55 protein-coding genes, 1 pseudogene and 1 riboswitch (1 of these 57 only partly in view) are annotated in these 57,540 nt (G+C 69.8%); of the genes and pseudogenes, 46 read left to right on the forward strand and 10 right to left on the reverse strand.

Annotation, left to right across the window (positions count from 1 at the left end; translation table 11 throughout):
* From dnaK to AABM41_06265, 3 genes are all read left to right on the forward strand, one after another.
* Positions 1-1,544, forward strand: a 1,544-nt coding sequence (dnaK, locus tag AABM41_06255; protein ID MEK6191911.1) for a molecular chaperone DnaK, incomplete at its 5' end; no start/stop codon positions are given.
* A 169-nt stretch (positions 1,545-1,713) separates the two neighbouring features.
* Positions 1,714-2,373 carry an HAD family hydrolase gene (locus AABM41_06260; protein MEK6191912.1) on the forward strand — a complete coding sequence of 220 codons (660 nt, stop codon included), beginning with the start codon at positions 1,714-1,716 and terminating at the stop codon, positions 2,371-2,373.
* Between the two features lie 233 nt (positions 2,374-2,606).
* On the forward strand, positions 2,607-3,086 hold the full coding sequence (locus AABM41_06265) for a hypothetical protein (GenBank protein ID MEK6191913.1): 480 nt from the start codon (positions 2,607-2,609) through the stop codon (positions 3,084-3,086).
* Here the strand turns inward: AABM41_06265 and AABM41_06270 are convergent.
* Positions 3,083-3,955, reverse strand: coding sequence for an arginine deiminase family protein (locus AABM41_06270; GenBank protein MEK6191914.1), 873 nt, complete (start codon positions 3,953-3,955; stop codon positions 3,083-3,085). The two genes, AABM41_06265 and AABM41_06270, sit on opposite strands and share 4 nt — an antisense overlap.
* On the reverse strand, positions 3,952-4,353 hold the full coding sequence (mscL, locus tag AABM41_06275) for a large conductance mechanosensitive channel protein MscL (protein ID MEK6191915.1): 402 nt from the start codon (positions 4,351-4,353) through the stop codon (positions 3,952-3,954). The genes AABM41_06270 and mscL overlap by 4 nt, the downstream gene beginning before the upstream one ends.
* A gap of 76 nt (positions 4,354-4,429) precedes the next feature.
* On the opposite strand from mscL, the gene AABM41_06280 reads away from it, so the two are divergent.
* Positions 4,430-5,215 (forward strand): exodeoxyribonuclease III, encoded by a 786-nt coding sequence (locus AABM41_06280; GenBank protein MEK6191916.1) that lies wholly within the window; start codon positions 4,430-4,432, stop codon positions 5,213-5,215.
* Here AABM41_06280 and AABM41_06285 read toward each other — a convergent pair.
* Positions 5,212-6,468, reverse strand: a complete 1,257-nt coding sequence (locus tag AABM41_06285) for a crosslink repair DNA glycosylase YcaQ family protein (GenBank protein ID MEK6191917.1) — start codon at positions 6,466-6,468, stop codon at positions 5,212-5,214. The genes AABM41_06280 and AABM41_06285 overlap by 4 nt on opposite strands.
* Positions 6,469-6,518: 50 nt before the next feature.
* Here AABM41_06285 and AABM41_06290 point away from each other — a divergent pair, with 50 nt between their 5' ends.
* Genes AABM41_06290 through AABM41_06305 form a run of 4 tightly spaced genes read left to right on the forward strand, consistent with a single transcriptional unit; the run spans position 6,519 to position 10,035 of the window.
* On the forward strand, positions 6,519-7,235 hold the full coding sequence (locus tag AABM41_06290) for a hypothetical protein (protein ID MEK6191918.1): 717 nt from the start codon (positions 6,519-6,521) through the stop codon (positions 7,233-7,235).
* A 58-nt stretch (positions 7,236-7,293) separates the two neighbouring features.
* The gene (gene dnaJ / locus AABM41_06295; GenBank protein ID MEK6191919.1) at positions 7,294-8,418 is read left to right on the forward strand and encodes a molecular chaperone DnaJ; all 1,125 of its coding nucleotides are present in this window, start codon (positions 7,294-7,296) and stop codon (positions 8,416-8,418) included.
* Positions 8,419-8,443: 25 nt separating this feature from the next.
* A complete protein-coding gene (gene prmA / locus AABM41_06300) occupies positions 8,444-9,349 on the forward strand; it encodes a 50S ribosomal protein L11 methyltransferase (protein MEK6191920.1) in 906 nt (301 codons plus the stop codon).
* A complete protein-coding gene (locus tag AABM41_06305; protein MEK6191921.1) occupies positions 9,346-10,035 on the forward strand; it encodes an RsmE family RNA methyltransferase in 690 nt (229 codons plus the stop codon). Before prmA ends, AABM41_06305 begins: the two co-directional genes overlap by 4 nt.
* Positions 10,036-10,053: 18 nt before the next feature.
* Here the strand turns inward: AABM41_06305 and AABM41_06310 are convergent, their stop codons facing one another.
* Positions 10,054-10,455 (reverse strand): non-heme iron oxygenase ferredoxin subunit, encoded by a 402-nt coding sequence (locus tag AABM41_06310; GenBank protein ID MEK6191922.1) that lies wholly within the window; start codon positions 10,453-10,455, stop codon positions 10,054-10,056.
* 63 nt (positions 10,456-10,518) lie between these two features.
* Here AABM41_06310 and AABM41_06315 point away from each other — a divergent pair, with 63 nt between their 5' ends.
* From AABM41_06315 to ybeY, 8 genes are all read left to right on the forward strand, one after another.
* On the forward strand, positions 10,519-10,881 hold the full coding sequence (locus tag AABM41_06315) for a histidine triad nucleotide-binding protein (protein ID MEK6191923.1): 363 nt from the start codon (positions 10,519-10,521) through the stop codon (positions 10,879-10,881).
* Positions 10,882-10,933: 52 nt separating this feature from the next.
* Positions 10,934-14,470, forward strand: coding sequence for an adenylate/guanylate cyclase domain-containing protein (locus tag AABM41_06320; protein ID MEK6191924.1), 3,537 nt, complete (start codon positions 10,934-10,936; stop codon positions 14,468-14,470).
* Positions 14,471-14,496: 26 nt separating this feature from the next.
* Positions 14,497-15,738 carry an MFS transporter gene (locus AABM41_06325; GenBank protein ID MEK6191925.1) on the forward strand — a complete coding sequence of 414 codons (1,242 nt, stop codon included), beginning with the start codon at positions 14,497-14,499 and terminating at the stop codon, positions 15,736-15,738.
* 6 nt (positions 15,739-15,744) lie between these two features.
* Positions 15,745-15,972, forward strand: a complete 228-nt coding sequence (locus AABM41_06330; GenBank protein ID MEK6191926.1) for a hypothetical protein — start codon at positions 15,745-15,747, stop codon at positions 15,970-15,972.
* An 83-nt stretch (positions 15,973-16,055) separates the two neighbouring features.
* On the forward strand, positions 16,056-16,232 hold the full coding sequence (gene rpsU / locus AABM41_06335; GenBank protein MEK6191927.1) for a 30S ribosomal protein S21: 177 nt from the start codon (positions 16,056-16,058) through the stop codon (positions 16,230-16,232).
* Positions 16,233-16,296: 64 nt separating this feature from the next.
* A complete protein-coding gene (locus tag AABM41_06340; GenBank protein MEK6191928.1) occupies positions 16,297-16,755 on the forward strand; it encodes a GatB/YqeY domain-containing protein in 459 nt (152 codons plus the stop codon).
* A gap of 13 nt (positions 16,756-16,768) precedes the next feature.
* Positions 16,769-18,871, forward strand: a complete 2,103-nt coding sequence (locus AABM41_06345; protein ID MEK6191929.1) for an HDIG domain-containing metalloprotein — start codon at positions 16,769-16,771, stop codon at positions 18,869-18,871.
* Positions 18,872-18,944: 73 nt separating this feature from the next.
* A complete protein-coding gene (gene ybeY, locus AABM41_06350) occupies positions 18,945-19,547 on the forward strand; it encodes an rRNA maturation RNase YbeY (protein MEK6191930.1) in 603 nt (200 codons plus the stop codon).
* Here the strand turns inward: ybeY and AABM41_06355 are convergent.
* On the reverse strand, positions 19,544-20,650 hold the full coding sequence (locus AABM41_06355; protein ID MEK6191931.1) for an FAD-binding oxidoreductase: 1,107 nt from the start codon (positions 20,648-20,650) through the stop codon (positions 19,544-19,546). The two genes, ybeY and AABM41_06355, sit on opposite strands and share 4 nt — an antisense overlap.
* 53 nt (positions 20,651-20,703) lie before the next feature.
* Here AABM41_06355 and pth point away from each other — a divergent pair, with 53 nt between their 5' ends.
* The 5 genes from pth (at position 20,704) to acnA (ending at position 30,490) form a co-directional block, all read left to right on the forward strand.
* A complete protein-coding gene (gene pth, locus AABM41_06360; GenBank protein ID MEK6191932.1) occupies positions 20,704-21,291 on the forward strand; it encodes an aminoacyl-tRNA hydrolase in 588 nt (195 codons plus the stop codon).
* Positions 21,288-24,680: a transcription-repair coupling factor gene (mfd, locus tag AABM41_06365; GenBank protein MEK6191933.1), complete on the forward strand. Its 3,393-nt coding sequence runs from the start codon at positions 21,288-21,290 to the stop codon at positions 24,678-24,680. Before pth ends, mfd begins: the two co-directional genes overlap by 4 nt.
* A gap of 15 nt (positions 24,681-24,695) precedes the next feature.
* Positions 24,696-27,170 carry an adenylate/guanylate cyclase domain-containing protein gene (locus tag AABM41_06370; protein ID MEK6191934.1) on the forward strand — a complete coding sequence of 825 codons (2,475 nt, stop codon included), beginning with the start codon at positions 24,696-24,698 and terminating at the stop codon, positions 27,168-27,170.
* A complete protein-coding gene (locus AABM41_06375; protein MEK6191935.1) occupies positions 27,167-27,697 on the forward strand; it encodes a GNAT family protein in 531 nt (176 codons plus the stop codon). The genes AABM41_06370 and AABM41_06375 overlap by 4 nt, the downstream gene beginning before the upstream one ends.
* A 105-nt stretch (positions 27,698-27,802) precedes the next feature.
* Complete coding sequence (acnA, locus tag AABM41_06380) at positions 27,803-30,490, forward strand: aconitate hydratase AcnA (protein MEK6191936.1); 2,688 nt, start codon at positions 27,803-27,805, stop codon at positions 30,488-30,490.
* Between the two features lie 103 nt (positions 30,491-30,593).
* Here acnA and AABM41_06385 read toward each other — a convergent pair whose 3' ends face one another.
* Positions 30,594-30,806: a hypothetical protein gene (locus AABM41_06385; protein MEK6191937.1), complete on the reverse strand. Its 213-nt coding sequence runs from the start codon at positions 30,804-30,806 to the stop codon at positions 30,594-30,596.
* 340 nt (positions 30,807-31,146) lie between these two features.
* Positions 31,147-33,489 carry an EAL domain-containing protein gene (locus tag AABM41_06390; GenBank protein MEK6191938.1) on the reverse strand — a complete coding sequence of 781 codons (2,343 nt, stop codon included), beginning with the start codon at positions 33,487-33,489 and terminating at the stop codon, positions 31,147-31,149.
* Between the two features lie 99 nt (positions 33,490-33,588).
* Here AABM41_06390 and AABM41_06395 point away from each other — a divergent pair, with 99 nt between their 5' ends.
* From AABM41_06395 to AABM41_06405, 3 genes are read left to right on the forward strand one after another with little or no spacing between them, the layout of a single operon-like run.
* Positions 33,589-34,113 (forward strand): adenine phosphoribosyltransferase, encoded by a 525-nt coding sequence (locus tag AABM41_06395; GenBank protein MEK6191939.1) that lies wholly within the window; start codon positions 33,589-33,591, stop codon positions 34,111-34,113.
* Positions 34,114-34,135: 22 nt separating this feature from the next.
* Complete coding sequence (locus AABM41_06400) at positions 34,136-34,999, forward strand: GNAT family N-acetyltransferase (protein MEK6191940.1); 864 nt, start codon at positions 34,136-34,138, stop codon at positions 34,997-34,999.
* A 9-nt stretch (positions 35,000-35,008) separates the two neighbouring features.
* On the forward strand, positions 35,009-36,262 hold the full coding sequence (locus tag AABM41_06405) for an adenosylhomocysteinase (GenBank protein ID MEK6191941.1): 1,254 nt from the start codon (positions 35,009-35,011) through the stop codon (positions 36,260-36,262).
* An 8-nt stretch (positions 36,263-36,270) separates the two neighbouring features.
* On the opposite strand, the gene AABM41_06410 is transcribed toward AABM41_06405, so the two are convergent.
* A complete protein-coding gene (locus AABM41_06410) occupies positions 36,271-36,822 on the reverse strand; it encodes a hypothetical protein (protein ID MEK6191942.1) in 552 nt (183 codons plus the stop codon).
* Between the two features lie 103 nt (positions 36,823-36,925).
* Here AABM41_06410 and metK point away from each other — a divergent pair, with 103 nt between their 5' ends.
* From metK to AABM41_06465, 11 genes are all read left to right on the forward strand, one after another.
* Positions 36,926-38,134: a methionine adenosyltransferase gene (metK, locus tag AABM41_06415; GenBank protein ID MEK6191943.1), complete on the forward strand. Its 1,209-nt coding sequence runs from the start codon at positions 36,926-36,928 to the stop codon at positions 38,132-38,134.
* Positions 38,131-38,763 carry a hypothetical protein gene (locus AABM41_06420; protein ID MEK6191944.1) on the forward strand — a complete coding sequence of 211 codons (633 nt, stop codon included), beginning with the start codon at positions 38,131-38,133 and terminating at the stop codon, positions 38,761-38,763. The genes metK and AABM41_06420 overlap by 4 nt, the downstream gene beginning before the upstream one ends.
* The gene (proC, locus tag AABM41_06425) at positions 38,760-39,647 is read left to right on the forward strand and encodes a pyrroline-5-carboxylate reductase (GenBank protein MEK6191945.1); all 888 of its coding nucleotides are present in this window, start codon (positions 38,760-38,762) and stop codon (positions 39,645-39,647) included. The genes AABM41_06420 and proC overlap by 4 nt, the downstream gene beginning before the upstream one ends.
* A gap of 13 nt (positions 39,648-39,660) precedes the next feature.
* Positions 39,661-40,725, forward strand: coding sequence for a sugar phosphate nucleotidyltransferase (locus tag AABM41_06430; GenBank protein MEK6191946.1), 1,065 nt, complete (start codon positions 39,661-39,663; stop codon positions 40,723-40,725).
* Positions 40,694-41,350: a hypothetical protein gene (locus AABM41_06435; GenBank protein MEK6191947.1), complete on the forward strand. Its 657-nt coding sequence runs from the start codon at positions 40,694-40,696 to the stop codon at positions 41,348-41,350. Before AABM41_06430 ends, AABM41_06435 begins: the two co-directional genes overlap by 32 nt.
* Positions 41,351-41,358: 8 nt before the next feature.
* A complete protein-coding gene (locus AABM41_06440) occupies positions 41,359-42,816 on the forward strand; it encodes a phosphoglucomutase/phosphomannomutase family protein (GenBank protein MEK6191948.1) in 1,458 nt (485 codons plus the stop codon).
* Entirely contained in the window at positions 42,813-43,985 is a 1,173-nt protein-coding gene (locus tag AABM41_06445) for a bifunctional phosphoglucose/phosphomannose isomerase (GenBank protein ID MEK6191949.1), read from the forward strand. The genes AABM41_06440 and AABM41_06445 overlap by 4 nt, the downstream gene beginning before the upstream one ends.
* A 59-nt stretch (positions 43,986-44,044) precedes the next feature.
* On the forward strand, positions 44,045-44,314 hold the full coding sequence (locus AABM41_06450) for a hypothetical protein (protein ID MEK6191950.1): 270 nt from the start codon (positions 44,045-44,047) through the stop codon (positions 44,312-44,314).
* Positions 44,315-44,327: 13 nt separating this feature from the next.
* A riboswitch (cobalamin riboswitch) is annotated at positions 44,328-44,472 on the forward strand.
* 27 nt (positions 44,473-44,499) lie between these two features.
* Positions 44,500-45,450, forward strand: coding sequence for an ABC transporter substrate-binding protein (locus tag AABM41_06455; protein MEK6191951.1), 951 nt, complete (start codon positions 44,500-44,502; stop codon positions 45,448-45,450).
* Positions 45,451-45,458: 8 nt separating this feature from the next.
* Positions 45,459-46,550: an iron chelate uptake ABC transporter family permease subunit gene (locus AABM41_06460; GenBank protein MEK6191952.1), complete on the forward strand. Its 1,092-nt coding sequence runs from the start codon at positions 45,459-45,461 to the stop codon at positions 46,548-46,550.
* Entirely contained in the window at positions 46,547-47,362 is an 816-nt protein-coding gene (locus AABM41_06465; GenBank protein MEK6191953.1) for an ABC transporter ATP-binding protein, read from the forward strand. Before AABM41_06460 ends, AABM41_06465 begins: the two co-directional genes overlap by 4 nt.
* Here the strand turns inward: AABM41_06465 and AABM41_06470 are convergent.
* Both AABM41_06470 and trpS read right to left on the reverse strand, forming a co-directional pair.
* Complete coding sequence (locus AABM41_06470) at positions 47,359-48,507, reverse strand: AI-2E family transporter (protein MEK6191954.1); 1,149 nt, start codon at positions 48,505-48,507, stop codon at positions 47,359-47,361. The two genes, AABM41_06465 and AABM41_06470, sit on opposite strands and share 4 nt — an antisense overlap.
* Entirely contained in the window at positions 48,504-49,520 is a 1,017-nt protein-coding gene (trpS, locus tag AABM41_06475) for a tryptophan--tRNA ligase (GenBank protein ID MEK6191955.1), read from the reverse strand. Before trpS ends, AABM41_06470 begins: the two co-directional genes overlap by 4 nt.
* Before the next feature lie 52 nt (positions 49,521-49,572).
* On the opposite strand from trpS, the gene AABM41_06480 reads away from it, so the two are divergent.
* The 11 genes and pseudogenes from AABM41_06480 to AABM41_06530 all read left to right on the forward strand — a co-directional run.
* A complete protein-coding gene (locus AABM41_06480) occupies positions 49,573-50,403 on the forward strand; it encodes a biotin--[acetyl-CoA-carboxylase] ligase (protein MEK6191956.1) in 831 nt (276 codons plus the stop codon).
* Positions 50,403-51,008 carry an RNA polymerase sigma factor gene (locus tag AABM41_06485; protein ID MEK6191957.1) on the forward strand — a complete coding sequence of 202 codons (606 nt, stop codon included), beginning with the start codon at positions 50,403-50,405 and terminating at the stop codon, positions 51,006-51,008. The genes AABM41_06480 and AABM41_06485 overlap by 1 nt, the downstream gene beginning before the upstream one ends.
* Before the next feature lie 32 nt (positions 51,009-51,040).
* Entirely contained in the window at positions 51,041-51,373 is a 333-nt protein-coding gene (locus AABM41_06490) for a hypothetical protein (protein MEK6191958.1), read from the forward strand.
* The gene (gene accD / locus AABM41_06495) at positions 51,370-52,326 is read left to right on the forward strand and encodes an acetyl-CoA carboxylase, carboxyltransferase subunit beta (GenBank protein ID MEK6191959.1); all 957 of its coding nucleotides are present in this window, start codon (positions 51,370-51,372) and stop codon (positions 52,324-52,326) included. Before AABM41_06490 ends, accD begins: the two co-directional genes overlap by 4 nt.
* 56 nt (positions 52,327-52,382) lie before the next feature.
* Positions 52,383-53,156, forward strand: a pseudogene (locus AABM41_06500) (acetyl-CoA carboxylase carboxyltransferase subunit alpha).
* Positions 53,157-53,293: 137 nt separating this feature from the next.
* Positions 53,294-53,758: a biotin/lipoyl-containing protein gene (locus tag AABM41_06505; GenBank protein MEK6191960.1), complete on the forward strand. Its 465-nt coding sequence runs from the start codon at positions 53,294-53,296 to the stop codon at positions 53,756-53,758.
* The gene (locus AABM41_06510) at positions 53,758-55,122 is read left to right on the forward strand and encodes an acetyl-CoA carboxylase biotin carboxylase subunit (GenBank protein ID MEK6191961.1); all 1,365 of its coding nucleotides are present in this window, start codon (positions 53,758-53,760) and stop codon (positions 55,120-55,122) included. Before AABM41_06505 ends, AABM41_06510 begins: the two co-directional genes overlap by 1 nt.
* Before the next feature lie 80 nt (positions 55,123-55,202).
* The gene (gene fabZ, locus AABM41_06515) at positions 55,203-55,643 is read left to right on the forward strand and encodes a 3-hydroxyacyl-ACP dehydratase FabZ (protein ID MEK6191962.1); all 441 of its coding nucleotides are present in this window, start codon (positions 55,203-55,205) and stop codon (positions 55,641-55,643) included.
* Entirely contained in the window at positions 55,636-56,931 is a 1,296-nt protein-coding gene (fabF, locus tag AABM41_06520) for a beta-ketoacyl-ACP synthase II (GenBank protein MEK6191963.1), read from the forward strand. Before fabZ ends, fabF begins: the two co-directional genes overlap by 8 nt.
* Positions 56,932-56,934: 3 nt before the next feature.
* Positions 56,935-57,360: a biotin/lipoyl-containing protein gene (locus AABM41_06525; GenBank protein MEK6191964.1), complete on the forward strand. Its 426-nt coding sequence runs from the start codon at positions 56,935-56,937 to the stop codon at positions 57,358-57,360.
* Positions 57,357-57,540, forward strand: partial view of a beta-ketoacyl-ACP synthase III gene (locus AABM41_06530; protein ID MEK6191965.1) — the start only. Its footprint extends 893 nt past the window's final position; 184 of the gene's 1,077 nt are visible here — the first part of the coding sequence; its start codon is at positions 57,357-57,359; its stop codon lies off the right edge, out of view. Before AABM41_06525 ends, AABM41_06530 begins: the two co-directional genes overlap by 4 nt.

Raw genomic sequence — 57,540 nt, forward strand, 5'->3', positions numbered from 1 at the left:
ATGCCGAGGCCTACCTGGGCGAGAAGGTGACCGAGGCGGTCATCACCGTGCCGGCGTACTTCGATGACACCCAGCGTCAGGCGACCAAGGACGCGGGTCGGATCGCGGGCCTGGACGTCAAGCGCATCGTCAACGAGCCCACCGCCTCGGCCCTGGCGTACGGCCTGGACAAGGACAAGGAGGAGAAGATCGCCGTCTACGACCTGGGCGGCGGGACGTTCGACATCTCCATCCTCGAGCTGTCCGAGGGCGTGTTCGAGGTCCGCAGCACGAACGGCGACACCCGCCTGGGTGGCGACGACTTTGACCAGCGGGTCATCGAGTGGCTGTCCGCCGAATTCAAGAAGGACCAGGGGATTGACCTGTCGAAGGACCGGATCGCCCTGCAGCGCCTCAAGGAAGCGGCCGAGAAGGCCAAGATCGAGCTGTCCACTACGACCTCGACCGAGGTCAACCTGCCCTTCATCAGCGCCGATGCCTCGGGCCCCAAGCACCTGGTCATGACCCTGACTCGAGCCAAGCTGGAGGACCTGGTGGCGGACCTGGTGGCCCGCGCCGAAGGCCCGGTGCGCCAGGCCCTGACCGATGCCGGGATCAAGCCTTCGGAGATCGACGAGGTCATCCTGGTCGGCGGCCAGACCCGCATGCCGGCCGTGGTCGAGGCGGTCAAGAAGATGTTCGCCGGCCGCGAGCCGCACAAGGGCGTCAACCCCGATGAGGTGGTCGCGGTGGGCGCAGCCATCCAGGCCGGTGTCCTGGGCGGCGAGGTCAAGGATGTCCTCCTGCTGGATGTCACCCCGCTGTCGCTGGGGATCGAGACCCTGGGCGGCGTGGCGACCAAGATGATCAACCGCAACACGACCATCCCCACGTCACATACCCAGATCTTCTCGACAGCATCGGACAACCAGCCCAGCGTCGACATCGTGGTCCTGCAGGGGGAGCGGGAGATGGCCGCCGACAACAAGAAGCTGGCCACCTTCCGGCTGGACGGCATTCCGCCGGCCCCACGCGGGGTGCCGCAGATCGAGGTCACCTTCGACATCGACGCCAACGGCATCCTCAACGTGACGGCCAAGGACAAGGCCACCAACAAGGAGCAGAAGGTCGCCATTACGGCTTCTTCGATGCTCGCCAAGGAGGACGTGGACCAGATGGTCCGCGATGCGGCCGAGCATGCGGAGGAGGACCGCCAGCGACGGCACGAGGCGGAGTCGCGCAATGAGGCCGATGCGCTGACCTACCAGGCCGAGCGGCTGGTCAAGGACATGGGCGACAAGCTCAAGGACGAGGACAAGACCGAGATCGAATCCCGGGTTGTTGCCGTCCGCGAGGCCCTGGCCGGGACGGACGCTGGCGTCATCGACTCGACTAAGCAGCAGCTCACCGAGGTGCTGCAGCGGGTCGGCGCCCAGGCCTACGCCGAGGCGCCCGCCTCAGAGGGCCCGACGGATGGGACCGGCGCCAATGGGGCCGCGGCCGAGGGCGAGGACGAAGGCGAGGGTGAGGGGGAGACGATCGAGGGCGAGTACAAGGAGGTCTGACGCTCCTTCTCGCGCGACCCGGGATAGGGCCGGGCGCCCGCCCCCTCGCCGGCTAACGCAACGGCCTCGGGGACGGACGCCCGGCCCTTTCGCACCTCGGGAAGCAGCACGAGATCTCCGTCCCGAGTGGACAGCGACCGAATCCGGCTCGTCGCGCATACTCCGCGCCGTGCGACCTGCCTTTCTGTTCGATGTCGACAACACGTTGCTCGACAACGACCGGGTGAAGGCGGAGCTCGCTGCAGGGATCGAGGCCGCCGTCGGGCAGGTCACGGGCGCCAGGTTCTGGGAGATCTACGAGGAAGTCAGGCGCATGCGGGATTACGTGGACTATCCGCACACCCTTCAGCGGTTTCGGGAGGTATTTCCCAACGAGCCTGGCTTCCCGGCGGTCGCTGACCTGGTGCTGTCGTATCCGTACCAAGCGGTCCTCTACCCCGACGCGCTGGAGGCGATCGCGCGGGTCCAATCGATAGGCCCCGCCGCGATCGTGACGGACGGTGATCCGGTCTATCAGCCCGCCAAGATCGCGCGTGCCGGGTTGGCGGATGCGGTTGAGCGGAGGGTCTTCCTGTTCACCCACAAAGAGGCGCACCTGGCCGAGGTCCAACAGTCTGTCCCGGCCGATCGGTACGTGATCTTCGACGACAAGCTGAGCGTGCTGGCAGGGGTCGAGCGCATGGACGACCGAGTCTTCACCGTGCATGTGCGCCAAGGCCACTACGGCCATGCGGCTGCCACCGACAACGGCCCGGCGCCGGATCGGTCCATGGACCGGATCGGCGACCTCCTCGACCTGGACCTGGAGTCCTTTCTGGCGGACCCCTGAATAGACCCGGTTCCCGCCGGGGGAGGCCTCTGACGCGGGCGGTTCGATCGTCTCTGCTAGTCTCGGACTAGAGGCTCCTGAGAGGTACACGAGTGGGACACGCATCTTCCAGATCGCAAGCAACGGCGCTCATCACCGGCTCCTTGCTGCTGATGTTGCTCGCTGCGTGCGCGCCAAGCGCCTCGTCGCCCCCATCTTCGACACCGCTTGGGGAGGCTTCGTCTGGGGCGTCCGTGACGCCCAGCACGGCGCCTACTGAGACCGGCGCGGTTGTCTGCGATGCGCCGGAGGGATCGGTCAACGATGTCGCGACCGAGCCGGACTGGCGGGAATTCGCCGAATACCGCGATTGGACGACTGCCGACAGGTGCCTCCTGCGAATTGACGTCCTGGGCGACCGGCCCGGGCCCGAGCATTGCGGTTTTGAGGCGGCCCGCGTGATCATCACCGGGATCCCGGTTGGCGCCCGTTACACCGATGCCAGCGATGACGCCGAGTACATTCGCGACCCTGACAACGTCTTTGGGGATCCGGACACCGCGGCAGCGTTCGATCCAGACGCTGAGTTGCCTGCGGGTGCCGAGGACACCGGCTTCCGACAGGACGGTACCGAGCTGTGGGTCGATCCCGCCGACGAATCGGCGATCTATCTCGTGACCGGGACGTCCATCGAGAGCTGGCCCCTCGATCCCGAACCGGCGGGCTGCACCTAGTCCCGGCGGAGCAGGGGGAGCGACATACAGGTAGGGCCGCCGGAGCCGTTGAGGCCGATCTCCGTCGCGGGGTAGGTGTGGACCTCGCAGCCGGCTGATTCGAGGAGGCCGCGGGTCTGCGGGTTGCCTTCGGCCATGACCAGGACGCCGGGCCGGACGGACAGGACGTTGCAGCCGAGGGTCTCGTATTCGTCGTCGGGCACGGCGATGGTTGCGATCGCCAGTTCGGCGAGCAGGTCCCACAGGCCAGCGGGGAGCAGCGGGGGATAGACCACGGCCATCTCATCGGTCACCGGGGAGATGACCGAAAGGAGGTGGACCAACTCTTCAGGGCCCCTCCAATACGGCAGGTCGAAGATGCGGACATCGCCGCCGATGAGGTCGGCGAGCTGGCGAGCTCCGGCGTCGTTGGTGCGGAACGAGCGGCCGATGCAGAACAGATCGGGCCGCAACCACAGGGTGTCGCCGCCCTCGACCGTGCCGGGCGGTTCGATACGGCCGCGGACGGGGATCCCGCGGGACAGAGTCCAGGCCTCGACCAGAGCCGGCTCGCCGGCGCGGTTGAGCTTGCCCGGCCGGAGCGCGATGGAACCGGCATCGGTCACCAGAAGTGGGTCGAAGGTGTAGACCAGGTCGGGGTCATCGGTCTCGGCGTCGAGGTGGTGTACCCGGACGCCCAACCGGGTGAGCAGGTCGACGTACGCGTCGTGTTCGCGCTGGGCGATGAGCTGGTCGACCGGGTGGCGGAAGCCGTGGGCCGGGTTGTCGAACGCGGCGCCGAACGCAGGGTCCGGCCTGTGGACGAGCGCCTCGCGGAGCGGCGCGGTCATGGATCGGGCGCCCCAGGCCGGGGCGCCCGCATCGGTCATTTGGTCTCCGTCAGATCGCTGGTGCAGTTGGGGCAGCGCGTGGCGGTGTCGGAAATATCGGTCACGCAATAGGGACAGGGCTTGGTGGTTTCCACGGTGGCCGGCTTCAGCCGAGAGATCATGTGGTTCATCGGCTTCACGACGAAGTAGAACAGCGCCGCCGCCACCAGGGCGAAGCTGATCAACGCGTTCAAGAAGAGGCCATAGTTGACGGTCGCTGAACCCGCGCTGAAGGTCAGTTCGGCGAGGTTCGGCACGCCCACCAGGCCAAGCAACGGGGTGAGGATATTGGTCACGAAGGAGGTGACCAGGGCGCCAAAGGCCGCGCCGATGACGATGCCGACGGCCAGGTCGACGACGCTGCCGCGCAGGATGAAGTCGCGGAATTCCTTGATCATGTTGCCCTCCTCCGGTGTGTCGGCGTGCGCGTTGGTGACTGGGGCGAGTCTAGAGTTCCAGGGGTAGGCTTGGGCCATGCGACTGGCGACCTGGAACGTGAACTCGCTGAAGGCCCGTCTCGAGCGGGTGCTGGCCTGGACCGAGCGTCATCAGCCCGACGTGCTGTGCATGCAGGAGACGAAGCTGACCGACGACGCGGTCCCGCTGATCGACTTCGCGGCGCTGGGGTATGAGGTGGCGCACCACGGTCGCGGGACGTGGAATGGGGTGGCGATTGCGTCGAAGGTCGGGCTCGAGGTAGTCCAGGCCGGGCTGCCGGAGATGGATGGCTGGACCGATGAGGGCGGCCGATTTCTGGCTGCGTCCTGTGCGGGCGTGCGCGTGGCGAGCGTCTACGTCCCGAATGGTCGGGTGGTGGGATCCGAGTTCTACGACGCGAAGCTGGCATGGCTGGACGCGCTGTACGTGTGGCTTCGCGCTTCCAACGAGCCAGCAGGGCAATTGGCGCTATGCGGCGACTTCAATGTCGCCCCCACCGACGCCGACGTGTGGGATCCATCGGCCGTGCATGGTGCCACTCATGTGTCGGAGCCGGAGCGCGACCGTGTGGCGCGGCTGATGCGCTGGGGGCTGGTGGATGTAGTCCGCGGCTTCCACCCCGAGCCGGGGTTCTTCACGTGGTGGGACTACCGGGCGGGGAACTTCCACAAGAACTTCGGGATGCGCATCGACCATGTGTTCGTGACCGAGACTCTGGCCGCTCGGGCCGTGGCCGCGGAACGGGACCGCGACGCGCGCAAGCCGAGCACCTACCCGGGGATTCCCTCAGACCATGCCCCGCTGGTGGTGGACTTCGACTAGAGGTGGCGCAGGGCGCCAGCCAGGTCACGGCCTGGGCGGGTGCGGGGCCAGGTGACCGCGTTGGCGCCCACGAACGAGGTGTAGGCGCGGAGCGCCCGGGACAGGGCCGGGATGAACCGGGGCTCTTCCATCGGCTTGAAGCCGTCCTCGAACCAGATGCCGTTGATGCGCAGGGTGTTGGTCGCACGCTCGTATTTGGGCTCGATGCGGCCCACCAGGCGGTCGCCGAACAGGATGGGCAGCACGTAATAGCCCCACCGTCGCTTGGAGCCCTGGATGTAAACCTCCCAGATGTATTCGAAGCCGAACACCCCCTTCACCAGGCGCCGATCCCACATCAGCGGGTCGAGGGGCGCCACGAAGGTGAGCGCGGGTCGAGTCCGCGCGTTGGGCGTGGCGGTCGCCTCGAGGAAGGCCCACTCGTCGGCCAGGACGTGACGCATCTCGCGGAGGCCTTCGACCCGCACTGGGATCAGGCTGCCATCCTCCACGAGCTTGGCGGTCACTTCGGCCCGGTCAGCCGCGTAGCCCGTGCCCATCACGAGCTCACTCGAACCTCCCACGGCCATCAGGCCCACGCCGCGGTGGCGCGAGAGCAGCCGGTGTCGAAGTTGCTCCGCCTCGGGCGCATGGGTCTTGAGCAGTGCGGCGGGCACCACGCGCTCGATCAGGTCGTAGTAGCGCCGGCTGCGGTCCCGGCGGCCGATGCCCAGCTCGCCGGTGACGAACAGGGCCTCCATCACCGCGCGCGCCGCGGTGGTGGACGTCGATTCGTCGTTGTCCCACCACCACTGGACGCGATGATCCACGTCTCGGAAGGCGGCGGTGGAGACCGGGCCTGTGTCACGGATGTGGTCCCGGATCCGGTTCGCCAGCTCGCCGTGCTGCTCCAGGAACTCGCGGTACCTGTTCGCGCCTCGGCTCCACGCCAGGCGGTAGTACGGCAACTCTTCGATGGGCAGGATGTTCAGGCTCTTGTTGTACAGCTCGATTAGCCGTCGCTTACCGCGCGGCGCATAGAGCCAGGCATCGGTCCATTCCCGGCGGAAGTTCTTGATCCGCGCGTGCAGCATCAGGTCGTTGCTGCGGGCCCCGGGCACCTCGAGCGGATCGAATTGGACGCTTCCCAGGCGCTCCACAACGCGAAGGACCGATTCCGGCTTCGCCGGTAAGGATCGTGGCGGGTCGAGCAGCTGGCGCCGGACGAGAAAGCGCCGGGCATGGTCAGCCGCGATATGACGGATTTCGGACATGGGCAGACCGATGCTAGACGAACCCGCTTGGCCAGTCGCACACTGCGCCAATGACCACCGAGCACCTGCCTCCCGGACAGCCAGGCCCTGGAACGGCCGATGCCTTAGACCTCGACGCCGCACGTCGAGCCTTACGCGTCCAGCTCCTGACCACCGAGCATTGGAGTCTTCTCGCGACCCGTTCCCTGTCGTGGAATGAGTCCTTCGCGCGGGCCGGCATGTTCCTCACGCTGTTGACCGGCACCGTCGTCGCGCTGGCGCTGGTCGCGCAGGCCACGGCCTTCGGGCAGGCCTTCGCGATCTTCGCGCTGCTCCTGCTGCCGGTCGTGCTGTTCGTGGGATGCGCGACATTCGTCCGCCTCGGTGAGATCAACGACGAAGACGTCGTCTGGGTACAGGGCATGAACCGACTGCGGCGGGCGTATCTGGAGCTCGATCCAGGTATCGAGCCGTACCTCATCACCGGGTGGACCGAAGACGTGGCCGGCGTCCTTCGGACGTATGGGACGTCGATCGGCGAACCGAGCCTCCGCGAGAACTCCATGCACGCGCTCGTGACGACGCCGGCCATGATCGCGTTCGTGAACTGCGTGGTGGCGGCGGTCCTCGTCGGCCTGGTGCTCGCTCAATTGGGGGCCGGGATGGAGTTTTCGGCGATCGGAGCGGCGGTCGGCTTCGTCGCGGGCCTCGCTCTCTTTGCTCTCTACAGCGCACGCAAGGCGAAGGGGTTCTGGCTGACCGGAGCAAGCCAGGGGGACGGCGACTGACCTCGCCGGGGTCTGGCACTCAGGGTTCGAGAGTGCCAATCGGTATAATCCGCCGGCAATGGCCGTCAAGCGCGACTACTACGACATCCTGGGCGTCGAGCGCGACGCGTCCGAGGGGGACATCAAGCGCGCCTTTCGCCGCGCCGCGCAGAAGCAGCACCCCGACGTGGATGCCAGCTCCGGCTCTGAGGAGCGGTTCAAGGAGCTGAACGAGGCGTATCGGGTCCTGTCGGATCGGCAGCGACGCGCGGCGTACGACATGTTCGGCCACGCCGGCGTGGATGGGTCGAGCGCCACCGGGGAGCCGTTCGGCGGCGGGTTCGGGCCCTTCGGCGACATCTTCGACGCGTTCTTCGGCGGCGCGCCGGCTGGGACGCGAAGGCGCCAGCGGGTGGTAGCCGGTTCCGACCTGCGCTACGACCTGACCATCACGCTGGCCGAAGCGCTGACCGGGATCAGCCGCGAAATTCGCTTCCCAACCCTGGTGCGGTGCCCGACCTGTGACGGCAGCGGCGCCGAGCCGGGAAGTGAGCCGGAGCGCTGTCCGGACTGCAACGGCACCGGGGAGCGGCGCCGGGTCAGCCAGACGATCCTGGGCCAGATGGTGAACATCACCGCTTGCCCGCGTTGCGGTGGCGAAGGTCGCGTCGTCTCCACTCCGTGCCACACGTGCAAGGGCGACGGCCGTCTGCGCGAGGAACGGCGGCTCCAGGTCAGCATCCCGCCGGGGATTGAAAGCGGACAACGGATCGCGATCGAGAGTCAGGGTGAGGCCGGTCCGCGGGGAGGCCCTGCCGGCGACCTGTACGTGATGGTCACCGTCCGCGAGGACCCGGACCTGGTCCGGCGAGGGACCGAGCTGTACACCGAGGTGGCCGTCACCTTCACCCAGGCCGCGCTGGGGGCCAAGTTGCCGGTCCGCACGGTGGAGGGCAGCGAGGAGGTCGAGATCCCGGCCGGGATCCAGAGCGGGGAAGAGATCAGGCTTCGCGGCCGCGGCCTGCCACGCCTGCGCGGGGCGGGGCGCGGCGATCTCCACGTCATCGCCACTGTCGTCGTGCCGGCCAAGCTGACCAAGCGCGAGCGCGAGCTGCTCAAGCAGCTGGGCGATGTCAGCGGCCCGGCCGTCCTGCCCAAGAGCGGTCCCTCGTTGGGCGATCGGTTGCGCGATCTCTTCGGCTAGCCGCCTGACCGACCGATCGAGACTGATGCGCTGGCTGGCCCTTAGCGTGGAGGCCGACGTCGAGGCCGTGGAGGCCGTCAGCGAGATCTTCGGCCGTCTCGGCCAGGGAAGCGCGGTGGAGCCCCTTGAGCTTGTGGCCCAGGGCGCCGATGAGCAGGCATTGCGCCCCGACCCGGCGGCCGGGTACCGGGTGACGGTCTGGATCCCCGACGATGGGGAGGCCCCGGACGCGATCGACCGCACCCGGAAGGCCCTCTGGCACCTGCGCGCCTTCGACCTGAGGCCGATGAGCCAGCTATCGGTCACGACGACCGACGACGCCGCCTGGGCGACCGCGTGGCGCGACGGCTATGAGCCGATTCGGAGCGGCCGGCTGACCATCGTCCCGTCGTGGCTGGAACCCCCGAAGGGCTCCGACCTCGTCATTCGGTTGGATCCGGGGATGGCCTTCGGGACCGGGTTGCACCCGACGACTAGGGCGTGCCTCGAGCTTCTCCAGACCGTTGAGCCGATGCCGACGGCGGTGCTCGACGTGGGGACCGGGTCGGGCATCCTGGCCCTGGCCGCCCTCCGGCTGGGCGCCTCGCGGGCCGTCGGATACGACACCGATGAGCTCGCGGTCGAGGCGAGCACAGCGAATGCCCGGGCGAACGGTGTGAGCGACCGGTTCGCGGCCCACCACGGAACACTGCCCGAGCTGGCGGCCGAGTTGTTCGCCCTGGTGGTCGCCAACCTCGTCGCTGTGGTGCTCGTCGAGCTCGCCCCTCGGCTCGCAGCCCACACCGCGCCGGGTGGGACGCTGATCGCGTCAGGGATCATCGAGAGCCGTTCTGATGAGGTGGAGGCCGCGCTCACGGCCGCCGGGTACGCGGTCGTGGACTGGATCACGGAAGGGGATTGGGTGACCGTCCGCCTCGTGCGGACGCCATGACCACGCATCGGTTCTTTGTTGAGCACGCGACAGCCGCCGGTGAGCGTCTCGCGGTTCCGGATGCCATCGCGCACCAGGTCACGCACGTGCTCCGCCTGCGGGATGGCGACGAGATCGTGCTCCTCGAGGGAGACGGGCTGGAGGTCCGCTGCCGCCTGGCCGGCGCCTGGCTGGACGTCGTGTCGCGTGCCCCGGCCCTCGGGGAGCCGCGCCATCGGCTGATTGTGGCGCAGGCACTGCTCAAGGGGGATCATCTGGAGCCCGTGGTCCGCCACGGAACCGAGGTGGGTATCTCCCGGTTCGAGCTGTTCGTGTCGGGCCGGTGCGTCGTCCGCGAAATCTCGGGCGCGCGCCTGACGCGCCTGCGCGCGATGGCCCGCGAAGCGGCCGAGCAATCCGAGCGTGGCATCGTCCCCGAGGTCGTGGCCCCGGTGGCGCTGGCCGCCGTCATCGGTCCCGGATCCGTCCTGTTGTTCGAACGCACGGATGGTCTGCGCCTGTCGGAGGTGCCGGCTCCCGAGCGCCTGATCATCGGTCCCGAAGGGGGATTCACCTCGGACGAGGTGGCCGCCGCGGAAGGGGCGGGAGCGACGGTCGCCGGACTGGGGCCACGCATCCTGCGCAGCGAATCGGTGGCCGTGGCAGCGGCCGCCGTGGTCTTGTCGCGGACGGGGGACTTCGCCTAGGCTCCGCCCTCCGCTCCGTCAGCTCGCCGAGGGGACGTCGACCACCAGGTCATCGCCTTGCACCCTCACCGTGTAAACCTGGACGGGCCGCTTGGCTGGCCCACGCTGGACCTCCCCCGTCGAGACGTCGAAGCGGCTGCCATGGCAGATGCAGGTGAGAATGGGGCCGTCGAGCTCGCCTTCGGAGAGCGAGCAACGAAAGTGCGTGCAGATGTCGCTAACCGCGTAGTAGCGGCCGTCGATGTTCGCGACTGCGATCTCGTGACCGGCTGCCTCGAACTTGGCCAACCCCCGCAGCGGGACGGTGCCGACCTTCCCGACGGTCACGGGCGTGACAAGAGCGCCAGGCTGGGCTCGCTCCGGGGACGAGCGTCGGAGGATGGCTTGGGCGAGGTTCCTAATCCGGCGCAACTGGCTCATGGAAGGAGCCTAGCACTCGCGGTGGTCTTGTCGCGGATGGGCGACTTCGCCTAGGCTCGCCTCGTGCCCGACCGCGACCCCACCTACGACGCCGAGTGCCTGTTCTGCCGGATCGCGGCCGGAGAGATCCCGTCTGACCGGGTCCACGAGGACGACCAGGTGGTCGTGTTTCGCGACATCAACCCGGTTGCACCCACCCACCTGCTGGCCATCTCGCGCCGTCATATCCCATCCGCCGACGACCTGACCGATGCGGATGGCGAGCTGCTGGCCGCCTTGTACAGCGCGCTGCGAAGGGTCGCGGCCGACGCCAGGCTGCGGGGGTATCGGGTCGTCACCAACGTCGGGCCCGAGTCTGGCCAGAGCGTCTTCCATCTCCACTTCCACCTGTTGGGTGGACGTCCGATGTCTTGGCCACCCGGTTGACAACCAATCGGTCGGCTAGTCTGTGGCGCCCACCACTCGCTCGGAGCTTCGCGTGAGCTTGATCTGCTCCAACTGCCAGACCGAGAACCCGGCCGGCGGCAAGTTCTGCACGGAGTGCGCGACGCCGCTGGCCAGCCCATGCCCGAGCTGTGGCACCGCGAACCTATCCAACGCGAAGTTCTGCAGCGAATGCGCCACGCCACTGGCGGCCGGGGCGGGCGCGACGCCGGCCCGCAGCGCGTCACCCGCAACATCCGCGGCACCGTCGCCTGTGGCGGAGCGGCGCGTCGTCTCAATCCTGTTCGCTGACCTGGTGGGATTCACGCCGTTTGCCGAGGAGCGGGACTCTGAGGAGGTCCGTGAGTCCCTGACCAAGTACTTCGATGTGGCCCGGCAAGTCATCGAGCGGTATGGCGGGACGATCGAGAAGTTCATCGGGGATGCGGTGATGGCGGTATGGGGCGTGCCGGTCGCGCATGAGGATGATGCTGAGCGCGCGGTCCGGTCCGCGCTGGACCTCGTCCAGGCGGTGAAAGCCCTCGGCCCAGGGATCGAGGCCCGCGCCGGGGTCTTGACTGGCGAGGTGGCGGTCACGCTGGGTGCCACCGACCAGGGAATGGTGGCCGGGGACCTGGTCAACACCGCCTCGCGACTGCAGGGGGCGGCCCCGCCGGGGACTGTCCTGGTCGGGGAGGCGACCCAGCGTTCGGCCTCAGCGGGGATCGTGTTCGAACCGGCGGGCGAGCAGATGCTGAAGGGCAAGACGGCCCCGGTGGCCGCATGGCACGCCGTCCGGGTAGCGGGCGGGATCCGCGGTCGGTGGCGGACCGAGGGGCCCGAGGCCCCGTTCGTGGGTCGCACCGAGGAGCTGGCCCTGCTCAAGGATCTCTATCACGCCACGGCACGGGAGAACCACGCGCGGCTGGTGTCGGTGATCGGGCCGGCGGGTATCGGGAAGAGCCGGTTGGGCCGCGAGCTGCTAAACCATATCGACGCCGAGGCGGAGGATTTCTGGCTCCATCACGGTCGGAGCCCCGCCTACGGGGAAGGGCTCACGTTCTGGGCCCTCGGCGAGATGATCCGCCAGCGGGCTGGCCTGGCCGAGACCGATGACGAGCCGACCACACGCTCCCGCGTCCGCGCAATGCTCGACGAGCACGTACCGGACGAGGCAGATCGGCGCTGGATCGAGCCGCCCATCCTCTCCCTGCTGGGCCTCGAGGGCGGCGCGACAGATACCGAACAGCTCTTCGGTGCATGGCGGACGTTCTTCGAGCGGCTGGCCGCCGCGAGCCCGGTGGTACTCGTCTTCGAGGACCTCCACTGGGCCGACAGCGGGATGCTCGACTTCATCGACAACCTTCTTGAATGGAGTCGCTCGCAGCCGATCTTCATCCTGACCCTGGCGCGACCGGAGTTGCTCGAGAGGCGCCCAACGTGGGGAGCCGGCAAACGCCAATTCACATCGGTCTATCTCGAGCCGCTGCCTGAACCGGCCATTCGGGAACTTCTGGCCGGGTTGGTCCCCGGGTTGCCCGAAACCGCCGCCCGGGCCATCGCCGCCCGGGCGGACGGCATCCCGCTGTATGCCGTGGAAACCGTCCGCATGCTGGTGGCCGACGGGCGCCTGGTGGAAGACGGTGGCGTCTACCAACCGAGCGGCGATCTGACGGAGCTCGCGGTCCCCGAGACGCTGACGGCACTGATCGCCTCGCGCCTGGACGCCCTCGACCCAGAAGCCCGTGCCCTGGCCCAGGACGCGTCGGTGCTCGGCCAGCGGTTCACGGTCGCGGGCCTGGCCGCGGTCAGCGGCCTGGAGACGGCGGCCTTCGAGCCTCGCTTGGAGACCCTGGTCCGCCGCGAGCTCCTGTCCCGGGAAACGGACCCGCGTTCGCCGGAGCGGAACCAGTACGGCTTCGTCCAGTCGCTCATCCGCGAGGTCGCCTACAACACCCTGGCCCGACGCGATCGGAAATCCCGCCACCTGGCGGCCGCCCGGTTCTTCGAGAGCCTGGAGACCGATGAGTTGGCCGGCGCCCTGGCCGGCCAATACGTGTCCGCCCACGCCAACGCCGACGGGCCGGATGAGACTACCGCCCTGGCGGCCCAGGCCAGGGTTGCCCTGCGCGCAGCGGCCGAGCGGGCCTCTGGGCTCGGGGCACCCGACCAGGCATTTGGCTTTCTGAGCCAGGCGCTGGCGATGGCCATCGACCCGGTCGATGAGGCAGAGCTCGCCCTCCGGGCGGGCCAGGCCGCGACGGCCGGCGGCCGCTACCACGACGGCGAACCGGTGCTCCGCCGCGCGAAAGAGCTCTTCACGGCGGCCGGGGATCAGGACGGTACTGATCGAGCCGTCACCGCGCTGGCCACCAACCTGATCGAAGCCGCACGGTTCACCGATGCCATCGAACTCCTCGAGCCGGTCATGGCGGAGACCGAGGACTTCGGTCAGCGTCCCTACCTGATCGCCGCTGGAGGTCAGCTGGCGCGCGCTCACATGCTCCAGATCGAGCCCGCTCGGGCGATCGCGGCCGCCGATCGGGTCCTGCCCGCGGCCGAACATGCCGACATGGGTTCCCTGGTCGCGGACCTGCTGGTCACCAAGGGGACCGCATTGAGCATGGCGCGCCGGGTGCGCGAGGGCCTGGCCCTGATCACCGCAGGCAAGGAGCTTGGCGAGTCCCTCGGGGCTCACAGCGTGACGCTCCGTGCACTCATGAACCAGGCGTTCAGCCTGGAGTGGGTCTCACCGCGGGAGGCGTACGCTGGCTCGCAGGCCGGGCTCGCTCTCTCCCGCCGCGTTGGACACCGCGGGTTCGTCCTGAACGCGTTGTTCAACGCGGTCGGCGGCGCCATTCACGTGGGCGAGTGGGACTGGGCCGCCACCGAGCTGATGAATCTCCTCGAAATGGAGCTGGACGGCTCGGACAGGCTGCTGGCCGCGACCGCCGCTGGTTCCTTCCGGGCGGTGCGCGGTGAACCCCGTCAGGATCTCGTGGACGAGGCACGTCGCGCCGATACGAAGGAATTGGCGGTCCGTGTGGTGGTCGAGGCGGCGTTGGCCTATGACGCTCTGGCCGACGGACGACTCGACGAAGCCAGGTCTCGCTTCGAGGTCTCTCGGAAGACGAACTTTGGCTTCGACGACTTCATGTGGACGGCCAGGATCCCCACCTGGCAGCGTGATGAGCCTGCACTCGCGGCCGCGCTCGAGGCACTGCGGGAGGCCGGCCGCCACGGTGAGACAGCGGACGCCCTGCGCCTGACCATGAAGGCGGGCCTGGCGGCTCTTCGCGCGTCAACCGATGAGGCGCTCCAGTTCTATCGGCAGGCTCGCGATGGGTGGGACGACCTCGGCCTGCGATGGGACCTGGCATTGCTGGGAATTGACATGGCCGTGCTGCTGGACCACGGCCTGCCTGAAGTCGGAGCGGCGATCGCTCGAAGCCGCGCCATCCTCACCGAGCTCGGCGCGCGCCCGTTCCTCGAGCGCCTGGAAGCGGAAGTGGCGCGGAGCGGGACGGCGGCGACGCTTTCTGGCGAGGCCCAACCGATTCCCATGGCCGAGTCCGAGGTCACTGCCGGCTAGCTTCGCCGCGCCCCGATAATCGCCCGATGCTCCGGGTGCTCCGCCAGCGGAACTTCGCGCTCCTTTGGTTCGGTGGCCTCATCTCGATGGTCGGCGACTGGGTGCTGTTCGTGGGGCTCCCGTACGAGATCTATCGCCAGACAGGGTCGACCCTGGCCACCGGCGGCATGGTCCTCGCGCTCCTGATTCCGCGCATCGCGTTCGGATCGGTCGCGGGCGTGTATGTGGACCGATGGGACCGCCGCCGGCTGATGATCGCGGTCAACCTGCTCCTGGCCGCGTTCCTGATTCCTCTCCTCGCCGTCAATGCGCTGGGGCTGTGGGTCATCTATGTCGTCCTGATCGTCGAGAGCACGCTCGAGCAGCTGTTCACCCCGGCCGAGGTGGCGCTCCTCCCGAACCTTCTCGAGGGGGGTGACGAGCAGCTCATTCCTGCGAATGCCCTCAGCGGGGTCAATCGCCACCTGGCGCGGCTGATCGGACCGCTGATCGGCGGTGTGGTGGTGGCGGTCGGCGGACTCACCGCCATTGCGGTGGTGGACGCAGCATCGTTCCTGGTGGCGGCTGGCCTCATCGCGGCCATTCGATACGTCGCGCCACCCCGGCCGGCGCACCCGCCCATGGAGGAGGAGGTGGTCTCGGCCTGGCGCCGCCTCATCGGTGAGTGGCGCGAGGGGCTGCGGGTGGTGTGGCACCAACGGGTGCTGCGGGCGCTCCTCCTGTTCTTCGCGATCACGAGCGTTGGGGAGGGCCTGACCGCCACCTTGTTCGTTCCATGGGTCACCGATGCGTTGCATTCGGACAGCGCCGGGTACGGCGCGCTGTTGTCGACTCAGGCGATTGGCGGCCTGGCCGGGGCGCTGGTCATCGGCCGATTCGGGGCACGCGTCAACCCGCTGAGGCTCCTGATCGTGGGCGCCGTCACGTTCGGGGCGATTGACCTGGTCCTGTTTACCTACCCGATCGTCTTTCCGTTCCTCGCGCCCGCACTGGTCGGAATGGTCATCGTCGGGGTGCCAGGGGCCGCCATGGGCGCGGGGAGCACCACGCTCCAGCAGTCGCAGGCGGAGGACCGCCATCGGGGCCGCGTCATCGGTGCGATCGGGGCGCTGGCCGGGGTCGGCTCGCTGGTTGGAGCCATCCTGGCCGGCTTCCTCGGCGAGGTATTGCCGGTGATCTTGCTGCTGGTGGTCCAGGGCAGCGGGTACGTCATCGGCGGCGGGTTGGTGGCCGTGATGGTCAGATCCCGCTCCGCCGTCGCAAAATGACCTGGAATGACTGGGTCAGAGCCCGAGGGCAGAGTTGGGGTGGACGAGTGCCTCCGTTGCGGGGCAACCGTCCAGTCGCTGGGCGTCGAGGAGTTTCGCGTGGGCGGTGCGAGCGGCGGCTGGAAGCTGCTCTTCGGGGAGTGGGCGGAACTGGGCGAGGAGATGCTCAAACTCGAAGTCCGTGCGTGTCCACGCTGCGCACACGTCGAATTCCGGGTCCCGCCCCGCAGTTAGGCCCTCTGCTAGACTCCCCGGGCCTGAGCGCCGGACGGGCTAACCGTAGCGGCGCGAATCACGGCCGAGAGGAGGCGAGACGTTTGGCGGAAGTCCGCGTGGGCGAGAACGAGTCGTTCGAGAGCGCGCTGCGGCGATTCAACAAGAAGATCCAGCAGTCCGGCATCCTGGCCGAAGCACGCCGCCGCGAGCACTACGAGAAGCCCAGCGTGAAGCGCAAGCGCAAGGAATCCAAGAAGCGCAAGGGCCCGCGCCTTTAGCCAGACGGCTCCCGGGGTCGGTCCATCAAGACCGATCCCGATTGCATCTCCCGAGCATTCACCGATGAGCCTCCAGACCGACATCGAGTCCGCCATGCGCGCCGCCATGAAGGCGGGCGATGCGGTCCGCGTCTCGACCCTCCGGCTGGCCATGGCGGCCGCTCACAACCGCCAGATCGAGCTTGGGCACGAGCTGACCGATGCCGAAGTGATCGAGGTCCTCGACCGCCAGGTCAAGCAACGGCGCGAGAGCATCGAGCTGTACCGGCATGGCGGCCGCCCGGAGCTGGCCGATGCCGAGGAGGCGGAATTGGCGATCCTGCGCGAGTTCCTCCCCGAGCCCCTGACCGATGCCGAGCTCGAGCGCCTGGCCCGGGACGCCGTGGCCGCCACGCGTGCCAGCGGGCCGGGCGACATGGGCCGCGTGATGGGCGTCCTGGTGCCCCAGACCAAGGGTCGGGCCGATGGCAAGGCGGTCAGCGACCTGGTTCGCCGGCTGTTGTCGAAGGGGTCTGCGGAGTAGGATCCCGCTCCACATGTTCATCACCCGGACCCTGGCACCCCGGGACCGCACCGTGACCGGTGCCACCGTTGCGCGCCTGGTCGCCGTCATGGTGCTGGTGGGCGTGGCCCTGTTCGCGATCCTGGCGGTGGATCTGGTGCCCGACAGCGTCTCGCTGGAAGTGGGTGACGTTGCCACCGAGGACATCAGGGCGGCCCGCAGCGTGTCGTTCGTCTCCGCATCCGAGACAGAGGCGGCCCAGGCCGAGGCAGAGGCGGCGGTGGCGCCGGTTTACGTCGAAATCGGGCCGCAAGCCGATATCCGGTCTCGCCAGCTGACGAGCTACGACGCTGAGGTGGCCGCCATCCAGGCAGTCCTCGCCGAGCGCGACGCCGGCACGCTGTCTCCGGCGGACGTGCAGACTCGGCTCGAAGCCGCCGCCCCGTCCCTGCGCGCGTCCCAGGTGGCGCTCCTGGCGGGGCTGCCCACGCCGCGCTGGCAAGCGATCGCCGCCGAAGGGCGTCGGGTCCTTGACCAGGCGCAGGCCGGCGTGCTGCGGGAGGACGCCCTGGCCGAGGCCCGCCAAACCGCCCGGGAGGCGGTCAGCGTCGACCTGGCCCCCGACGAGCGGGAGCAGGCTGGCGACCTGGCCGCTGCCCACATCGCCGCCAACCTGGCCTACAGCCCCGAGGCGACATCCGCCGCCCGCCAGGCGGCCCGCGCCGACGTCGACCCGGTGCGGGTCACCGTCCAACGCAATGAGGCGGTGGTCCGGGCGGGCGACCCGATCAGCACCCTCGACTACGAGAAGCTCACCGAGCTGGGTCTCACCGAGCCAGCCGGCGACCTCCTGCCGCTCATCGGAAACGCACTCTTGGCCGCACTGCTGGCCGTCCTGCTGGTCGGCTTCGTGTGGCGCTTCCAGCCGGCCATTTGGCATCGGCGCCGGAGCCTGGTCCTGTTCCTGCTCATCCTATTCGCCAGTGCGGCTGTCCTGCGGTTGGCCGGTGATCGGTCTATTGCCGCGTACCTGGTGCCCACCTCGGCCGCGGTCATGCTGACAGGGCTTCTGCTGGGCGGGGCCGCGGGCGGAGCCATGGCCATGGGGCTCGCGGTGGTGGCCGGGCTCACCAACTCGGCCGACCTAGGCCCGGTGGTGTATGCCGCTGCGGGTGGGTTCGCGTCGCTGGTGATCATTCTCCAGGCCGAGCGCCTGAACGCGTTCGTCCGCGCCGGCGTCGTGCTGGCCCTGGTCAACGTCACCGTGGTCGTCGCGTTCAGCCTGCTCGAGGGGCTTGACGCGACCGGAATCGCACAGCTCGCTGCGGCGGGCATGGTCAACGCCGCCCTGTCGGTGGTGCTGGCGGTGGGTGGCTTCGCCGTCCTGGGGAATGTGTTCGGGATCCTGACCGTGTTCCAGATGTTGGAGCTGGCCAATCCCTCGAACCGGCTACTGCGCCGCGTGCTGCTCGAGACGCCAGGCACCTACCACCACTCGGTCATGGTCGGCAACCTGGCCGAGCGGGCGGCCGAAACCGTCGGCGCCGATCCACTCCTGGCCCGCGTGGCGGCGTACTACCACGACATCGGCAAGATGAAGAACCCGCTGGCGTTCATCGAGAACCAGGCTGGCGGCCCGAACATCCATGACGACCTGAACCCCGAGACGAGCGCCCGGATCATCGCCGCCCACGTGCGGGACGGGGTCGAGTTGGCCCAGGAGTATCGGCTCCCGCCTCAAATCGCGGACTTCATCCCGCAGCACCACGGGACGTCTGTAATGGGCTACTTCCATGGCAAGGCGCTCCAGGCGAGCGTGGAGGCCGACGCCGACCGCTACCGTTACCCCGGCCCTAAGCCGCAGAGTCGCGAGGCGGCCATCGTGATGCTGGCCGACGGGGTGGAGGCGTCCGTGCGGTCATTGCCCCAAAAGGACGACGCCGACATCCGCGAGATGGTCGACCGCATCGTCAACGGGCGCCTGGCCGACGGACAGCTCGACGACAGCAACCTCACCCTGCGCGACATCGAGCGCATTCGCGGGTCATTCGTCGAGCAGCTGCTGGGCATGTACCACCAGCGAATCAGCTATCCCGAGAACGTCCTCCCCATCGAGCGAGATTCCCGGAGCGCCTGACCTAAGCGCCTGACCTCAGCGCACTGAATTCAGCGTCTTGAGCCGGCCCGGGCCCTGGCCTAGGATGGTCAGGATGGAACCCGGGGTCACCCTCCACGACAAGGTTGGCCGCAGCCGGCTGGCCGAGGCCGTGGAGCCACTGGGGTTGGACACGGCGCTGGAAGTGGTGACGGCTGCCGCCGCCGAAACCATGCGCGCCGCGCTCAGCACGCGCCAGGCGGAGGTGGAGCTGACCCTGTGCGGCGACGCGGAGATGACCCGCCTGAACTTCGACCACATGGGCGAGCGCGGGCCAACCGACGTGTTGGCGTTCCCGCTCCACGAATGGACCGTCGAGAACGGCCGCTCCCACCTGGTGGATGACGACGGCCGGCCGAGCGCCCGGCCCGGCGCCCCGGGCCCCCTGATGCTGGGCGACGTCGTCATCGACCTCGACCAGGCAGTGCGCCAGGCGGCCGAAGGTGACTGGAGCGTGCCGGAGGAGGTGGCCCTGCTGGCCATCCACGGCACCCTGCACCTCATCGGTCACGACCATGACGATCCCGAGGGCGAGACGGCCATGCGCGAGCTCGAGCACCGCGTCCTGACCGTCCTGCACCGCCATTTCCGGGACGTGGCCTGGAAGCCCGGTTCGTTGTTCGACCGCGCCGGCCACGCCGTGGGGGCCGGCTACTAGACCGGGCGGTCGCTCCGCAGTTCCAGCGGCACGCGATCCGGGCGGCCGAGGATGAGGTCCACCACCAGGGCAGCGCTGCCCGGACCGGTGGAGATACCCCATGGGCCGTGGCCCGCGCAGACGAACAGTCCTTCCACGTTGGCCACGGGACCGATGAAGGGACGCCCGTCAATCGACTGGGGTCGGGCGCACATCCAGATGCGGATGACGGGTGCGTCGGCGAGGGCAGGCACGAACTCGCTGCCGTGCCGGACGAGCACCAGGGCAAGCGCTTCGGGATCCGGCTGATCGGCCAGGAAGGTCGATCCCACCGTGGCCACCCCTCCCACCGCGATCAGGCTGAACAAGCTGCCGGCCAGCCCGCTCGCCGTGTTGACCGTATGCACCACGCCTTCCTCCAGGACGTGGCGGGGTGGGTCGGCCAGATCCACCTGGACGGTGACTCCCCAGGTTCGGATGATGGGCGGCCACGGCGGCTCCGCGCCGAGGATCTCCGGCGTCCACGGGCCGCCAGCCAGCAGGACCTGGTCCGCGGACAGGTGCTCCCCGTCTTCCAGCGCCACGCCCCGGACCGTTCCATCCTCAATCCAGGGCTGCGCAGCGCGACCGATCCGCAGCGTCACCCCGGCCCGGACCGCTCGCGCCGCCAGCGCTCGAGTTGCCCCATCGGCCGTCGCTGGGTAGCCGGTCTCGAGCCGAACGGCAGCCCAGCCATCGGACAGTGCCGGCTCCGCTGCGGCGACGGCGTCGGCGTCCAGTGCCTCGGCTCGCAGCTCGGGGAAGGCGTCGTGCAGCTCCGCCGCCCGGGATCGGGCGGCGGATTGGTCATCGGTCAGGAGCAGGATACCCACCGGCTCGGAGGGGAATGCGAAATCCAGATCGGAGGCGGCCAGGTGCCGGTACGTGGCCAGGGACTCGATATGGAGCGGGAGCAGCACCGGGTCGAACGGATGCTGGATGGAACCCGAGTTTCGGCCCGAGGCCCCGGCGGCGATCGCGGTGGCCTCGATCAGGGTGACCGATCGCCCCGCCTCGGCCAGCAGGGCGGCTGCGGTGCAGCCCACGATCCCGCCACCGATGACTGCCACCCGCTCGCGCCCCACGCGCCGATGCTACCCGGGCGGGTCCGCCGCTGACGGCTACCATCCGTCGGGCCATGAAGGTCGTGTGCGGGCTAGGCAATCCCGGCGATCGGTACCGACTGACGCGGCACAACGTCGGGTACCGGGTGGTCGACCTGCTCGCCGATCGGTGGGAGGTGAGCAAGGGTCGTGCCCGCGACGGCGCGGCCACGATCGAGGTGGTGCGAGACGAACCGGTGGGCCGGGTGCTGCTGGTCAAGCCCCTGCGCTTCATGAACCAATCCGGCGCGCCGCTCCGCGCCGCGGTCCGCAACGTCAACGCCGATCCGGAGACCGACCTGCTGGTGGTGGCCGACGACGTCGACCTGCCGCTGGGGAAGGTACGGCTGAGGCGGGGCGGGTCCGCGGGTGGCCACAACGGTCTGCGAGACATCATCGAGGCGCTCGAGACCGATCAGTTCGCGCGGCTGCGGGTCGGGATCGGGCGGAACGGCGAGACGGTGGACCACGTCCTGTCCACCTTCAGCCGGGCCGAGGAGGAGCTGGCCGACGAGGCGATCGCCACCGCCGCCGACGCAGTGGAGCGTTGGCTGGCGGAGGGCACCGAGGCGGCGATGAACGCGTTCAACGGGCTCGACCTGGGGCCACCCGCCGACCCGTGACCCGCGGCCCGCGGCTGGGGCCGCTGCTCGAGCTGCTGGGGGTGCCGCCGCCCACACCGGGGAGCTTCCGCGTCCCGGCCGCCGCGCGCGCCGCCCACCTGGCGGCCCGCCGTCGGACACTGGCGCCCGCGTCCCCGCTGTTGGTGGTGGTCGAGACTGATGAGCAGGCCCATCGGCTGGCCGACGACCTGGGTGCGTGGCTGGACGAGGGCACGGTGGCGGTGCTGCCGGAGCGGGGCGCGCTGCCGCTGGAGCGGGCGCTCCCCGAGCGCGATGAGTCCGCGGGCCGTCTGGAGGTGCTGGCCCGGTTGGCGGAGCCAGAGCGGCACCTGGTCGTGGTAGCGCCACTGGCCGCGCTGTGGCAGCGGACGCTGTCCGTGGAGCAGCTCCTCGGCGCGCGGCGCCGTTTACGGGTCGGGGACAAGGTCCCGCAGCGCGCGCTGGTCAGCGGGCTGATGGCCGCCGGCTACGACCCCACGCCCGAGGTGACGGGGATCGGCGAGCTGGCGGTCCGTGGCGGCCTGATCGACCTGTGGCCACCGGGTGAGCCGGACCCCATCCGGATCGAGCAGTTCGGGGACGAGATCGACGCCATCCGCGTCTTCGAGCCCACCACCCAGGCCAGCCGGTCGCGCCGGAAGGAAATCCTGCTCCTCCCCGCCGGGGAATTCGCCATCCCGGACCCGGACGCCCTGGCAGCGGCGCTCGCCCGGCAGGTCGGTCATCCATCGGTCCTCAGCGACACGCTCCAGGCCGACCTGGCTCGCCTGGAGTCCGGAGACCTGGGCGAGGCGGCCGAAACCTGGATCACCCATCTGACCGCCGGCCCCACCGCCGACCACCTCCCGGCGGACGCCCACCTGGTGCTCACCGATGTCGATCAGCTCCGAGGCCACGTCACGGACGCCGACCAGTGGGCCGCCGGCCGTCGCGCCCAGCTGGTCGAGGGCGGCGAGCTGCCTCCGGACTGGCCGCTTCCGTATGAGGCGGTCGCCACATTGGACGCGTTGGCCGCCCGGGCACCGGAGCGGCTCGAGGAAGGGGGCGACGCCGCCGAGATCGGATTTGGCGCCGCGCCCGCACTTCCCGTGCGGGCCGAACGGATGGGGGAGTGGCTCCGCGAATTGGCCGCTGGCGGGAAACGCGTCGTGGTCGCCACCGACCAGGCCAGCCGCCTGGTGGAGCTGCTGGCCGATGCGCCCGGCCTCATCGGTCCCCTTGACTCCCTCGCGGAAATACCCGAACCGGGGTTTATCGCGGTCGTCCATGGCTCCACCGCCAACGGCGTGAGCCACGCCCCGTCGGACCTGCTCCTCCTCTCTGACCGGGAGCTGTTCGGGGCCACCCGCGTCCGGCGGCTGCTCCCGAGCAAGCGGGTCGTCACGCGAGACCTGATCGGGCGCCTGGAGCCCGGGGAGCTGGTGGTCCACGTCGACCACGGCATCGCCCGCTACGTGGGCATGACTCAGCGCGCGTATGGCGACGCGGTCCGCGAGTACCTCCAGCTCGACTTCGCCGGCGCTGACAAGATCTTCCTGCCCGCCGACCAGGTGGGCCGCATCACACGCTACTCGGGAGCGCCCGCCCCGGGCCTCAGCCGCCTGAGCGGGCGCGAGTGGGCCAACACCACCCGCCGCGTCCGCGCCGCGGTCATCGACCTGGCCGATGACCTGCTGGAGCTGTACGCCGCCCGCGAGCAGGCTGCTGGCTTCGCCTACCCATCGGACTCGACCTGGCAGCGGGAGCTGGAGGAATCCTTCCCGTACACCGAGACGCCCGACCAGGAGCGGACCATTCAGGAGGTGGCCGCCGACATGGCTCGCCGCCGGCCGATGGATCGGCTGGTGTGCGGGGACGTGGGGTACGGCAAGACCGAGGTTGCGCTGCGGGCCGCCTTCCGGGTCGTGGAAGCCGGCCGCCAGGCGGCCGTGCTGGTCCCCACCACCGTTCTGGCGCAGCAGCACCTGCTGACCTTCAGGCGCCGCCTCGACGCCTTCCCGCTCAAGGTGGAGGTGCTCAGCCGCTTCGTCAGCAAGGCCGACCAGGCAAGAATCGTGGCCGAGCTGGCGGCCGGCACGGTGGACGTCGTCATCGGCACCCATCGGCTGCTGAGCAGGGACATCAGCTTTGCCGATCTGGGGCTGCTGGTCGTCGATGAGGAGCAGCGGTTCGGGGTGGCCCAGAAGGAGAAGATCAAGCAGCTCCGCCGCGAGGTGGACGTGCTGACCCTGTCCGCCACGCCCATCCCGCGCACCCTGCACCTGTCGCTGGTCGGGATCCGCGATATGTCGGTCATCGAGACTGCCCCCGAGGCGCGGCTGCCAATCCTGACTCGCATCGCGGAGGACGACGACGGGCTCGTACGGGACGCCATCCTGCGCGAGATCGACCGGGGCGGGCAGGTGTTCTACGTCCACAACCGGGTCGAGACCATCGAAGCGGCCACGGCCCGGGTCCGTCGCCTCGTCCCGCGGGCCCGTGTGGCCATCGGTCATGGCCAGATGCCGGAGGGCATGCTGGAGCGGGTCATGCTCGACTTCGACGCGGGGCTATTCGACGTCCTGGTATGCACCACCATCATCGAGTCGGGGCTCGACATCCCGAACGCCAACACCATGCTGATCTCGCGGGCCGACACGTTCGGGCTGGCGCAGCTGTACCAGCTCCGGGGCCGGGTTGGGCGCTCCGACCGGCGGGCGTACGCGTACCTGCTGCATCGGCGGGGCAATCCGCTATCGCTGGTGGCGCGGCGCCGGCTGCACGCCATCTTCAGCGCCTCGGACCTGGGGGCCGGCTACCAGATCGCCCTGTCGGACCTCGAGATCCGCGGCGCGGGCAACATCCTGGGCCCCGAGCAGTCGGGGTACATGGCCGCGGTCGGCTTCGAGCTGTACACCCAGCTCCTGGCCGAGGCGGTGGATCTGCGCCGGGGGCGGATTCGGCCGCCGCAGCCGGCAGCGGTGCGCCTGGAGCTGCCGGGTTCGGCCTACCTGCCCGATGTCTACGTGGGCGCCGCGGGCGCCAAGCTCGAGGTCTATCGCCGGTTCGCCCAGGTCAAGACCGATGCCGATGCAGATGCGCTGCGGGCGCATCTGCTGGACCGATTCGGGCCGATTCCGCCGGAGGTGGAGGGTCTCTTCCGGGCGGTCGCGGTGCGCCTGGCCGCGGAGGCGGCCGAGGTTTCCGAGGTCCGCGTCGACGAGGGGCGGCTGACGTTGAAGTGGCGGCGTTACGATCGCGCCGTTGTGACCCACGCGTTGACCATCGCCGGATTCCGACCCGTGGCCGGCTCCAACCAGGTCCGCATCCCCCTCGTTCGCGGCCGCGACCCGATCGACACGGCCCTGCGCGCTCTGACCGCGGTGCGATCTGCTGGCAGGGCGGCTTGACGAACCATGACGCCCATGCGCCCTGAGCTCCCCACCGGCACGGTTACGTTCCTGTTCACCGACGTCGAAGGCTCGACGAAGCTCCTCCACGAGCTGGGCCCCGATGCCTATGCCGCGGCCCTGGCCGAGCATCGGCGCATCGTCCGCGCCGCGGTCGCCGCCCACGGCGGGGTGGAGGTCGACACCCAGGGCGATGCGTTCTTCGTCGCCTTCCAGACCGCCCCCGGCGGGCTGGCCGCGGCCGCCGCCGCCCGCGACGCGCTGGCCGGCGGACCGATCCGAGTCCGGATCGGGATCCATACCGGCACCCCGCACCTGACTGCGGAGGGCTACGTCGGGGCCGACGTCCACCGCGCGGCACGGATCGCCGCCGCCGGCCATGGCGGGCAGGTGCTCGTCTCGGCGGCCACGGTGGCTCTCCTCGGGACCGCGGGCCTGCGCGATCTCGGCGAGCATCGGCTCAAGGACTTCTCCGAGCCGGTGGCGATCCACCAGCTCGGGGACGGGCGCTTCCCGCCGTTGCGGACGATCTCGAACACGAACCTCCCCCGCCCCGCCAGCTCGTTCGTGGGCCGCGATACCGAGGTGGCGGAGGTCACCGACCTCCTCCAGAACGGTGCCCGGCTGCTGACCCTCACCGGGCCCGGCGGCTCGGGCAAGACGCGCCTTGCCATCGAGGCGGCGGCGACGCTGGTCCCAGAGTTCAAGGCCGGCGTGTTCTGGGTCGGCCTCGCGCCGCTGCGCGATCCGGCACTCGTGACCGAGACCATCGGCCAGACGCTGGGGGCCACGGATGGCCTGGCCGAGCACATCGGGGAGCGGGAGATGCTGCTGCTCATTGACAACCTCGAGCAGGTCGTGGCGGCCGCCCCCGAAGTGGCGTCGCTCGTCGAGACCTGCCCCAACTTGCGGCTGCTCGTCACCAGCCGCGAGCTCCTGCGGGTTCGGGGCGAGGTCGAGTACCCGGTCCTGCCGCTCGCCGACCCCGACGCGGTGGACCTGTTCTGCGCCCGGGCCCGGACCGAACCGGATGACACGATCCGCCAGCTGTGCCACGCCCTCGACAATTTGCCGCTCGCCCTGGAGCTGGCCGCCGCCCGGGCCAGCGCCCTCACGCCGGCCCAGATCCTCAAGCGGCTGTCCCATCGCCTTGACCTCCTCAAAGGCGGGAGGGATGCCGATCCCCGTCAGCAGACGCTGCGGGCAACGATTGAGTGGTCCTTTGAGCTGCTGAGCCCGGACGAGCAGCGCCTCTTCGCGCGGCTGGCTGTCTTCGCCGGCGGATGGACCCTCGACGCCGCCGAAGTCGTCGCGAAGGCCGATCTGGACACCCTCCAATCGCTCGTCAACAAGAGCCTCGTCCGCCACACCGACGAGCGGTTCTGGATGCTCGAGACCATCCGTGAGTACGCCGTCGAGCGGCTCGAGGAGTCCGGCGAGGCAGACGGGCTGCGGCGGCGCCACGCGGAGCTGTTCCTCGCCCTCGCCGAGGAAGCGGAGCCGCACGTGCGCGGGCAGAGCCCCGAGGAGTGGTTAGAACGACTGGAGCGCGAGCACGACAACCTGCGCGCCGCGCTTGACTGGCTCGAGGCGACGGCCAGCGGGGAGCTGGGGTTGCGGTTGGCCGGCGCCGTGGACGAATTCTGGTGTGCGAGAAACCATGTGCCGGAAGGCCGGCGTTCCCTCGAAAGCGCGTTGCGCCTTAACAAGCGTCCGACGCCGGCTCGAGCCAAGGCGCTCATCGGTGCGGCCCACCTGGCACGCGACAGCGGAGACCCTGCGGCCGGGAGGCTATGGGCAGAGGAGGGGCTGGCCCTCCACAGAAGGCTTGGCGACCCGTGGGGCACGGCCAACTCCCTGCTGTGGCTCGGCCTAGCGGTCGCCGACGAGGGCGACTTTCCGCGGGCTCAGCAGCTCTTCGGCGAGAGCGCGGACGCGTTTGGCGCGCTCGACGACGCGTACTACACCCTGTATGCCAACCGCATGCTGGCGTGGACCTACGACGCGTTGGGGGACCGACCGCGCGCCCGGGCGCTCCACGAGGAGAATCTTCGCCGCGCACGCGATCTGCACGCCCGGGATCTCGAAGCGTCGGTCCTCGGCGCCCTCGCGTCGTACGCCGAAGACGAAGGTCGCGTCCAGGACGCCGCCTTGCTGGCCGCGGAGAGCCTCCGCATCTTTCGTGATCTCGGCAATCAGGTCAGCGCCGTCGTGGAGCTCTGCCGCTGTGCTGCTGCCCTCTCCCTTGCAGGGGAATCCGGAATCGCCACTCAGCTGCTCGGCAGTTCGGCGGCCTTCCATGAGGAGGCTGGCACTCCGCTGCTACCGTATCTCGTTGCCGAGAACGAACGGACGCTGACGAGGATCCATTCCCAGCTCGACGAGGCTGACTTCGCCGAGGCTTGGGAGCGAGGCCGAAAGCTGACTGTCGAGGAGGCAACCAAGTTGGCCCTCGAGTCCCTGAGCGGGATCGCGGAGGTTTCCAGGTGACCGACCCGCGGATCCGGCTGCGGGACGCGACTCTGGCCGATGCCGACGTGCTCGACGCGTGGGCGCGCTCGCCCGAGGCCAAGGGCGAGTTCAACGACTTTGGCATGCCTACCGACGACGAATCGGTTCGTGAGGCGCTGGAGAAGGGTCCGCTGCGCAATGAACGGAATGGGCAGATGGTCGTCGAGCGTGTGGCGGATGGGCAGCCGATCGGGACGGTGGGCTGGCATGAGGTTCCGCACGGGCCCGGCACCGAGTCGCGAGCCTGGAACATCGGAATCTCGCTGATCCCCGAGGCACGCGGGCAGGGATTCGGCAGCATCGCCCAGCGGCTGCTCGCCGACGAGCTGTTCGCGACAACGGATGTGAACCGGGTCGAGGCCTCGACCGATGTCAGAAACCTGGCCGAGCAGCGTGCGCTGGAGAAGGCCGGATTCGTTCGCGAAGGCATCCAGCGCGGCGCCCAATTCCGCGCCGGCGCACATCACGATCTGATCACCTATGCGAGGCTGCGGAACGACCCCTGAGGCGTATACTCAGAGCGAATTCTCGACCCGGGACGGGCGCACCCGTCCGGCGCCGATCAGCACGAACCCGCGCGAAGCGCGCGGGCTGACTGAGGAGGCGCGACCGTGACCACCCGTCCAACCCAACCCGATCCTTCGGCTGCGCGCGCGACGCTGGCCGTAGGCGATCGGTCGTATCGGTACTACGCCCTCGAAGCGCTTGGCATCCCGGATCTGGATCGGCTCCCGTACACCGTCAAGGTCCTGATCGAGAACGCGGCACGGCACGCGGCCTCTGGGATCGGCCTAGTAACGACTGACGACCTGGCGACGCTAGCCAGCTGGCGCCCGGACACGGATCCAGGCACGACCGAGCTGCCGTTCCTCCCCGCGCGGGTCATCCTCCAGGACTTCACCGGCGTGCCATGCGTCGTGGACTTGGCCGCCATGCGCGACGCGCTGGCGGACCTGGGCGGCGACCCGAACAAGGTGAACCCCCTCGTCCCGGCCGACCTGGTCATCGACCATTCGGTCCAGGTCGACCAGTACGGGACCGAGGCCGCGTTCCTGATCAACGTCGAGCGCGAGTACGAGCGCAATGGCGAGCGTTACGCGCTGCTCCGCTGGGCGCAGGAAGCGTTCGCCAACTTCCGGGTTGTCCCGCCGGGGACCGGCATCGTCCACCAGGTCAACCTCGAGTACCTGGCCGACGTCGTCAGCGCCCGCCCCGAGCCAGACGGCACAATGACCGCCTTCCCGGACACCCTGGTCGGGACCGACTCCCACACCACCATGATCAACGGCCTGGGCGTTGTGGGCTGGGGCGTGGGCGGCATCGAGGCCGAGGCTGCCCTGCTGGGCCAACCGCTGTACCAGCCGCTCCCCGTGGTGGTCGGCTTCCGCCTGGACGGGGAGATGCCTCCCGGCACCACGGCCACCGACCTGGTCCTGACCGTGACCGAGATCCTCCGCACCCACGGGGTGGTGGGCAAGTTCGTCGAATTCCACGGCACCGGCCTGTCGCGGCTGGGGCTGGCCGACCGGGCCACCATCAGCAACATGAGCCCCGAGTTTGGCGCCACCGCCACCCTGTTCCCGGTTGACGACGAGACCCTCCGCTACCTGCGGATGACGGGCCGTTCGGAGGAGGTGGTAGACCGGGTCGAGGCCTACGCCAAGGCCCAGCACCTGTTCCGGACTGATGCCTCCCCGGAGCCGATGTTCAACGAGTCGCTCCACCTGGACCTGGGCAGCGTCGAGCCATCGTTGGCCGGACCCAAGCGGCCGCAGGACCGCGTGTCGCTCCCTGGGCTGCCTGAGAACTTCCGGACCGTATTCGCCGATGCCCTGGACCGATCCGCCACGGTGCGGTTCAACGGCACCACCGAGCAACTGAGCTCCGGATCGGTCCTGATCGCGGCCATCACGTCGTGCACCAACACTTCGAACCCGTCGGTCATGGTGGCTGCCGGCCTGGTGGCGCAGCGCGCCGTGGAGCGCGGGCTGACGATGCCGCCCTGGGTCAAGACCTCGTTCGCGCCCGGATCAAAGGTCGTGCCCGAGTACCTCGAGGCGGCCGGCCTGATGGATCCGCTCAAGTCGCTGGGCTTCAACCTCGTCGGATTCGGCTGCACGACCTGCATCGGCAACTCTGGGCCGTTGGCGGAGCCGATCGCGGCAGCCGTGGAGGAGACCGACCTGGTGGGCGTATCGGTCCTGTCCGGCAACCGGAACTTCGAAGGGCGCATCCATCCGTTGACCCGCGCCAGCTACCTGGCCTCACCGCCGCTGGTGGTGGCGTTCGCCCTGGCCGGGCGGATCGACCTGGACCTCACGACCGAGCCGCTGGGGATCGGCTCCGATGGCGCATCGGTATACCTGAAGGACCTGTGGCCGACCACCGAGGAGGTGGATGCCGTGGTGGCCGAGCGGGTCCGCTCGGAGATCTTCACCAAGGAATACGCCTCGGTATTCGATGGGGATGAGCAGTGGCGCGAGCTGCCCGTGCCGGCCGGAGGCCGATACGCGTGGGACGCGGCGTCAACCTACGTCGCCCGCCCGCCATTCTTCGACGGGTTGGGGATGGAGCCGGAGCCGCTGATCGATGTCGTCGACGCGCGGGTGCTGGCCTGGCTGGGAGATTCGGTCACCACCGACCACATCTCGCCGGCGGGATCCATTCCCCACAGCAGCCCGGCCGGGAAATGGCTCATCGAACGGGGCGTGGCGCCACGCGACTTCAACTCGTACGGGGCCCGGCGCGGGCACCACGAGGTGCTGGTGCGTGGCACCTTCGCGAACATTCGCCTGCGCAACCGGCTCACGCCGGACGCCGAGGGCAACATCACCGAGCACTTTCCCAGCGGGGAGCGGCTGACGATCTTCGAGGCCTCGCAGCGCTATCTGGCCTCGGGGACGCCGCTGGTCGTGCTTGCCGGCAAGGAATACGGGTCTGGATCCTCACGTGACTGGGCGGCCAAGGGACCGCTCCTCCAGGGAGTGCGAGCGGTCATCGCCGAGTCATACGAGCGGATCCATCGGTCCAACCTGGTGGGGATGGGGATCCTGCCCCTCCAGTTCCGTGCCGGCGAGTCCGCGGAGTCGCAGGGCCTGACCGGGCGCGAGACCTTCGCCATCAGGGGCGTGGCCGCGGGTTTGCAGCCCCGCCAGGAGGTGACTGTCGAGGCTCGGGCCGAGGATGGTGCGCTGCGGACGTTCCAGGCCATCGCCCGCCTGGACGGGCCGGTGGACGTCGAGTACTACCGCCAGGGCGGCGTGCTGCAAACGGTCCTGAGGCGCCTGGCGGCCAGCTGACGCCAGCGGGAGGGCCTGCTGCGCTTCGGCCGCCAGGGCGCCTCGGATCAAACCTGAGACCCGGGATTGCTCCCGGGTCTCGTGGCTTCCCGTCTGGGGATGTTCAGGGTGCGTACTCCATCGGACCGGAAAGCGGGTCGCTGATCCACTGGTTGATCACCGGTGCCGGCGCTGCTTCGGGTTGGGTGTTGATGGCCGGTGCGCTGAAGGACGCGAACGCCAGGGCCGCGGCCAGTATCAGCATCGCCAGGGCCCCAACGAGGGCACCGATCACGAAGATGGAGGTGTTGCCGCTTGGGTAGGTGATGGTGGTCATTGGTCCGGTCTCCCACTTGGCTGGGTGAAGGTGTTGGCGCAGCATCGGCTCAGATCGGTGCGAAGTCGTAGCCGATAGACGACCGCCCGAGTGTCGTCCTGGCGACACGGCCGGCTACCGCGCCCCCGATGTACGTCAGATGTGCATATCGGCCACTTTTCGGGGGGCCTGGGCGCATCGGGGGCCCTCCGATGGCCGTTTGGTACACCACATGGACGATTCGGCCACCGAATGGCCCCTCAGGCCACTGAAAGGCACCTCAGGAGTTCCAACTTGGCCGATACGTGCACGTCATGTACATCCAGGGGACGGGCTTGCCGAAACCGACCCGGGCGACCGGTCAGGCGCTGAGAGAACCCTCCCAGCGTTGGGCCACGGCGTCGGGGACCGCGTCGGCGGGGAGCGGCGGTGAGAAGTGGAACCCCTGGCCCAGGCGGCAGCCCAGCTCCCGAAGCCGGACCACCTGGTCGCCCCGTTCGATCCCCTCCGCCAGCACCTGGAGACCGAGGGTCTGGCCGAGCTTGATGATCGAGCGCAGGAGGACTGGCACCTCGCGGTCGTCGCCCAGCGAGGCGGTGAAGGATCGGTCGATCTTCAGCAAGTCCACCGGCAGCCGCTCGAGGTAGCTCAGCGACGAATATCCGGTCCCGAAGTCGTCCATGGCCAGCTGGACGCCGGTCCCACGCAAGCCGAGGAGCTTCTGCTCGGTAGCGACCACGTCGGCCATCAGAGTGCTCTCGGTGATCTCCAGCAGCAGTCGGTTGGGGGCGAGCTCTGCATCGCGAAGCGAAGTCGCCACCATGTCCAGCAGCCTCGGATCGGTCAGTTGGCGGGTCGAGACGTTCACGCTGATCAGCGGCAGACGTCCATTGGCGCCCGGCAGCGCATGGGCCTTGTCCCAAGCAGCCATCTGGCGACAGGCTTCACCGGTGATCCACGCTCCGAGCGGCACGATGAGCCCGGTCTCTTCGGCCGCGGGAATGAATTCGTCGGGCTCAATCAGGCCGCGTTCCGGATGGCGCCAGCGGATGAGCGCCTCGAGTCCGGTCAGCCGGCCGTTGCGCAGATCGACGAACGGCTGGTAGTGGAGCACGAAGTCGCCGCGGCTGATGGCCTGCTCCAGCTCGGACCGCAGCTCCTGGCGTCGGATGACGGCCAGGTGCATGCGCGGCTCGAAGAACTCGATCCGGCCCTTGCCGCGGGCCTTGGCGGTGTACATGGCCAGGTCCGCGTGCCTTAGCAGGTCCTCGGGCGGCGAGCTGCCCGGCTGGGCCACCGCGACCCCGGCGCTGCCGCGGGCGAAGACCTGCTTGCCCTGGAGGTCGAACGGGGAGCGCAGTGCAGCCAGCACCCGCTCTGCCACCCGCCGAGCCGACTCGCGGGTGGTGTCCTCCAACAGGATGGCGAACTCGTCGCCCCCGAAGCGAGCCACCGTGTCCTCGGGTCGCATGACACCGCGCAGGCGCTCCGCGACCGCTGTCAGCAGCTGGTCTCCGGCCGCGTGACCCAGGCTGTCATTGACCGTCTTGAAGTCGTCCAGGTCCAGGAAGACGACCGCCATCGAGCGGCGGGCCCGTTCCTGGCGGGCCATGGCGTGCGCCACGCGGTCCGCGAACAAGGCCCGGTTGGCCAGCCCGGTGAGCGAGTCGTGGAAGGCCTGGTGCTGCAGCTGGCGCTCCAGCTCCTTGCGCAGCGTGATGTCATGCACCAGCGCCGAGAACGTCGCGGACTCACCTGTCCCGACGGCCCAGATGGTCAGCTCGACCGGGAACTCGCGGCCGTCACGATGGACCGCGTTGACCTCCATCCGGGTGCCCAGGATCGGGCCCTGCCCTGTCTCCAGGAACCGGGCCAGGCCCATGCGGTGAGCATCTCGCTGCTCGGCCGGGATGATGCGGTCGGCCAGCGGCTGGCCGACGACCTCCTCGCGGGCCCAGCCGAAGGTCTGCTCCGCGGCCTGGTTCCAGTCGGCGATCATCCCGTCGGCATCCATCCCGATGTACGCGTAGCTGGCGGTGTCGATGATCCGCCGGGTCTGCTCCTCGCTCTGGCGGAGCGCCTGCTCGGCCTCTTTTTGGGCAGTGATGTCGATGATGTAGCCGCGAAAGAAGGATGGGTTCCCTTGCTCATCGGTGACGATCACCGCCTCGTCCCGAATCCAGAGCGCCCGGCCGTCGCGAGACAGCATCCGGTACTCGCTTGAGCTGATCACGCCCGGCTTGCGACTCCATTGCTCCGCCTCCTCCCGCGTGACCCGTTCTCGATCGTCGGGATGGACCTGGCGCATCCAGAGCGACGAATCGGCCATCCACTCCGCGGCCGTGAAGCCCAGGAGGTCCTCGATCCGGGGACTGACGTAGTTCCAGGTGGCCTCGGGACCGAAGCCGGCGATGTACAACGCCGCGGGCAGGCGCTCGACGAGGGCCCGGAACGTGCCTTCTTCGGACTCGAGCCCGGCCAACCGGGCCCCGGCGCGGTTGGCGGCCGTGACCCGCTGCCAGAGCATCACGCCCTGCGCCGATGCCAGCACCACGAGGGCCGCCACGATAGCGGTGTTCAGCGTGAACTGGTCGCGCTGACTCCAGCTCGACGCGATCACCAGCAGAGCGACCCCGACCGCGGATACGAGGATCAGGCCGGGCAGCGCGCGCTCAGCCCGGCGACGCACCGTGCGGATCGACATTGAGCCGACGGTAGTCCGGTCCAGCCGACCGGACGATGGGCCAATGGTCCGGCCGCGTTGCAGGCGCGCCGTCGCGCCGACTAGACTCGCCCGGTGACCGTGACTTCGGCCGACGACCTGCGGAAGCTCATCCGCGAGGTCCCCGACTTCCCGAAGCCGGGCATCCTGTTTTACGACATCACGACCCTGTTGAAGGACCCGACCGCCTTCAAGGAGGTCATCGACCGCATGGTCGGCCAGGTCCGCGACACACCGATTGACGTGGTGGTGGGCATGGAGTCGCGCGGGTTCATCTTCAGCGCGCCCATCGCCTACCAGCTGGGCGCCGGGTTCGTCCCGGTTCGGAAGCTCGGGAAGCTGCCAGCCGAGACGATCGAGGTCGAGTACGCCCTCGAGTACGGGACAGCCACCCTGGAGATCCATCGCGACGCCATCCAGCCCGGCCAGCGAGTGCTCATCGTGGATGACCTGCTGGCCACCGGCGGGACGGTGATGGGCACCATCGAGCTGGTGCAGCGCCTGGGCGGCGAGGTGGCGGGCCTGTCGTTCATGGTCGAGCTCGGGGCGCTCGGCGGTCGTGAGCGCCTGGGCCAATTCGCGATTCACGCCCTCCTGACGTATTGACCGATACGCGGGCGGCCGACCGATGACGGTAGCCCCGGCGACGGGCTGGCACACCCGCGCGGTCACCGACCGGGCGGAGGTGGCCGCCTTCCTCCGAACCGATCGACTGTACGCCGCGTACCCCCTCGGCGACCTGGATGCGTCGGTCCGACGCCGCGCGGCGTGGGGCATGGCCTACGACCAGGACGGCCGTCCGCGCGGACTGGCCATGCAGCACATGGGGCTTCCCCCGCAGCCCCTGTTCCTGATGGGCGACCCGGAGGCCTGTCGCGAGGTGCTGGCCACCGAGGTGCGGCCGCGCTACGCCTTCGTCCAGGCCCGGCACGATCTGGCCACCGCCTTCGACGACCTTTATCGGGTCGACCTTCCCGCCAGCCTGCTCCGGATGGCGGTGGACCGGGATTCCTTCCGGCCCTTCGCCGGCGGAGGCGCCGTGCGGCTGGGCCCCGCCGACATCGGCGACCTCAATCGGCTGTACCAGCTCGGGCTGGGAGGGGGCTTCCCGGCATCCGTCCTGGAAGACGGCGTCTACTACGGCGTGCGGGTCGGTGGGCGGCTGGTCGCCGCCGCCGGGACCCACGTCATCAACCCGTCCGAGGGCATCGCGGTGGTCGGCAACGTGCTGACCCACCTCGACCACCGCGGGCAGGGACATGCCAAGGCGGCGACGTCGGGGGTGACCGCGGAGCTGCTGGCCCGGGTGCCCGACGTGGCTCTGAACGTGTACGCCGACAACGACTCGGCCATCGCCGCCTACCTGCGCCTGGGCTACCGCGAGTACTGTCGGCTGGGAGAGTGGGTCGCCTACCGGCGAGCAGGCGGCTGGGACCTCATTCGACCATTGCGCGCCGCGTTGCGCTGGAGCTGGCCGCGGGCCGACCGATAGGGAGGAAACGTGAGCGACATTCGTAACCCTGAGCTGGCCGTCGAGGGCGCACGGCGCATCGAATGGGCCGACCGTCAGATGCCGGTCCTGGCCGGCATCCGCGAACGGTTGGCCGCGGAGCGGCCGCTTGACGGCTGGCGGGTGAGTGCCTGCCTCCACGTCACTGCCGAGACGGCGAACCTCGTGCGCAGCCTGGCGGCCGGAGGAGCCGACGTGGTCCTGTGCGCCTCGAATCCGCTGTCCACGCAGGACGACGTAGCGGCGGCGCTGGTCGTCGAGCATGGGATCGAGGTGTTCGCCATCCGGGGCGAGGACCGCGACACGTACTACGCCCACATCAACGCCGCCCTGGACCATCGGCCCCAGCTGACGATGGACGACGGGGCCGACCTGGTAGGGGAGCTGCATACCCACCGGGCCGACCTGCTGGACGAGGTCCGGGGCGGGACGGAAGAGACGACTACGGGCGTCATTCGGCTCCGGGCCATGGCGGCTGAGGGCGCTTTGCGCTACCCGATCCTGGCCGTCAATGAGGCGGCCACCAAGCACCTGTTCGACAACCGCTATGGCACCGGGCAGAGCGCCCTCGACGGCATCCTGCGCGCCACCAACGTCCTGCTGGCCGGCAAGACCGCGGTCGTGGGCGGCTACGGCTGGGTGGGGCGAGGGATCGCGAGCCGGATCCACGGCATGGGCGCCAACGTGGTGGTCGTCGAGATCGATCCCATCCGCGCCCTGGAGGCGGCGATGGACGGCTTTCGGGTCATGCCCAGCCTGGACGCGGCCGCGGTCGGGGACATGTTCATCACTGCCACCGGGTCGCTCCACGTATTCGGCGCGGATCACTTCCGGCTCATGCGTGACGGCGCCATCCTCGCCAACGCCGGCCATTTCAACGACGAGTTCGACCTGCCTGCCCTGGAAACCCTGGCCGCCGAGCAGCGCGACGTGCGCCCGTCCACCCGAGAGTACCGCCTGGCCGATGGGCGGCGACTTTACCTTCTGGCCGAGGGCCGTCTCATCAACCTAGCCGCCGCCGAGGGCCACCCGAGCCTGGTCATGGACATGTCATTCGCGAACCAGGCGCTGGGCGCCGAGTGGCTGAGCGGCCACCACGAAGAGCTGGAGCCGCAGGTTTACGAGATCCCGATAGATATCGACCACGCGGTGGCCCGGCTCAAGCTGGCCAGCATGGGGATCGCCATCGATCGCCCGACCGAGGCCCAGGAGGCCTACGCGGCCTCCTGGCAGCAGGGGACGTAAGCGGGCCCCTAACGGGTTGCGGTCAGGGATCCCTCGATATCCACCGAGCCGCCCGCGGTGCCGCTGGTGGTGAACGACGGCGAGTTCGGGCAGCTGAAATCGGCATCGATGTTGTCGTCGTCGGAACTGTGGTACTCGACGGAGCAATTCATCGTGGTCCCAGCACCGGCCACCACATCGGGCGTGGTGACGGAGATCGCGAACGAGTCCGAATAGATGGCCACACCAACCGACAACTGGGCATCCGCCGATATGTACGTCAACACGGTGCTATCACCGGTCGTATAGCTGTTCGACGACAGCAGCGGGGCGTCCCCGGTCACGTCGGCATCTCCGGAGATCGTGACGTGTAGTTCCCCGCCGGTCCAGGCGCCATCGGAAAGGGTCACACCGATGCCGCCGCTGCCGCCGCCCCCTCCACCCTGGCTGGCTTCTGCCGCTGCGGACGGTTCGGATCCGCTCAACGCGCCCGGTTCTCCACTCGCGGCGGGCGATGCGCATGCCGCGAGGACAAGCCCGACGACGACGGTGATGACCAATAGATAGTGCGGGCGGCGCATGAGTGGGGCTCTCCTCTGGGGTCGTGGGCGGACCTCGCCCGAGGTCCGCATGGTAGCCGCCTCACGAGTCCGCCGTGATCGGTCTGGCGCTACACTCGGACCCTTGATCGACGCTGAACGGCACCTGTTCACTTCCGAGTCGGTGACCGAAGGCCACCCGGACAAGGTCTGCGACGCGATCGCGGACGCCATCCTCGACGACGTCCTGGCGGCGGACCCCATGGCCCGGGTGGCGATCGAGGTCGCGACCACGACCGAGACGGTCATCGTGCTCGGCGAGCTGACGACCTCGCACCTGGTGGACGTCGAGGCCATCGTGCGGCGCACCGTGCGCGAGATCGGCTACGTCGATCCGAACCTGGGGTTCGACGCCAGCAGCCTGTCGGTCACGTCGCTCATCAAGGGCCAGTCTCCGGACATCGCGATGGGCGTTGACCATGCGTACGAAACGCGATCCGGTGAGGAGGCTGAGGAGCTGGGCGCGGGCGACCAGGGGATGATGTTCGGTTACGCGACCGATGAAACGGCCGATTTGATGCCGATGCCGATCCAGCTCGCGCACGATCTGTGCCGCCGCCTGGCGAATGTCCGCCGCCACGGGTTGCTGCCGTTCCTGCGGCCCGACGGCAAGAGCCAGGTCACGGTCGCCTATGGGCCCGACCGACGTCCGATCGGCGTGCGGACCGTGCTGATCAGCACCCAGCATGACGCGGCGGTCGAGGTCGCGACCGAGCTGACTGACGCGATCCGCGAAGAGGTCGTGGACGTCGTCATCCCCCGTGACCAGCGCGATGGCGAGATCCGGCTGCTCGTGAATCCCACTGGCCGGTTCGTGCTTGGCGGACCGGCCGGCGATTCGGGGCTCAGCGGCCGCAAGATCATCGTCGACACGTATGGGGGAATGGCCCGACACGGCGGCGGGAGCTTCTCCGGTAAGGACCCCACCAAGGTCGACCGCAGTGGGGCGTATGCGGCGCGATGGGTCGCGAAAAACGTCGTCGCGGCGGGGCTCGCGTCCCGGTGCGAGATCCAGGTTGCCTACGCCATCGGCGTGGCGCAGCCGCTGGCGCTCAACGTCGACACCTTCGGGACCGGACGGGTTCCCGATTCAGTTATCGGAGCCGCGATCGGGAGCGTGGTGGACCTCCGTCCGGGAGCCATCATCGAGCGGCTCGATCTCCGCCGACCAATCTACCGGCCCATCGCGGCCTACGGCCACTTTGGCCGGTCCGACCTCGACCTCAGCTGGGAGCGTGCAGACCTCGCCGACGAGCTGCGTCATGCAGCCGGTCTGGCGGGGGCCCCCGCGTGACGGGGACCCAACTTCCCGTTCGGTGGGGCCCGCCCCCGCCCGGTCCGCTGGCCCGTCTGGCGGCCTGGGTCCGGGGCCTGGCGGGCGCGCCCACTGCACCTGTGGAACGGCTCGGGGAGCTTCCGGTCGCGCTCCGGACGGGCCCGCTGGCCATCCCGTATCGCGAGGCGGAGCGCGAGGGCGACCACCGCAGAGCGGGGGCCGCGGCAATGGCCGCCGCCGAGGCTGGGATCGCTGCTGCCGCCTGGTGGGCCGCCGACCTGTGGGCCCACCGCGCCCTGTGGCACTTCGAGCGGGCCGAGTTGGGCCTGCAGGCCGCCCGGGCAGCGCGCCGCATCGGCGACCTGCGTGTGGCGGGTGGCGACCCGGCCAGCGCCCGGCGCTACTATGCCGAGGCGATCAGCGAGGCACGCGACCTCGGCGCCGAGCGCGAGGAGGGCCTGGCGGCCAACGGCATGGGCCACGCAGAACTGGAGTTGGGGAACGTGACAGCCGCTCGAAAACTGGCGCGCATCGCGACGGACCTGTTGGAGCGCTGCGGTGCCCCGGCCGATGAAATCGCCGCCGCCCGCGAGCTGCGCGGCACCGAACAGCTGGTGGCCGCTGCGCCGGGCCCGGAGGACGGGTGAGCGTCCGCCGGCCCAGCCGTGAGGCCCGTCAGGCCACCACGAGCCGCCAGATGAAGGTCGGGATCGTTGGGGCCGGGGTGATGGCGGAGGCGATGATCACCGGCCTGTTGGCCGACCGGGCGGTACGCCCTTCGTCCCTGGTGGCGTCCCATCCGCGGCGGGAGCGCCGCGCGGCCCTCGCGGCGGAGCATCACATCCGGGTCGTGGCCCGAAACCGTGACGCGGCGGCGGACGCGGACATCGTGGTCCTGGCGGTCAAGCCCCAGATGCTCCGCGCGGTGATGCGCGAGCTGGCGGGCGCGCTCCGCAACGGCCAGGTGGTGCTGTCCATCGTGGCCGGCGCCACGCTGCGGACATTGAGCACGGGCCTGCGCCATGCGGCAGTGGTGCGGGCCATGCCCAATACCCCGGCCCAGATCCGGAAGGGCATCGCGGTCTGGGCCGCGGCGCCGGCCTGCAGCGCCACCCAGCGCGACCTGGCGCGTGCCGTTCTGCGCGCCCTGGGCGACGAACGGCAGGTCGAGGATGAGAACTTCGTGGCCATGGCCACAGCCCTGTCGGGGACGGGACCGACCTACCTGTTCGCCGTCATGGAGGCGCTGGTGGACGCCGGCGTGCACCTGGGCTTTCCCCGTGAGCTGGCGCACGACCTGGTGGCGGAGACGCTGGTCGGCTCCAGCCAGTACGCGGCAGCCTCGAATCTCCACCCCGCCCAGCTGCGCAACGCGGTGACGTCCCCCGGCGGGACGAGCGCGGCCGCGATCTACGAGCTCGAGAAGGGGCGCCTGCGCACCGTGTTGTCCGACGCGGTGTGGGCCGCATATCGGCGCACCACCGAGCTTGGCGAGCGGCTGGAGGCCGAGACCCTGGCCGACAGCGACTAGAGCCGGCGGACCGATGTACGCCCTCGTCATGGCCGGTGGGTCCGGGACCCGGCTGTGGCCCCTGTCCCGCCGCAAGGCTCCCAAGCAGCTGCTGCCGCTGACCGGAGATGTCAGCCTGCTCCAGCAGACGGTGGCGCGCCTTGAGCCGATGCTCCGCCCTCACGACATCTACGTCATCACCGCCGAGTCCCACGTCCACGCCACCCAGCGCCAGCTGCCCCAGATTCCGGAGGGCAACATCCTGGGCGAGCCGCTGGCTCGCTCCACGGCCGTGGCGGCCGGTCTCGGTACGCTGCTGGCTCGCCGCCAGGCGGACGAAGTGGCGATCGTCCTTCCGGCTGACCACCACGTAGCGGATGCCGACGCATTCGTGGCCGCTCTGCGCGAGGCGGTCGTCACCGCGGAGCGCGGCTACCTGGTCGTCCTCGGAGTGGTCCCGACCCATCCGGCCACCGGCTACGGCTACCTCACCCGCGGCGAGCAGCTGTTCGCCACCGGAACCGCGGCGGTGACCGCGTTCGTCGAAAAGCCGAATCCGAAAGCCGCCAAGGAGCTGGTCGCGGCCGGCGCGCTGTGGAACGCGGGGGTGTTCGTGTGGAGCGGCTACGCTTTCCGGCAGGCCCTGGAGCGTTTCCAGCCGGCGTTGGCCGAGGCACTGGACCAGATCGGCCGCATTCCGCGGACCCCCGGCTGGCAGACCGATGCCCGCGGGATCCTGGAGCCGCTGCCGGCCATCAACATCGACTCCGGGATCGCCGAGCCCGCCGCGGCAGAGGGTCGAATGGCGGTGGTCGGGCTGGACGCCGGCTGGTCCGACATCGGCTCATGGTCCGCCCTGCTGGAGGCGCTCAGCCGGCAGAGCGGGAAGAGCCTGGTGGCTTCGGGCCAGCATCTGGACCGCGGTTCCGAGCGGGTCCTCGTCCACGGCGGGGAGCGGCTGGTGGTCACGGTCGGCCTCCGCGACGTCATCATCGTCGACACTCCCGACGCGCTCCTCGTGTGTGCCCGCGATCGGGCCGAGGAGATCAAGCCCATCCTGGACGAGATTGCCGAGGCCACCGGCGACCGCTACCTCTAGGGCCCGCCTGGCGGGTCGCCTGCTGGGCTGGTACCTGCGGCTCGTCTCGCGCACGGCGCGCATCGGTCCGGTCACCCGCGAGCAGGCCGTGCTGACCTTCTGGCATGAGTACAACCTAGCGCTGTTCGTGGTGGCGTCCGCGCGTCGGGGTGACCTCCCCCACGCGTCCTTCACGACCGACACGCCGCGTGGCACGGTGATCCGAACAATCTTCGAGTCTGTGGCTCGCGGTCCCGTCGTTATTCTCCCCTTGCCCGATCAGCGTGATGCGGCAGCCGCCCGTACGCTGGCCCGACGCCTGGGGGACCTGGGCGCGTCCGGTTTCTCGCTGGTCGTCACCCCCGACGGGCCGTGGGGCCCCTACCGGGTCGCCAAACCGGGAGCCCTGATCGTCGCCCGCCAGGCCGGTCTGCCGATCCTCCCCTTGGCGGTGCGGGCTCGACCGGCTGTCCGTCTCCGAAGCCGGTGGGACCGCCAGCTCCTCCCGCTGCCCTTCTCCCGGCTTGAGCTCGTGGCCGGGGAGCCCCTCGTGGTCCATCCTCGCGCCCCGCTGCGCCCGCTCACAGCCTCGCTCCAGGCCGCCCTGGACGAGGTGACGGGGGCGGTCGAGCGGCGGCTACCATAGGCCTGCCCGTGACCACGATTCGCTTCGGGACCGATGGCTGGCGTGCGGCCATCGCCGAGGACTTTACGTTCCACAACGTCCGCCGCTGTGCCCGGGGAGTTGCCGACTACCTCCACCAGCAGGGCACGGCCGAACGGGGCGTGGTGGTCGCCCATGACCGGCGATTCGCTTCGGAACACTTCGCCCGCGCGTGTGTCGAGGTCCTGGCCGCCCACGGAATCCGGAGCCTGACCCCGCCCGGCGCGGTCCCGACCCAGGTCACCTCGTTCTTCACGCGCGAGCTGGGTGCCGGGGCCGGGATCGTCATCACCGCCAGCCACAACCCGTGGACCGACAACGGCTTCAAGGTCAAGGCCGACACCGGCGGCGCCGCGGCCCCCGACATGCTGTCTGCCATCGAGGCCACGATGTCGCGCTACCCCGAGACCGAAGTGCCGCCGCGGCGTGAGTACGAGGACGCGGTGGCCGGAGGCCTGGTGGAGGTGTTCGACCCCTACCCGCGGTTTCGCGAGCAGCTGGCCTCGATCGTGGACATCGAGCGCATCCGCGAGTCGCACGGCAAGGTCCTGGTGGAGCCGATGTGGGGCTCCGGCGCCGGATGGCTCAGCCGCCTGCTGGACGGGGGCAGCCTGACCGTCCGCGAGCTCCACACCGAGCGCAACCCCTACTTCGGCGGGGTCAACCCGGAGCCGATCCGCCCCAACATCGACGAGTGGCTGGCCGAGATCCCAGCCTGGGGCGCCGACATCGGGATCGCCCTCGACGGCGATGCCGACCGGGTGGGCATGGCCACCGAGGAGGGCGTGTTCGTCAACCAGCTCCAGGTCTACGGCCTGCTGTACTGGTACCTGCTCGAGGTCCGCGGGCTGGTTGGCCCGGCGGTGTACACGGTGACCACCACCTCCATGGTCCGCCGCCTGGCCGACCGCTTCCGGACCCAGGCCTACGAGACCGGGGTCGGCTTCAAGTTCGTAGGACCCAAGATGGCCGAGACAGGAGCGGTGATCGGGGGCGAGGAGTCCGGCGGGTTCGGGTTCGGGATGCACATCCCCGAGCGCGACGGGCTGGCGGCCGGCTTGTTCCTGCTCGATCTGTGGCTGTCTCGCGCCAAGCGCGCGAGCGAAGTCCTGGCCGAGCTCCAGGCCCTCGCCGGGCCGTCGTACTACAACCGCATCGACGTCCGGTTCTCGCGCGACGAGTACCCCACCATCCGGCAGGAAACACTGGCCCGCCTCGAGCACGAATCGCCCACCACGCTGGCCGGCCGGGAGGTGGTCCGGCGCCAAGCACTGGAAACTGCGGACGGCTTCAAGTTCTACTGCGACGACGAATCGTGGCTCCTCATCCGGTTCAGCGGCACGGAGGCCCTGCTCCGGATCTACGTCGAGGCTCGAACCCCGGACGACGTCGAGGCCCTGCTGGCCGAGGGCCGCCGGATCGCGACCGCGGCTGCGTCCCCCGCATGACCGACGCCCGCGACTTCTTCGGCTACAAGCGTCCCGACGATGAGCCCGGACGCCGGCCCGAGGACGAAGACGGGCCCGATCCCGACTCTCCGCCCGCGCTCGACGAGGCAATCACTCTCGACTCGCCCGCGGTCGTGGCGCGCATCGACCGCGAGGACATGCTGGGCCGGGTTCGGGACCTGCCGCGCCAGCTCGCGAAGGCTCGCCAGGCGGCGGCCGGCCTGACCCTCACCGACCGCCATCGGTCGGTGGACCTGGTGGTCGTCCTGGGGATGGGCGGCTCAGCGATCGGGGCCGACCTGGTGGCCGCCGCGGCCGGGGAGCGGCTTCGCGTGCCGCTCATCGTCCAGCGCGACTATCACCTGCCGAGTGGAATCGGGGACAGAACCCTGGTCGTGGCCGCCTCACACTCGGGGGAGACGATCGAGACGGTGACCGCGGCCGCAGAGGCGCGGGCGCGGGGGCTGCCCCTGGTGGTGATCGCCACCGACGGCGCCCTCGGCCGCCAAGCCGAGGCCGACCGTACGCCGTGGCTGCGCTACGACGAGCCCGGGCAGCCACGCGCCGCGCTGGGCTGGTCGGTCGGCCTGCTGCACGAGCTGCTGGGGGCTGCCGGCCTGATCACCGATCCCGACCCGCTGGGACCGGTGGTGGCCGTGCTGGACGAGATGCTGGAGCGGATGGGTCCTGGGGTCGAGACCGACGCCAACCCCGCCAAGCAGCTCGCCTGGAGCGTGTTCGGTCGCATCCCGGTCGTCTACGGCGCTGGGTCGATGGCCCCGGTGGCCCGTCGCTGGAAGACGCAGTTCAACGAGAACGCCAAGTCGTGGGCCGCCTACGAGCCGATGCCGGAGGCCAACCACAACGCGATCGAAGGCTCGCTCAACCCGCGTGAGCTGGCGGACGCCCCGTTTGTGATCGAGATCCGCGACCCGGCCGAAACGCCGGAGATCGGGGCTCGGTATCGCGTGGTCGAGGAGCTGCTCGGGGAACGGGCCACCAACCGGGCCACGGTCCATGCCGAAGGGCCCTCCCCCCTGGCCCGCGTCCTGTCGGCGGTCGCATGGGGCGACCTGGTCAGCGTCTACCTCGCCATCCTCTACCAGACCGACCCGACCCCGGTTACACTGCTGACAATGCTCAAGGAGCGGCTCGCCAGGTCGGACTGACGGGCGCCTACGAAGAGGCGCCCCCGGGCGCCTGGAGGAGTTGCATCGTGCATTCGGGCATGATCGGCAAGGTCGAGAAGGCGATGCGCTACGCGCATGAGCCGGACCGCGTGATCATCGGCCGGCTGGAGGCCACCTTCGCCGGCGACAACGGGTCCCACCAGGTTTCTCTCGGCGGTGAGCAATGGCATTGCGACTGCCACCTCTTCGAGCAGGCCGGGGGATGCACGCACACCTTGGCGATCCAGAAGATGCTCGACCCCATGCTCTCCGATGCCGCCCGCGAAACGCCGCTGTACGGCCACGCCGAGGTTGGCGCGGGGGTCTGATAGGATCGGTCCACAACCGAAGACCGCGTGGGGTGCCGCCGCCGAAAGGCCGGCGGGTGAATGGCGAAGCCGGTGCAAGGCCGGCGCTGTCCCGCAACTGTAACCGGGCCTGATCGGTCCGGGAGCCAGGTCGCCCAGCCCGCACGCGATGTCTCAACCCTCGTGAGAAAGGGAGTGACATCACGATGCCAGCACGGCGTATTCGGGCATTTGCCCCCCTCCTTCTGATCCTGGCGGTCGCCTGCCAGCCGACCAGCCCGAGCCTTAGCCCGCCGACCTCCACGGCGCCATCGGCAGCGGCCTACCCGCAGACCTTGACCGATGATGCCGGGCGCGAGGTCCTACTCGCCGCAGAGCCCGAGCGCATCGTCAGCCTGGCCCCCTCGAGCACCGAGATGGTGTGCGCCCTGGATGCGTGCGACCGGCTGGTGGGCGTGACCGACGCCGACGACTACCCGGCCGAGGTGGCGGACATCCCTGATGTCGTCATCGTGGCGGTAGTCGACATCGAGCTGGTAGTCGAAGCCGATCCCGACCTGATCCTGGCCGCCGGTAACGAGCTGACCTCGAGCGCCGTGATCACCGAGCTGACCGATCTCGGCTACCCAGTCATGGTCCTGTACCCCGAATCGCTGGACGAGGTGCTCGAGAACATCGAACTGATCGGCGAAGCGATCAACGCCCGTGACCAGGCCGCTGCGCTCACCGCTGAAATGGAGAACCGCATCCAGGCCGTTACCGAGGCGGTGGCCGGGGCGACCCGGCCGCGGACGTTCTATGAAGTCGGGGTCTTCGAGGGAGCCATCTACACGGCCGGCGAGGACTCGTTCCTGGCCAGCGTGATCACGGTGGCCGGCGGCGACCCGATCACCGGAGACCCGCTGACGACGTCGATCGCCCTCGAGGACCTGCTCGTCGCGGATCCGGAGCTCATCCTGCTCGGCGACGCCGCCAATGACCCGTCGGTTACACCAGAGGCCGTTTCCGCGCGCCAGGGTTGGGGCGCAATCAGCGCGGTCCAGAACGGGCAGGTTTTGGTCATGCTCGCGGACGCCGTCATCACCCGCCCCGGGCCGCGGATCGTGGAAGGCCTGGAAGCCCTGGCCCGCGCCATCCAACCCGACCGCTTCGACTGAGGCAGAAGGTGCGCGCCGCGGTTGCCATCCGCTCCCTTGTTGGAGGACCCAGCCTGGGGCGCGCCACGGCGGTTGTCGGCGGCGCGGTGGTCGTGCTGCTCGTCGCCCTGGTGGCGGGGGTGGGCGTCGGCAGCGTCGAGGTCGGGTTGTCGGAGGCGATCGGGATCATCGGTCAACGGCTGGGCCTGCCCATCTCCGAGACCTGGGCCTCGACCGCTCCGACGATCCTGTTCGAGGTCCGGCTGCCCCGGGTCCTGGCCGGGGCCCTGGTCGGCGCCGGGCTCGGCGGTGCGGGCGTCGTGTTTCAGGCTCTGCTCCGCAACCCGATGGCCGATCCGTACGTGATCGGAACCGCGGCCGGCGCCTCGCTGGGGGCCGTCCTGGCCATCACGGCGCCGGTCCTCGTGCCCGCGCTCGCGCTGGGAGCCGGCACGGCCTGGCTGGGGATCGGCCTGGCCCAGGTGCTGGCGTTCGCCGGCGGGTTGGGCGCGGTGACGCTGGTGCTCGTCGTCGCGCGCCAGGGCGGACGCTCGAACATGGTGACCCTGCTCCTGACCGGGTACGCCGTGTCGTCGCTGCTGGCGGCCGCGGTCGCGCTGCTCCTGGTCAGCTCCGGGCGGGCGTTGGCGTCGGTCGTGGGCTGGCTGCTCGGCTCATTGGGAGGCACCGGCTACCCGGAGCTGGCAGTGGCGGCTCCGCTTGTCCTCGGCGGCTCCGTATGGCTGCTCTTTCGGTGGCGCACCCTGAATCTGCTCCTCCTCGGCGACGAAGCAGCGGCCGGCCTCGGCGTTGACCTCGTGCCCGCCCGCCGCGGCCTCGTCCTGCTCGCCACCCTGGTGACCTCGGCGGCGGTGGCCCTGGCGGGCACGATCGGCTTCGTCGGCCTGGTGGTTCCGCACCTGGTCCGACTGGCGATCGGGCCCGACCATCGGCTGCTGCTCCCGGTGAGCTGCCTGGGCGGCGCCGCACTCCTGGTCCTGGCCGATATGGCGGCCCGGCTGGTGGGCGGGGTCCCGGTGGGTGTCGTGACCGCGCTGATCGGCGCCCCGTTCTTCCTGTGGCTGCTCCACCGGGCGGCCGGAGCGACGACCACGCCATGACACAACAATTTCAGCCGAGCTCCAACAGCAGGCCGATCCTGGACTTCAAGGAGGTCGGATTCGGCTACCGCCGTCGGGGACGCCCCGATCGCGAGGTACTGCGCGGAGTCAGCCTGACCGTGACGCCGGGCGAGCTGGTGGCCCTGCTGGGGCCCAACGGCAGCGGCAAGACCACCCTGTTCCGCGTGGCCATGGGCCTGTTGCCGGCGGGCGGCGGGAGCGTGTATCTGGATGGCCGCCCGGTCGCGGACTGGACCCGGCGCGAGATTGCGCAACGGATCGCCATCCTGCCCCAGCTGCCCACGGTGCCCGACGGGTTCCGGGTCGAGGAGCTGGTCGAGATGGGCCGCGCGCCACACGCCCGGTCGCGCTTCGGGGCCAGCGTCCAGGACGCGGCTGCAGTGGAACGGGCTCTCATCGATGCGGATGCCGTCGACCTGGTCGGGCGGCGCGTGGACGAGCTGTCGGGTGGCGAGCGCCAACGCGTGCTGGTCGCCATGACCCTGGCCCAGGAGCCGCGTCTCCTGCTCCTGGACGAGCCGACCCAGCACCTGGACCTGGCGCACCAGGTCGCGCTGCTGGCCACGCTGGATCGGCTGCGGCGGACGCGCGGGCTGGCCGTGGTAGCAGTTCTCCATGATCCGGCCCTGACCGCCCTCGCGGACCCCCGGGTCGTGCTTCTCAGCGCGGGACGCGTGGTGGCCGACGGTCCGGCGGCGGAGGTGCTGCGCCCCGCCATGCTGGCGCGCGTGTTCGACATCTCGGTCCCGACAGCGCTGGCCCTATCGGGCGGGTCGACGCGAGGCACCTAGCCGGCTTGTCCCGACCCCTCCCCCTCCGCCGCCGCGGCCGGCTCCCGCTCCGGCCTCGGCGGGCTGTAGATGTCGACCCAGTGATTCACGAAGATCACGATCACGGCCAGGATCGGGATCCCGAACAGGGCGCCCCACAGGCCCGCAATCTGGACCCCGACCAGCAGTCCGACGAACAGCAGGATCGGGTGCAACCCCAGCGACTCCTGCATCATCTTCGGCTGCAGGTAGTTCACCATGACGGTCTGGATCGCGACGATGGCCCCTACGCCGGCCAGGGCCACAACCCAGTTCTCGCTGGTCAGGAACCCGATGAAGATGGGCGGGACCAGCGCCAGCACCGGGCCAATCATGGGAATGAACATGAACAGGCCCGCGACCACGGCGGTGACAAAGATGTACTCCATCCCGCCCAATGCCCGGGCCACTAGGCCGACAGCCATGACCAGGGCGAACATCAGCAGCGCGAGCACGGTCTGGGCGCGGATAAAGCCGCCGAACGACCTCGCCACGCCCTCCTGGAGCAGGATCGACTGATCCCGCAAGCGGTCGGGAATGAGGCGGCTCAGCCAGACGGTGATCTTGTGGCTGTCCAGGATCATGAAGAAGGCCAGCAGCACGACCAGGAATAGGGTGCCGATGGCGCTGAACGCCCCGCTGGCGATGGTCCCGGCGGAGCCGGCCAGTTCACGGCCCAGCGCGCCAATCTGGTCGGTGAAGCCGCCGAAAACCGCCGCCAGGTCCGGCTCCTCGAACCCGGTCGTCCGTTGGAGGTCGCGGATCTGCTGGGCGACCTGCGCTTCGCGAGTAGGCCAGGTGCTGATGAAGTTGGCGAGGTCGCTGACCATGACCGCCGCCACTACCAGCAGGGAAGCCACCAGACCGATCAGGGTGGCCCCGAACGCCAACCCCACCGCCACGCCTCGACCGACCCGCAACCGGACCTGCACGGTGCGGACTAATGGTGAGATGAGGAACGCCAGCAGCCAGGCCAGGAACAGCGCGACGATGATGTTGCGGAAGTCTTCCAGGACGTCCAGGATCAGTCCCGCCGCCAGGAGGCTGAAGTAGAGCGATCCGGCGATCAGGAAGATCGCGAGCAGGCGGCGCTCGCGCACCCAGGCTCCCTGGAACAGCTCGATCACCGCGACCTCCAACCCGGGCGGCCGGTCCCGACGGCCGCCAGCACCTCGGCTCGGGTGGCCTCCAGGATGGGCCTCACCTTCTCCGCTCCAGCCGAGAGTACCGCCTCCACCCGTTCGGGATCGGCGGCCATCTGCGCCCGCTTCTCGCGCATGGGTCGGAAGAACTCGATGATGCGCTCCGCCAGCAGCTGCTTGGTATCCACGCACCCGGTGCGAGCGGTCCGTTCGCCGTCCTGGATCTGGAGGTATTCCTCTCCGAAGAACCGATGCAGCTGGCACACGTTGCAGACCTCCGGACGCCCCAGATCGGTGCGCTTGATGCGCAGCGGATCGGTGACCATGCTCATGACGATGCGCCGGATCTCATCGGGCTCCGCGAAGATCGGGATCGTGTTGCCCGCTGATTTGCTCATCTTGCGCTGCCCATCGGTGCCCATCACCAACGGAGCATCGGTATAGACCGCGGTCGGCTCGGGGAAGATCGGGCCGTATCGGGCATTGAAGGCGCGCACGATCTCGCGTGACAGCTCCAGGTGAGGCGCCTGGTCCTTGCCGACAGGTACCTTGGTGGCCTTGTAGATGACGATGTCGGCGGCCTGGAGGACGGGGTAGGTGAGCAGCCCGTTGCTGTTCTCCTTGCCTTCGCTCAGCCCCTCCTTGTAGGTTGGGTTGCGCTGCAGCCAGCTCACCGGCACCACCGTGCTGAAGATCCAGCACAGCTCCGCGACCTCGGGAAAGTCGGACTGCCGAATGAGGGCGCAGCGATTGGGGTCGAGCCCCACAGCCAGCAGGTCGAGCGCCATCTCGCGGGTCAGCCGCCTCAGCTCATCGCCGTCATGGACGGTGGTCAGGGCGTGGTAGTCGACGATGACGTAGATCGCCTCGTACTGGTCCTGGAGGGCCACGTAGTTCCGCTGGGCGCCCAGGTAGTTGCCCAGGTGGCTGGCGCCGCTGGGTTGGATGCCGGACAGCACACGCTCCCGACCGGCGGGCGAGGCGGCAGCGTCGGACATCGTCGGCCGAGTGTAGCGGACCCAATTTGGGCGGCTGCTAGAATCGCCGCCCGTGTCCGAACCACGCTCCGACGAGGTCCGTCAACCGACTCCCGAGTGGGCCGCGGCTGCGCGCGCCGGAGCTCGTGTAGGGCACACGGTCGAGCACCACGCCGAGATCGGCTCGACCAACGACCGCGCCCGGGCCGCCCTCGCTGAACCGGGCGGTAACGGCCTGGCCGTCATCGCCGACCGGCAGACGGCGGGTCGCGGACGGATGGGCCGATCCTGGCTCTCCCCGTCCGGAACCAATCTGCTCCTGAGCGTAGGCCTTCGCCTGGACCTGCCCATCGAACGGGCCTGGTGGCTGGCCGCCGCGGCCGCGCTGGCAGTGCGCGAGGCGGCGGCCGCGGCGGCCTCGGCGGCCCAGTTGGCCGTGCGCTGGCCGAACGACATCGTCACCCCCGTTGGGCTCAAGGTGGCCGGCCTGCTCACCGAGACACAGGTCGAGGGGGAGCGCGTGGTCGGCGCCGTGATGGGTATCGGCATCAACGTCAACTGGCGTCGGTCCGCCATGCCGCCCGATATCGCGCCCGGCGCGACGTCGCTCGCCGACCTGGCCGGCGCGCCGGTGGATCGGCTGGAACTGCTCACCAGCCTGCTCGCGGCGCTGGATGGCGAGATTCGCCAGGTGGAGGCGGGCGTGTCGCCGCTGGAGCGATTCCAGGCCGCCTCGTGGCTGACCGGACGGGCTATCGAGGTCGAGACGCCGGCCGGGCGCCTGATCGGCGTGGCGGGCGAGATCGCGGACAACGGGGGATTGATCCTGGACGGACCCACCCTGCGCACCACGGTCAGCGTGGGCGAGGTGATCCGCGTGCACCCGCAGACGGCGAGCGCCTAATGCGCGAACAACGGCCGCTTCACCGCCCCGCCGACCAACCGGCACCCGAGGCCCCCGCCCCGCGCGATCCCGACCTGGCCGACGTGCGGGCCGCCCAGCGCGACCGGCATGCCTTCGATCGGCTGTATCGACGCTACCTGGATCTGGTCTACAGCTACGCGTTCTACCAGTTGGGCGATCATCACGACGCGGAGGACGCCACCGAGCGGACGTTCCTGGCTGCATTGGCCGCCATCGACCGCTTCCATGACGAGGGCTCCACCTTCCGGGCGTGGCTGTTCCGGATCGCGCACAACGCGATCGCGAACTCGCGTCGGGCCCGCCGCCGGCGGCGCACGCAGCCCATCACCGACGCCCGCCAGCAGGCCGCCCCGGGGGCCGACCCGGCAGGCGTGGTGGCCCGCGCGGACCAGCAGCGGGAGATTCGCGCCGCCCTGGCCCGCATCCCCGCCGAGCGGCGCCAGGCCATCCTGCTGCGCTTCGTGGACGGCCTGTCGGCGCGGGAGATCGGGGCCGTTCTGGACCGGAGCGAGGGCGCCGCCCGGGTCCTTCTCCACCGCGCCCTGCGCGACATGGCCGCCGAGCTGGATCGAGGCGACGCGTAACGAATCCAGGGTCGCGGTGTTAGCCCGCTTAGATGACCCGTCGTCCCACCGATTCCCAGCGGATCGATCATGCCGTGAGCGCGGTCCTGGAAGACCGCCCGGTCGCCGTGCCGCCCCTCCTCGCCGATGAGCTGTCTGCCGCCCGCGCCCTGCGCGCCGATCTTCCCCTGGTGCCGCCGGGCGACGCCTTCGAAGAGGCCCTCGCCCGCCGCTTGAGCGACGGTCACACACACGACGCCGAACGCCGGGTCAGCGGCTTCGTCCGCCACCATCAGCGGCTGGTGCTGACCGGGGCGCTGGGATCGGTCCTGGTGAGCACCGCCGGAGCGGCGGTCCTCGCCTGGCGCCTCGTGCATCGGCCATGAAGATCAAGTTCCCGTTCAGCCGCCGCACGGGCCCGACCGACGCCTGGACGAAGTGCCCGAGCTGCGAGGCTCAGATCTTCAACCGCCAGCTGGAGCGGAACCACCGGGTGTGCCCCACCTGCGACCACCACTTCCGGCTGTCGGCCGCCGAACGGATCGAACTCCTGCTCGACGGCGGCTCGTGGAAAGAACGTGACGCAGGCCTTATCAGCGGCGACCCGCTGGGGTTCGTGGACAGCAAGCCCTATCCCGATCGGCTGGAGGCCTCCCGGATCCGCTCCGGGCTTCCCGAGGCGGCGATCTGGGGGATGGGCAGGATCGAGGGCCAGCCGGTGGCGATTGGCCTGTTCGACTTCCGGTTCATGGGTGGCTCCATGGGCAGCGTGGTGGGAGAGAAGATCGCGCGCTGTTTCGAGGGAGCCCTGGCCGAACGCATTCCGGCCATCGTGGTGAGTGCGTCGGGCGGAGCCCGGATGCAGGAAGGGACCGTCTCCCTCCTCCAGCTGGCGAAGACCACGGCCGCGCTCCAGCGGCTGAACGAGGCCGGCATTCCGTTCATCAGCATCCTGACCGATCCCACCACCGGCGGCGTGCTGGCCAGCTTCGCGTCGTTGGGCGACGTCATCCTGGCCGAGCCCCGCGCCCTGATCGGCTTCGCCGGTGCCCGGGTGGCGAGCGGGACAGTGGGCGAGGAGCTGCCCGAAGGGTTCCAGAGTGCCGAGCGCCTCCTGGACCACGGGTTCGTGGATGCGGTGGTGCCCCGCGGTCAGCTGCGCGTGACGGTCGCCCGGCTCGTCCGCCTGCTGCCGGTGGCCGGAGGGGTCGAAGCCGGAAACGGGAGACGAGGCATACGGCCGATCGGCGTCCTGCAGGGACTGGCCAAGCGCGTCGGCGGAGCGGTGAGCGAGACCGCGGGGATTGAGACCGAGCCGACAGCGGGGTCGACCAAATGACCGATGTGACCCTGGATCCGAGTCCCCCGGCCATCAGTCCCGAGGTCGCCGAGGAGGCGTGGCGCCGCGTCCAGCTGGCCCGCCATCCGCAGCGCCCCCGCACCCTGTCCCTGGTGGCGCAGATATTCGACGAGTTCGTCGAGCTCCATGGTGATCGCACGTTCCGTGACGACCCGGCCATCGTGGGCGGTCCGGCTCGCCTCGACGGTCGGGCGGTGATGGTCATCGGCCATCAGAAGGGAACCGACACCGAATCGAACATCTTTCGGAACTTCGGCTCACCTCTGCCAGAGGGCTTCCGCAAGGCCCAGCGTCTGATGCGGATCGCCGATCGGATCGGCCTCCCGCTGGTGACCTTCCTCGATACAGCCGGCGCGTTTCCGGGACCTGCCGCCGAGGAACGGGGCCAGGCCGAGGCGATCGCCAGCTCGATCCGGCTCATGACCGGGCTCCGAGTGCCGATCATCGTCGTCATCACCGGCGAAGGCGGGTCGGGTGGCGCCCTGGCGATCGGCGTCGGGGACGAGGTCCTGGCCCTCGAGAACGCGGTGTACTCGGTCATCTCCCCCGAGGGCTGCGCCGCGATCTTGTGGCGATCGGCGGACGCCGCGCCGTTGGCTGCCGCGGCCATGAAGATGACCGCGGCGGAGCAACACGAGCTGGGCATCGTTGACGGCGTGATCCCCGAACCCGCTGAAGGGGCGCACGCCGACCTGCCGGCCACTGCCGCCGCCATCAAGCACGCGATCCTCGGCTCGCTGGCGCGGCTGGATCGGCTCGCTCCGGAGGATCTGCTGGCGAGTCGCTATGCTCGGCTGCGCGGCATCGGAACCGTGATCGAGGTCGAGGTCTCGACCCTGCGCGCGGCGTCGCCGTCGCTCGGGGCCCGCCTCGGTAGGCTGCTGAGGCTTCCCGCAGAGGCGCCGGCGCCGGTCCCCGAGGATGACGAGCTCGATCAGGAGGGTGCATGACCGACGACGACTCGGCCCAGGCCATCGCCCGCGCCGCCGCGGACCTCGTACCGGCGCTCACCGAGCGCCTCAACCGGCTGGGACTGGGCGAGATCGAGATTCGGCACGGCGACCTGCGGGTTCGGGTTGCGGCGGCTGACCAACCCGCGACCGGCGCGGGCGTGGACGTCAGCGTGGCCCGCCCGGTGGTCGGCGTCCCGCCCTCCCCGGGCGGCGCGGCCGATCGACGCCTGGAGGGGGTCACCTCGCCGGCGGTCGGCCACTTCGTGTACGCCGACGGGCTGGGGCCCGGGCTGGCGGTCGGCGCCGGCGACGAGATCGGCTTCGTGGAGATGCTCGGCGTCCGTCACGAGGTGCGCGCCACCAGCGACGGTGTGGTCCGGCACCTGGTGGCGGAGAGCGGGGAGCCGGTCGAGTACGGCCAGCTGCTGGTCGAGGTCGATCGCGCGGGCGCGGGCTGATGTTCGCCAAGATCCTGATCGGTAACCGCGGCGAGATCGCGGTCCGCATCCTCCGCACCTGCCGCGAGCTCGGGATCCCGGCCGTGGTCGCTTTCAGCGAGCCCGACCGGGAGTCCATGGCGGTACGGATGGCAGACGAGGCCATCTGCATCGGTCCGGCTGAAGCCCGGCGGTCGTACCTGAACCAGCCGGCGCTGATCAGCGCTGCCCTGATCACCGGCTGCGACGCCATCCATCCGGGGTACGGCTTCCTGTCCGAGGACGCGTCGTTCGCCGAGGCCTGCGCGGTGCACGACTTGACCTTCATCGGCCCACGTGCTGCGGTCATCGAACGATTCGCGTCGAAGTACGCCGTCCGCCGCATGCTGGCCGCCAACGGGCTGCCCACCGTGCCCGGCAGCCGCGGCATCGTGGCGGACCTCAGCGACGCCCTGGCGCAGGCCGAGGAAGCGGGCTACCCGGTCCTCCTCAAGCCGTCGGCCGGCGGCGGCGGTCGTGGCATGCGCCTCGTGCGCTCGCCGCGCGAGATGGAAACGTCGTTGCCGCTCGCGCGCTCCGAGGCCCGCGCCGCGTTCGGCGACGACTCGATGTACTTCGAGCGCTGGATCGAGGAGAACCGCCACGTCGAGGTCCAGGTCCTGATCGACGGTCACGGCAACGGGATTCATCTTGGCGACCGCGACTGCTCCGTCCAGCGCCGGCACCAGAAGATCATCGAGGAGGCGCCTTCGCCGGCCATGGCCGAGCCGGCCCGCGAGCGCCTGCGCGACCTGGCCATCCGTTCGGTCATGGCCGCCGGCTACGAGAACGCCGGCACGCTCGAGTTTCTGCTCGACCGCGATGGGGACTTCTTTTTCATCGAGATCAATTGCCGGATCCAGGTCGAGCATCCGGTGACCGAGATGCTAACGGGGGTGGACCTCATCGCCGAGCAGATCCGGATCGCGGCCGGCGAGCAGCTTCGGCTGACCCAGGAGCAGGTCGCACTGCGCGGGCACGCGATCGAGTTCCGGATCACGGCCGAGGACCCACACGACAACTTTTTGCCCCAGACCGGAGTCATCACCGAGCTCCAGATGCCCGCCGGTCCGAACGTGCGCGTGGACACCCACCTGTACGTCGGCTACGAGATCCCGCCCTTCTACGACTCGTTGCTGGCCAAGCTGATCGTATGGGGCGAGACCCGCGCCGAGGCCCTGACCCGGGCCCGGGGTGCCCTGGAGGAATGCCGCGTCGAGGGCGTCAAGACCAATCTCCCCTTCCATCGCGGGATCATCGACAATGCAGCCTTCGTGAACGCCGAGGTCAGCACCAACCTGCTGGACCGCGTCGGCCCCGCCGCCTTCGTCGGCGAGCCTGCCTGAGGAAGCCGATGTCGACCGATCGCGCGCCAGGGCTCCCCGACCCCGCGCTGCCGGCGCTTCCCTGGGAGGCGGCGGACATCATGACCATCCTGCCCCACCGTTACCCGTTCCTCCTCATCGACCGCGTGGTCGAGATCGAGCCGGGAAAGCGGGTCGTGGCGATGCGGAACGTGACGGCCAACGAGCCGCAGTTCACCGGCCACTTCCCCGGTCGCCCGATCATGCCCGGCGTGCTGCTGGTCGAATCCCTCGCCCAGGCCGGCGCGGTGGCCGTCCTGTCCTTCCCCGCCAACCGCGGCAAGTTGGTCCTGTTCGCGGGTATCGACGAGTGCCGCTTCCGCCGAATCGTGGTCCCCGGTGACACCCTGCGCCTGGAGATCACGGTCGAGAAGCTGGGCCGCGTGTCGGGGCGGGCCCGGGCCGTCGCGACTGTGGAGGGCGAGGTGGCAGTGGAGGCCACCCTGTCCTTCATCATGCCCCGTGACCAGGACATCGCCGGCGGGCGACTGACCGGTGGCTGACCGCGCCCCGCAGCCCAGCTCCGGGGAGCGCGGCGAGCGACGAGTCGTCATCACCGGCCTGGGCGCCGTCACGCCACTCGGCAATGACGTGGCCACGTACTGGGACGGCCTGACCAGCGGTCGGAGCGGCATCCAACGCATCGCGGGCTTCGATCCCGGTCGCGTTCCCTCGCAGGTGGGGGGTGAGATTCGCGACTTCGATCCGACCGCGGTCATGGATCGCAAGGACGTGCGGCGCCACGACCGCGTCGTCCACCTCGCCTGGGCAGCCACGGTTGAAGCCCTGACCGATGCCGGGATCCCGATCCCGATCGTGGACGAGGCCGAGGCGGACCGCACCGGAGCGATCGTGGCCACCGGGATCGGCGGCATCGGCTCCATGGTGCGCGACATCCAGGAGGCGATGACCCACGGGATCGAGCGGGTCGGTCCGTTCACCCTGCTGAACATGCTCACCGACACCGCCGCCGGCCACGTGGCCATCAATGCCAATGCTCGCGGTCCGAATTACGCCACCGTCAGTGCCTGTGCCTCGAGCAACCACGCCCTGGGCGAGGCGGCCGGCATCATCCGCCGGGGCGATGCGGACGTCATGCTGGCCGGCGGCTCGGAGGCGGCCATATGCGAGATGGTGGTGGCCGCGTTCTGTGCCATGCGCGCCCTGTCCACCAAGCGCAACGACGACCCGACCCACGCGTCGCGGCCGTTCGACGCCGACCGCGACGGGTTCGTGATCGCCGACGGCGCCGGGATGCTCGTGCTGGAGGAGCTCGACCACGCGAAGACGCGCGGGGCGCGGATCCGGGCCGAGTTCATCGGCTACGGCGCCTCGGACGATGCTTCCCACGTGACCCTCCCCGCACCCGGCGGGCGCGGCGCCGCGGCCAGCATGCGGATCGCCCTGGCTGACGCTGGACTGGCGCCCGAGGAGCTGGGCTACATCAACGCCCACGGGACATCGACACCGCCCAACGACCCGGCCGAGACGGCGGCCATCAAGACCGTGTTCGGGGACGATGCGTATCGGGTCCCGATCAGCAGCACGAAGTCCATGACCGGCCACCTGATGGGGGCTGGGGGCGGCATCGAGGCCGTCGCCTGCGTCCGGGCCCTGGAGACGGGAATCCTCCCGCCCACCATCAACCTCGAGACCCCCGACCCCGAGTGCGACCTCGACTACGTGCCGAACGTGGCCCGCCAGGCGCCCATCGCCACCGCCATGAGCAACGCGTTCGGATTCGGCGGACACAACGCGACCCTCGTCTTCCAGCGCTGGGATGGGGACTGACCGATGGCCAAAGATCCGATCCTGGACGCGGTCGACGCCCTGACCGGCCCGTTCCTGGACAGCGGGCTGGCCGAGATGGAGGTCGAAGTCGGCGGAATCACGGTCCGCCTGGCGCGCCCGCGGCCGCCCACCCCGCCGGCTCCCGCCGCGGCCACGCCCACCACGCCGTTCGGTGAAGCCGCGCCCGGCCACCGGTTCGTTACCGCCCCCCTGACCGGGGTCTGGTATCCGGCCCCCTCGCCGGGGGCCCGCCCGTACCTGGTGCTCGAGGGCGAGGTGTCAGTGGGGCAGGTGGTGGGCCTGATCGAGGCCATGAAGCTGTTCAACGAGATCAAGTCCGATGTGGCGGGCACGGTGAGCCGCGTCATGGCCGACAATGGGATGCTGGTGAAGCGCCAGCAGCCACTGTTCGAGGTCCGACTGGCATGACGTCGACCCAGACGGTCATCACCGGGTGGGGGATGTACGCCCCGTCCCGGGTGCTCACCAATGCCGACCTGTCGAAGATCGTCGACACCTCGGACGAGTGGATCGCCAGCCGCACCGGGATCCGCGAGCGGCGCATCGCCGCGGACGACGAAACGACCGCCACCCTGGCCACCCACGCCG

The sequence above is a fragment of the Chloroflexota bacterium genome (assembly GCA_038040195.1).
Lineage (GTDB): Bacteria > Chloroflexota > Limnocylindria > QHBO01 > QHBO01 > DASTEQ01.

Bases quoted from the DNA above. Each gene is read 5' to 3' on its own strand.
- AABM41_06445 (MEK6191949.1), top strand. From the start codon at position 42,813: ATGACCGACGCCCGCGACTTCTTCGGCTACAAGCGTCCCGACGATGAG.
- AABM41_06330 (MEK6191926.1), top strand. From the start codon at position 15,745: ATGACTGGGTCAGAGCCCGAGGGCAGAGTTGGGGTGGACGAGTGCCTC.
- AABM41_06490 (MEK6191958.1), top strand. From the start codon at position 51,041: ATGACCCGTCGTCCCACCGATTCCCAGCGGATCGATCATGCCGTGAGC.
- AABM41_06345 (MEK6191929.1), top strand. From the start codon at position 16,769: ATGTTCATCACCCGGACCCTGGCACCCCGGGACCGCACCGTGACCGGT.
- AABM41_06510 (MEK6191961.1), top strand. From the start codon at position 53,758: ATGTTCGCCAAGATCCTGATCGGTAACCGCGGCGAGATCGCGGTCCGC.
- accD (MEK6191959.1), top strand. From the start codon at position 51,370: ATGAAGATCAAGTTCCCGTTCAGCCGCCGCACGGGCCCGACCGACGCC.
- trpS (MEK6191955.1), bottom strand. From the start codon at position 49,520: ATGTCCGACGCTGCCGCCTCGCCCGCCGGTCGGGAGCGTGTGCTGTCC.
- AABM41_06430 (MEK6191946.1), top strand. From the start codon at position 39,661: ATGTACGCCCTCGTCATGGCCGGTGGGTCCGGGACCCGGCTGTGGCCC.
- AABM41_06270 (MEK6191914.1), bottom strand. From the start codon at position 3,955: ATGACCGATGCGGGCGCCCCGGCCTGGGGCGCCCGATCCATGACCGCG.
- AABM41_06280 (MEK6191916.1), top strand. From the start codon at position 4,430: ATGCGACTGGCGACCTGGAACGTGAACTCGCTGAAGGCCCGTCTCGAG.
- AABM41_06390 (MEK6191938.1), bottom strand. From the start codon at position 33,489: ATGTCGATCCGCACGGTGCGTCGCCGGGCTGAGCGCGCGCTGCCCGGC.
- AABM41_06370 (MEK6191934.1), top strand. From the start codon at position 24,696: ATGCGCCCTGAGCTCCCCACCGGCACGGTTACGTTCCTGTTCACCGAC.
- dnaJ (MEK6191919.1), top strand. From the start codon at position 7,294: ATGGCCGTCAAGCGCGACTACTACGACATCCTGGGCGTCGAGCGCGAC.
- AABM41_06485 (MEK6191957.1), top strand. From the start codon at position 50,403: ATGCGCGAACAACGGCCGCTTCACCGCCCCGCCGACCAACCGGCACCC.
- AABM41_06310 (MEK6191922.1), bottom strand. From the start codon at position 10,455: ATGAGCCAGTTGCGCCGGATTAGGAACCTCGCCCAAGCCATCCTCCGA.
- mscL (MEK6191915.1), bottom strand. From the start codon at position 4,353: ATGATCAAGGAATTCCGCGACTTCATCCTGCGCGGCAGCGTCGTCGAC.
- fabZ (MEK6191962.1), top strand. From the start codon at position 55,203: ATGACCATCCTGCCCCACCGTTACCCGTTCCTCCTCATCGACCGCGTG.
- AABM41_06410 (MEK6191942.1), bottom strand. From the start codon at position 36,822: ATGCGCCGCCCGCACTATCTATTGGTCATCACCGTCGTCGTCGGGCTT.
- AABM41_06325 (MEK6191925.1), top strand. From the start codon at position 14,497: ATGCTCCGGGTGCTCCGCCAGCGGAACTTCGCGCTCCTTTGGTTCGGT.
- AABM41_06505 (MEK6191960.1), top strand. From the start codon at position 53,294: ATGACCGACGACGACTCGGCCCAGGCCATCGCCCGCGCCGCCGCGGAC.
- AABM41_06305 (MEK6191921.1), top strand. From the start codon at position 9,346: ATGACCACGCATCGGTTCTTTGTTGAGCACGCGACAGCCGCCGGTGAG.
- prmA (MEK6191920.1), top strand. From the start codon at position 8,444: ATGCGCTGGCTGGCCCTTAGCGTGGAGGCCGACGTCGAGGCCGTGGAG.
- AABM41_06455 (MEK6191951.1), top strand. From the start codon at position 44,500: ATGCCAGCACGGCGTATTCGGGCATTTGCCCCCCTCCTTCTGATCCTG.
- AABM41_06285 (MEK6191917.1), bottom strand. From the start codon at position 6,468: ATGTCCGAAATCCGTCATATCGCGGCTGACCATGCCCGGCGCTTTCTC.
- AABM41_06290 (MEK6191918.1), top strand. From the start codon at position 6,519: ATGACCACCGAGCACCTGCCTCCCGGACAGCCAGGCCCTGGAACGGCC.
- AABM41_06465 (MEK6191953.1), top strand. From the start codon at position 46,547: ATGACACAACAATTTCAGCCGAGCTCCAACAGCAGGCCGATCCTGGAC.
- AABM41_06400 (MEK6191940.1), top strand. From the start codon at position 34,136: ATGACGGTAGCCCCGGCGACGGGCTGGCACACCCGCGCGGTCACCGAC.
- AABM41_06340 (MEK6191928.1), top strand. From the start codon at position 16,297: ATGAGCCTCCAGACCGACATCGAGTCCGCCATGCGCGCCGCCATGAAG.
- ybeY (MEK6191930.1), top strand. From the start codon at position 18,945: ATGGAACCCGGGGTCACCCTCCACGACAAGGTTGGCCGCAGCCGGCTG.
- AABM41_06525 (MEK6191964.1), top strand. From the start codon at position 56,935: ATGGCCAAAGATCCGATCCTGGACGCGGTCGACGCCCTGACCGGCCCG.
- AABM41_06450 (MEK6191950.1), top strand. From the start codon at position 44,045: ATGATCGGCAAGGTCGAGAAGGCGATGCGCTACGCGCATGAGCCGGAC.
- pth (MEK6191932.1), top strand. From the start codon at position 20,704: ATGAAGGTCGTGTGCGGGCTAGGCAATCCCGGCGATCGGTACCGACTG.
- AABM41_06385 (MEK6191937.1), bottom strand. From the start codon at position 30,806: ATGACCACCATCACCTACCCAAGCGGCAACACCTCCATCTTCGTGATC.